Annotated in this window: 43 protein-coding genes; 20 read left to right on the forward strand and 23 right to left on the reverse strand. The window is 69.7% G+C overall.

The genetic code is table 11. The features are described from left to right. Positions 1-73 precede the first annotated feature (73 nt). On the reverse strand, positions 74-1,048 hold the full coding sequence (locus tag AC5JJ2_RS13210; protein WP_495858463.1) for an ABC transporter ATP-binding protein: 975 nt from the start codon (positions 1,046-1,048) through the stop codon (positions 74-76). Positions 1,049-1,230: 182 nt separating this feature from the next. Beyond that, the gene (locus AC5JJ2_RS13215; RefSeq protein WP_495858464.1) at positions 1,231-3,714 is read right to left on the reverse strand and encodes a hypothetical protein; all 2,484 of its coding nucleotides are present in this window, start codon (positions 3,712-3,714) and stop codon (positions 1,231-1,233) included. Positions 3,715-3,910: 196 nt separating this feature from the next. On the opposite strand from AC5JJ2_RS13215, the gene AC5JJ2_RS13220 reads away from it, so the two are divergent. From AC5JJ2_RS13220 to AC5JJ2_RS13230, 3 genes are all read left to right on the forward strand, one after another. Next, positions 3,911-4,672, forward strand: a complete 762-nt coding sequence (locus AC5JJ2_RS13220; RefSeq protein WP_495858465.1) for a DUF459 domain-containing protein — start codon at positions 3,911-3,913, stop codon at positions 4,670-4,672. Between the two features lie 86 nt (positions 4,673-4,758). Then, positions 4,759-6,633: a glucosamine-6-phosphate deaminase gene (nagB, locus tag AC5JJ2_RS13225; protein WP_495858466.1), complete on the forward strand. Its 1,875-nt coding sequence runs from the start codon at positions 4,759-4,761 to the stop codon at positions 6,631-6,633. 252 nt (positions 6,634-6,885) lie between these two features. Continuing rightward, positions 6,886-7,323, forward strand: a complete 438-nt coding sequence (locus AC5JJ2_RS13230) for a VOC family protein (RefSeq protein WP_495858467.1) — start codon at positions 6,886-6,888, stop codon at positions 7,321-7,323. Between the two features lie 6 nt (positions 7,324-7,329). Here AC5JJ2_RS13230 and AC5JJ2_RS13235 read toward each other — a convergent pair whose 3' ends face one another. The 4 genes from AC5JJ2_RS13235 to purM form a co-directional block, all read right to left on the reverse strand. Then, on the reverse strand, positions 7,330-8,190 hold the full coding sequence (locus tag AC5JJ2_RS13235; protein WP_495858468.1) for a phosphoribosylaminoimidazolesuccinocarboxamide synthase: 861 nt from the start codon (positions 8,188-8,190) through the stop codon (positions 7,330-7,332). 63 nt (positions 8,191-8,253) lie between these two features. After that, positions 8,254-8,424, reverse strand: a complete 171-nt coding sequence (rpmG, locus tag AC5JJ2_RS13240) for a 50S ribosomal protein L33 (protein ID WP_495858469.1) — start codon at positions 8,422-8,424, stop codon at positions 8,254-8,256. 91 nt (positions 8,425-8,515) lie between these two features. Further along, a complete protein-coding gene (locus AC5JJ2_RS13245; RefSeq protein WP_495858470.1) occupies positions 8,516-9,010 on the reverse strand; it encodes a DUF6756 family protein in 495 nt (164 codons plus the stop codon). 15 nt (positions 9,011-9,025) lie between these two features. Then, entirely contained in the window at positions 9,026-10,141 is a 1,116-nt protein-coding gene (gene purM, locus AC5JJ2_RS13250; protein ID WP_495858471.1) for a phosphoribosylformylglycinamidine cyclo-ligase, read from the reverse strand. A 117-nt stretch (positions 10,142-10,258) separates the two neighbouring features. On the opposite strand from purM, the gene AC5JJ2_RS13255 reads away from it, so the two are divergent. The 3 genes from AC5JJ2_RS13255 to prmC are packed head-to-tail and all read left to right on the forward strand — an operon-like array spanning position 10,259 to position 12,270. After that, positions 10,259-10,504: a DUF7660 family protein gene (locus AC5JJ2_RS13255; RefSeq protein WP_495858472.1), complete on the forward strand. Its 246-nt coding sequence runs from the start codon at positions 10,259-10,261 to the stop codon at positions 10,502-10,504. Positions 10,505-10,508: 4 nt separating this feature from the next. Continuing rightward, a complete protein-coding gene (locus tag AC5JJ2_RS13260) occupies positions 10,509-11,366 on the forward strand; it encodes an RpnC/YadD family protein (RefSeq protein WP_495858473.1) in 858 nt (285 codons plus the stop codon). A 40-nt stretch (positions 11,367-11,406) separates the two neighbouring features. Continuing rightward, a complete protein-coding gene (prmC, locus tag AC5JJ2_RS13265; protein WP_495858474.1) occupies positions 11,407-12,270 on the forward strand; it encodes a peptide chain release factor N(5)-glutamine methyltransferase in 864 nt (287 codons plus the stop codon). A 51-nt stretch (positions 12,271-12,321) separates the two neighbouring features. Here prmC and AC5JJ2_RS13270 read toward each other — a convergent pair whose 3' ends face one another. From AC5JJ2_RS13270 to AC5JJ2_RS13280, 3 genes are all read right to left on the reverse strand, one after another. Then, complete coding sequence (locus AC5JJ2_RS13270) at positions 12,322-12,531, reverse strand: carbon storage regulator (RefSeq protein ID WP_495858475.1); 210 nt, start codon at positions 12,529-12,531, stop codon at positions 12,322-12,324. 285 nt (positions 12,532-12,816) lie between these two features. Then, positions 12,817-13,218, reverse strand: a complete 402-nt coding sequence (locus AC5JJ2_RS13275) for an ankyrin repeat domain-containing protein (protein ID WP_495858505.1) — start codon at positions 13,216-13,218, stop codon at positions 12,817-12,819. Between the two features lie 447 nt (positions 13,219-13,665). After that, complete coding sequence (locus tag AC5JJ2_RS13280) at positions 13,666-15,147, reverse strand: DUF1501 domain-containing protein (protein ID WP_495858476.1); 1,482 nt, start codon at positions 15,145-15,147, stop codon at positions 13,666-13,668. Between the two features lie 286 nt (positions 15,148-15,433). On the opposite strand from AC5JJ2_RS13280, the gene AC5JJ2_RS13285 reads away from it, so the two are divergent. Further along, on the forward strand, positions 15,434-16,759 hold the full coding sequence (locus AC5JJ2_RS13285; RefSeq protein ID WP_495858477.1) for a serine hydrolase domain-containing protein: 1,326 nt from the start codon (positions 15,434-15,436) through the stop codon (positions 16,757-16,759). Positions 16,760-16,777: 18 nt separating this feature from the next. Next, positions 16,778-17,233 carry an acetyltransferase gene (locus tag AC5JJ2_RS13290; protein WP_495858478.1) on the forward strand — a complete coding sequence of 152 codons (456 nt, stop codon included), beginning with the start codon at positions 16,778-16,780 and terminating at the stop codon, positions 17,231-17,233. A gap of 73 nt (positions 17,234-17,306) precedes the next feature. Here the strand turns inward: AC5JJ2_RS13290 and AC5JJ2_RS13295 are convergent, their stop codons facing one another. Further along, positions 17,307-18,464, reverse strand: a complete 1,158-nt coding sequence (locus AC5JJ2_RS13295; protein WP_495858479.1) for a DegT/DnrJ/EryC1/StrS family aminotransferase — start codon at positions 18,462-18,464, stop codon at positions 17,307-17,309. Between the two features lie 193 nt (positions 18,465-18,657). Next, positions 18,658-19,932: an FHA domain-containing protein gene (locus AC5JJ2_RS13300; RefSeq protein ID WP_495858480.1), complete on the reverse strand. Its 1,275-nt coding sequence runs from the start codon at positions 19,930-19,932 to the stop codon at positions 18,658-18,660. A 270-nt stretch (positions 19,933-20,202) separates the two neighbouring features. Here AC5JJ2_RS13300 and AC5JJ2_RS13305 point away from each other — a divergent pair, with 270 nt between their 5' ends. The 6 genes from AC5JJ2_RS13305 (at position 20,203) to pepT (ending at position 27,651) form a co-directional block, all read left to right on the forward strand. Further along, positions 20,203-21,237 (forward strand): exosortase/archaeosortase family protein, encoded by a 1,035-nt coding sequence (locus AC5JJ2_RS13305; protein ID WP_495858481.1) that lies wholly within the window; start codon positions 20,203-20,205, stop codon positions 21,235-21,237. After that, positions 21,234-22,742 (forward strand): VanZ family protein, encoded by a 1,509-nt coding sequence (locus AC5JJ2_RS13310; RefSeq protein WP_495858482.1) that lies wholly within the window; start codon positions 21,234-21,236, stop codon positions 22,740-22,742. Before AC5JJ2_RS13305 ends, AC5JJ2_RS13310 begins: the two co-directional genes overlap by 4 nt. Before the next feature lie 151 nt (positions 22,743-22,893). Continuing rightward, complete coding sequence (locus AC5JJ2_RS13315; protein WP_495858483.1) at positions 22,894-24,093, forward strand: glycosyltransferase family 4 protein; 1,200 nt, start codon at positions 22,894-22,896, stop codon at positions 24,091-24,093. A 148-nt stretch (positions 24,094-24,241) separates the two neighbouring features. After that, positions 24,242-25,648, forward strand: a complete 1,407-nt coding sequence (locus AC5JJ2_RS13320) for an O-antigen ligase family protein (protein WP_495858484.1) — start codon at positions 24,242-24,244, stop codon at positions 25,646-25,648. Beyond that, positions 25,648-26,298 carry an endonuclease III gene (nth, locus tag AC5JJ2_RS13325; RefSeq protein WP_495858485.1) on the forward strand — a complete coding sequence of 217 codons (651 nt, stop codon included), beginning with the start codon at positions 25,648-25,650 and terminating at the stop codon, positions 26,296-26,298. The genes AC5JJ2_RS13320 and nth overlap by 1 nt, the downstream gene beginning before the upstream one ends. Positions 26,299-26,415: 117 nt before the next feature. Continuing rightward, positions 26,416-27,651 (forward strand): peptidase T, encoded by a 1,236-nt coding sequence (gene pepT / locus AC5JJ2_RS13330; protein ID WP_495858486.1) that lies wholly within the window; start codon positions 26,416-26,418, stop codon positions 27,649-27,651. A 3-nt stretch (positions 27,652-27,654) separates the two neighbouring features. Here the strand turns inward: pepT and AC5JJ2_RS13335 are convergent, their stop codons facing one another. From AC5JJ2_RS13335 to AC5JJ2_RS13365, 7 genes are all read right to left on the reverse strand, one after another. Continuing rightward, positions 27,655-28,836 (reverse strand): tetratricopeptide repeat protein, encoded by a 1,182-nt coding sequence (locus AC5JJ2_RS13335; RefSeq protein WP_495858487.1) that lies wholly within the window; start codon positions 28,834-28,836, stop codon positions 27,655-27,657. A 22-nt stretch (positions 28,837-28,858) separates the two neighbouring features. After that, positions 28,859-30,028, reverse strand: a complete 1,170-nt coding sequence (locus AC5JJ2_RS13340; RefSeq protein WP_495858488.1) for a tetratricopeptide repeat protein — start codon at positions 30,026-30,028, stop codon at positions 28,859-28,861. 96 nt (positions 30,029-30,124) lie between these two features. After that, a complete protein-coding gene (locus AC5JJ2_RS13345; protein ID WP_495858489.1) occupies positions 30,125-30,625 on the reverse strand; it encodes a carboxypeptidase-like regulatory domain-containing protein in 501 nt (166 codons plus the stop codon). Between the two features lie 82 nt (positions 30,626-30,707). Beyond that, positions 30,708-31,784, reverse strand: a complete 1,077-nt coding sequence (locus tag AC5JJ2_RS13350) for a DUF1559 domain-containing protein (RefSeq protein ID WP_495858490.1) — start codon at positions 31,782-31,784, stop codon at positions 30,708-30,710. Positions 31,785-31,962: 178 nt separating this feature from the next. Next, positions 31,963-33,228: a tetratricopeptide repeat protein gene (locus AC5JJ2_RS13355; RefSeq protein WP_495858491.1), complete on the reverse strand. Its 1,266-nt coding sequence runs from the start codon at positions 33,226-33,228 to the stop codon at positions 31,963-31,965. Between the two features lie 43 nt (positions 33,229-33,271). Beyond that, positions 33,272-35,191 (reverse strand): tetratricopeptide repeat protein, encoded by a 1,920-nt coding sequence (locus AC5JJ2_RS13360; protein ID WP_495858492.1) that lies wholly within the window; start codon positions 35,189-35,191, stop codon positions 33,272-33,274. A 66-nt stretch (positions 35,192-35,257) separates the two neighbouring features. Beyond that, positions 35,258-36,304 (reverse strand): DUF1559 domain-containing protein, encoded by a 1,047-nt coding sequence (locus AC5JJ2_RS13365; protein WP_495858493.1) that lies wholly within the window; start codon positions 36,302-36,304, stop codon positions 35,258-35,260. Positions 36,305-36,440: 136 nt separating this feature from the next. Between AC5JJ2_RS13365 and nikR the strand changes: the two genes are divergently transcribed. Further along, entirely contained in the window at positions 36,441-36,866 is a 426-nt protein-coding gene (gene nikR, locus AC5JJ2_RS13370) for a nickel-responsive transcriptional regulator NikR (protein WP_495858494.1), read from the forward strand. A gap of 102 nt (positions 36,867-36,968) precedes the next feature. Here nikR and AC5JJ2_RS13375 read toward each other — a convergent pair whose 3' ends face one another. Beyond that, positions 36,969-38,105: a class I SAM-dependent methyltransferase gene (locus tag AC5JJ2_RS13375; protein WP_495858495.1), complete on the reverse strand. Its 1,137-nt coding sequence runs from the start codon at positions 38,103-38,105 to the stop codon at positions 36,969-36,971. Positions 38,106-38,258: 153 nt separating this feature from the next. Between AC5JJ2_RS13375 and lspA the strand changes: the two genes are divergently transcribed. Genes lspA through AC5JJ2_RS13400 form a run of 5 tightly spaced genes read left to right on the forward strand, consistent with a single transcriptional unit; the run spans position 38,259 to position 42,196 of the window. Then, entirely contained in the window at positions 38,259-38,933 is a 675-nt protein-coding gene (lspA, locus tag AC5JJ2_RS13380) for a signal peptidase II (RefSeq protein WP_495858496.1), read from the forward strand. A 31-nt stretch (positions 38,934-38,964) separates the two neighbouring features. Beyond that, positions 38,965-39,945: an aminotransferase class IV gene (locus AC5JJ2_RS13385; protein ID WP_495858497.1), complete on the forward strand. Its 981-nt coding sequence runs from the start codon at positions 38,965-38,967 to the stop codon at positions 39,943-39,945. Between the two features lie 23 nt (positions 39,946-39,968). Further along, a complete protein-coding gene (locus AC5JJ2_RS13390) occupies positions 39,969-41,429 on the forward strand; it encodes a sulfatase family protein (RefSeq protein ID WP_495858498.1) in 1,461 nt (486 codons plus the stop codon). A gap of 21 nt (positions 41,430-41,450) precedes the next feature. Continuing rightward, positions 41,451-41,768, forward strand: a complete 318-nt coding sequence (locus AC5JJ2_RS13395; protein WP_495858499.1) for a hypothetical protein — start codon at positions 41,451-41,453, stop codon at positions 41,766-41,768. Continuing rightward, positions 41,765-42,196: a DUF7689 domain-containing protein gene (locus tag AC5JJ2_RS13400; protein ID WP_495858500.1), complete on the forward strand. Its 432-nt coding sequence runs from the start codon at positions 41,765-41,767 to the stop codon at positions 42,194-42,196. Before AC5JJ2_RS13395 ends, AC5JJ2_RS13400 begins: the two co-directional genes overlap by 4 nt. Before the next feature lie 6 nt (positions 42,197-42,202). Here the strand turns inward: AC5JJ2_RS13400 and AC5JJ2_RS13405 are convergent, their stop codons facing one another. From AC5JJ2_RS13405 to AC5JJ2_RS13420, 4 genes are all read right to left on the reverse strand, one after another. After that, a complete protein-coding gene (locus AC5JJ2_RS13405) occupies positions 42,203-44,089 on the reverse strand; it encodes a primary-amine oxidase (RefSeq protein WP_495858501.1) in 1,887 nt (628 codons plus the stop codon). A 77-nt stretch (positions 44,090-44,166) separates the two neighbouring features. Then, on the reverse strand, positions 44,167-46,041 hold the full coding sequence (locus tag AC5JJ2_RS13410; protein WP_495858502.1) for a CocE/NonD family hydrolase: 1,875 nt from the start codon (positions 46,039-46,041) through the stop codon (positions 44,167-44,169). Between the two features lie 214 nt (positions 46,042-46,255). Beyond that, positions 46,256-46,885 carry a hypothetical protein gene (locus AC5JJ2_RS13415; protein WP_495858503.1) on the reverse strand — a complete coding sequence of 210 codons (630 nt, stop codon included), beginning with the start codon at positions 46,883-46,885 and terminating at the stop codon, positions 46,256-46,258. 605 nt (positions 46,886-47,490) lie between these two features. After that, the coding region (locus AC5JJ2_RS13420; protein WP_495858504.1) for a tetratricopeptide repeat protein at positions 47,491-51,430 on the reverse strand (3,940 nt) is incomplete at its 5' end.

Below are 51,430 nucleotides of genomic sequence, written 5' to 3' on the forward strand. Positions count from 1 at the left end.
CCCTCCCTAACCCTCCCCCCCAAGGGGGGAGGGAACAAAGCCAAGACCGACCGACCCGCGAGAGTGTCTTTGTTCACGACTTCGCCCCCGGCTCGTCGTCGGACCGGGCCACGGTCATGAACGCCTCCTCCAGGTCGGTCTGCACCTCGCGGAACTGCGTCACCGGCACGCCGGCCGCCACTAGCGCCGCCAGCACGCCGGCCAACTCCTCGTCCGGCTTCGCCGTCCGGAACCGGACCGCGAACTCGGCCGGCGACGCCGTCACGTCCGCGTGCGGCTCGACGTGCGGGCGGATCAACTCGCACGCCCGGTCCAGGTCGCGGTCGTTCGCCACCAGCACCTCCATCGTGCGGAGCTGGCTGAGCTGCCGGCCGATCTCCGCGAGCGTGCCGTAGGCCCGGAGCTTGCCGCGGGTGATGATCGCGCACTTGTCGCAGATGCGGGCCAGCTCCGGCAGGATGTGGCTCGTCACGATCAGCGTCTTGCCGCGGGCCGCGAGGTCGAGCAGGAGCTGCCGCATCTCGATCCGGGCCTGCGGGTCGAGGCCGTTGGCCGGCTCGTCGAGAATCAGCGCGACGGGGTCGTGCAGCAGCGTGCGGGCGATGGCCACCCGCTGCTTCATCCCGTGGCTGAGGCTCTCGACGTACAGGTCCTTGAACTTGCCGGCGCTGGCGACCTCCAGCACCTCGTCGATCCGCTTGCCGCGGTCCCGGCGGCCGATGCCGTAGGCCGCGCCGAAGAAGTCGAGGTACTCGCCGACCCGCATGTTGTCGTAAGAGCCGAACGTGTCCGGCATGTACCCGAGCAGCCGCTTGATCCGGCGGGCGTCCTTCGCGCAGTCGATCCCGGCGACGGTCGCCGTCCCGGACGTGGGCCGGGCGAGGCCGACGAGGATTTTGATGGTGGTGGTCTTGCCCGCGCCGTTCGGCCCGATGAACCCGAGGATTTGGCCGCGGTCCACGGCGATGGACAGGCCGTTGAGGGCGACGAACGAGCCGTACTTCTTCGTCAGCTCCTTCGTCTCGATGACCGGCCCGTCGCTGCCCATAAGGGTTCCCTCAAATGTTGCCAATTCGCGAACGCCGGCTCGCCTCTTGTAGGGCGGGTCAAGGCTTTGCGCCGACCCGCCGTCGCGCCCAGCCCCTCAGCGTTTCTTCAGCGTGTGGTTGCGGTCCCCCGGCGGGTCGGCGCAAAGCCTTGACCCGCCCTACGAAAACTGGCCCGACCGCCCTACCTCCGCGCCGCCGTCGTGCCGACGAACTCGACGCCCAGCGACTCGATCGTCCACACCTCGTCCAGCCGGCCGCCGCCGGCCGCCGCGCCGCCGACCGCGAGCTGGAAGTGCCAGCCGCCGGCGGCGTCCAGCTTCAGCAGCTGCGGGTCGGTCACCTCCAGCACCACCGGCTCCGTCGGCCCGTCCACGACCCGCAGCGGCGTCGGCCTCTCCCCGGCGTACCCGCCGAGCGTCACCTTCCGCGACCCGGCCTTCATTTTTACCGTCACCGTCGCCTTCTCCACCTCAAGCGGGACGACCGACGGCGGGACCTGGAACCGCACCCGCAGGTCGATCGGGTACGCCGACTCCGTCGTCATGCCGATCGCGTTGCCGTCCAGCACCCGGCGGTACGGGACGAACGCCCGCGGGACCAGTACCCGCGTCCCGGCCGGCGGCGGCCGGTACTCGACCGGCACGACCGCCAGCGACGCCCCGACCGTGCGGGCACCCTCGGTCGTCGCGAACGGGACGTGGGCGGCCGTCGTCCACGCGAGCAAATGGTCGCGGTCGCCGAAGTGGTCCGGCGGGGCCGGCGTCAACAATTTGCGGAACACGTCCTGCCGCCGCTGCTGGCGGTCGGACAGGACCGCGCCGGCGACGAACTGGCCGGGCGACAGCGCGTCGGCCGGGCCGACGGCGAACGCCCCGTCGGCCGCGAACCGCACCGCCACCGGGTCGCGGCCGCGGGCGGCGAGGACGGCGTCCGTCGGGTCGCGGAACATCGGGGCCGTGAACGTCCCCCGCAACCCGTCCGGGCCGAACGCCGCGACGGCGGACATCGGCGTCGCCGTCGTGGCGCGGAACGGCCCCTGCCGGACGCCGGCCGGCAGTTGCAGGTTCTCGTACCGCCAGGAGTCGAGGTCGGTCTGCACCCGCGTCCGGGGTTGACCTTCCAGCCCGGCGAAGTCGAAGGCGAGCCGCCCGCCGGCCGGGGCGGCGAGCGTCACCGGGCCGGACGCCGGGTGGTACGTGGCGAACAGCCCGCGGCGGACGACCTCGTCGGTCGCCGGGATGGCCTCGACGATCTCGGCCGTCGCCCCGGTCGGCGGGACGGCGTTGCGGGACGCGCTGCCGAGGCCGACGAGCAGCCCGCCGGCCGCGACCGCCGCCGCCGGGCCGAGCCAGCCGACGAGTTCCGTCCGCCGCGACCGGCGGACGACGAACGACAGGCCGAACAGGGCCAGCACGAACCCGCCGAGCGTCGCCGCCACCGCCCCGCGGCCGGGGACCGCGTACCCGATCTCGTCCATCAGCGGCGGCTGCAGGTCGGCCGGGGCGAACGGGTGCTCGACCGGCTTCATGTCGGCGGACAGCTCCAGCAGGTGGTCCAGCGCGACCGGCAGGTCCGGGATGTCCTTGAACGGCGACGGCGGGTCCCCGCCCCTGGCCCGCGGGTTCGCGGCCGCCGCCCGCGGCCGGTGCCACCCGGTCGGGCCGAGGGCGGTGAACAGCACCTTCCCCCGGCCGAGCCGCTGCGTGAACGCCGCCGGCCACCCGTCCGCGTAAAGGAGGACGCTCTCGTGCCCGGACGCCGCGACCCGGACGAACGGGACCGGCCGCTCGTACTCCCGCAGCCCGGCCTTGTCGCCGGGGTTCGGCCGCGGGTCCTTGCCCAGCCGGGACTGGACCCGGACGCCCGTGAGGCTCGTCCGGCCGACGACGTGCGGGGCGAACTCCTCCCCGAACAGGGCCGCGAGGAAGTCGGGATCGACCTGGTCCAGCATCACCCACAGGTAGCCGCCCTGCTCGACCCACCGGCGGACGGCGGCGCGGGTGAGCGGGTCGGCCTTCAGCCGGTCGTTCGCCAGCACGATCTGGTCGATCCCGTCGTAGGCCTCCGGCGTCGTCGGCAGCCGCGGCTCCCGGACGACGGACACGTGCTCGGACTGGTTCCGGACCGCCCGCAGCACCCGGAGCAGCGTCAGCGCCTCCTGGTCCGGCGTCGGCCGGCGGAACGACGTGAGGTCTTCCTCCGCCGGGTCGTCCACGAACAGGGCGGTGGTGGTCTCCTTCGGCCGGTACAGCACGGCCCGGCCGCGGGTCCGCTCCTCCGTCGCCGGGCGGACGACGACCGGCGTGCCGCCGGTCCGGTCGTACAGGACCATCTGGATTTCGCGGCTGATGCTCGCCCCGGCGGCCGGGGCCGGGCCGATCGTCACCCAGGAGGTCACGGCCGTGTTCGCCGGGACGGAGATGTCCCGCCCGTACCCGGTCTCGGCCGCGCCGGCGTAGCCGACGACGACCCGCGCGTCGCGGGGCGTCGGCCCCGGATTGGCGACGGTGAATGTGAGTTCGCTCCACCGGTCGGAGACGGTGGCCCGCAGCCCGGCCGGGTAGAGGCCGAGCAGCTTCAGCGGCGAGGGGTCCTGGCCGCGGACGGCGGCGGAGGCGAGGGCCGTCACGGCGAGGGCGACGACGAGCCGGCGGGGGTCGGTCATGGTGGCGGTGGCGGCGGTGGCGGCGGGGGGCGCGGCGGGCCGAGCGTGGGTTCAATGTCGGGATCGGCCGGCGGGGAGTCAAGTGAGAGCCTGATGAGGGCGGGCCGCGTTGCCGCCGTTCGGCCGGCGTCGTTCAATACCGGGGCCGCGCCGGACCGGCGCGGTTCCCTCCTTCCTTCACGTTGTGGGTTCCACCATGCTCTCTTGCCATCGTCGCCCGACGGCCGCCCTGCTCGCGGCCGCCCTCGCCCTCACCGCCGTCGGCCAGGACAAGCCGGCCGAGGACGCCGCCGTCCCGCTGCAGCGGAAGGACGACCGGTCCGTGAAGCTGCACGAGGGGTTCGTCGAGCGGGCCAAGAAGGGGAACGTGGACGTGCTGTTCATCGGCGACTCGATCACCCGCGGGTGGGACGGGGCCGGCAAGGCGGTGTGGGCCGAGAAGTTCAAGGCGTGGAACGCGGCGAACTTCGGCATCGGCGGCGACCGGACGCAGCACGTCCTGTGGCGGGTCACCGCGGGGAAGGAACTCGACGGCATCGACCCGAAGGTGATCGTCATGATGATCGGCACGAACAACTTCGCCGCGAACACGCCGGAGCAGATCGCGGACGGGGTGAAGGCGATCCTGGCGGAGTTCAAGAAGCAGAAGCCGAAGGCGAAGGTGCTGTTGCTCGGGGTGTTCCCGCGGAGCGCGAAGCCCGGCAAGCCGCTCGCGGAGGCGGGCGTGAAGGTGGTGGCGAAGGAGGACCTGCACCCGAAGACGGCGGCGGTGAACGCGCTCTTGGCGAAGCTGGCGGACGGGTCGGCGGTGACGTACCTGGACATCGGCGAGAAGTTCCTGGACGAAACCGGTGGGCTGCCGGTCGGGACGATGCCGGACTACCTGCACCTGTCGGAGAAGGGGTACGCGATCTGGGCGGACGCGATCGCGAAGCCGGTCGCGGCGCTGTTGAAGTGAGGGCGGACGCCCCGGCACGGCCGTGCCGGGGCTTTCGTGGTTAGTACAACACCCCTTCACTCACCCCCGCCGGAGACGTTCGCCGTATGGCCGCCACGGTCCACCACCTGCCGCACACCCGCGTCCCCACCATTGCCTTCCCGAACAGCGTCGCCGCGTCCGCGTTCGTCGCCCGCGAGATCGACAAGCTCGTCCGGTCCCGCAACGCCGCCGGCAAGCCGACCGTCCTCGGCCTCGCCACCGGCAGCACGCCCGTCGGCCTGTACCGCGAACTCATCCGCCTCCACAAAGAAGAGAAGCTCGACCTGTCGCGGGTCGTCACGTTCAACCTGGACGAGTACTACCCGATCCCGAAGGAGGACCCGCACAGCTACTTCCGGTGGATGCACGAGACGTTCTTCAACCACGTCAACGTGAAGTGGGAGAACATCCACATCCCGGACGGCACGCTGCGGCCGGAGGAGATTGAGGCGTTCTGCGCCGACTACGAGCAGAAGATCAAGGCGGCCGGCGGCATCGACATCCAAATCCTCGGCATCGGCCGGACCGGGCACATCGGGTTCAACGAACCCGGCAGCCCGCACAACAGCCGCACGCGGATGGTCACGCTCGACAGCATCACCCGCCGCGACGCCGCCCCCGGCTTCTTCGGCGAGGAGAACGTCCCGGCCCAGGCGATCACGATGGGCGTCGCCAGCATCCTGGACGCCCGCCGCATCTTCCTCATGGCGTTCGGCGAGCACAAGGCCCCGGTCGTGTACAAGGCGCTCGAGCAGCCGCCGTCCGAGGCCGTGACCGCGAGCTTCTTGCAGGACCACGCGAACGCCCTGTTCCTCCTCGACACGGCCGCCGCCGCCGAACTGACCGCGATCAAGCGGCCGTGGGAGGTCGGGCCGTGCGACTGGACCCCCGAAACCGTCCGCCGGGCCGTCGTCGGGCTGTCGTTGAGCGTGAAGAAGGGGTTGCAGAAGCTGAACGACGCCGACTTCCGCGACCACCTCTTGTACGAACTGCTCCGCGAGAAGGGGCCGGCCGAGAAGATCGGCGAGCAGGTGTTCCACGACCGGCTCGGCACGATCCAGCACTACCCGGCCGGCAAGGGCGAGAAAAAGTCGATCCTCGTGTTCAGCCCGCACCCGGACGACGACGTGATCAGCATGGGCGGCACGATCATCCGCCTCGTGGAGCAGGGGCACAAGGTCCACATCGCGTACATGACGAGCGGGAACATCGCCGTGTTCGACCACGACGCCCGGCGGTTCGTCGATTTCGTGGACGAGTTCCTGAGCGGGTTCGGCGAGGGCGGGGAGAAGTCGTCGGCCGGGACGGTGAAGGAGCGGGTGTACAAGTTCCTGGACGAGAAGAAGCCGGGCCAGCCGGACTCGCCGGACCTACTGTCGATCAAGGGGATGATCCGCGCGACGGAGGCCCGCGCCGCCGCCCTGGCGTGCGGCATCCCGCCGGACCAGTTGGAGTTCATGAACCTGCGGTTCTACCGGACCGGGACGGTGACGAAGAACCCGATCCAGCCGCAGGACATCGACGACATCATCGGGCTGTTCGAGCGGCTGACGCCGGCGCAGATTTACGTGGCCGGGGAGCTGTCCGACCCGCACGGCACGCACCGGACGTGCGCCGAGGCGATCTACGAGGCCGTCCGCCGGGTGCGGAAGAAACAACAGATGTTCGACGTGTGGCTGTACAAGGGGGCGTGGGAGGAGTGGGAGCCGCACGAGGTCGAGATGGCCGTGCCGCTGTCGCCGGACGTGCTGGAGCGGAAGAAGCAGGCGATTTTCCGCCACCAGTCGCAGAAGGACCAGGCGATGTTCCCCGGCGGGACGGACCGCCGCGAGTTCTGGCAGCGGGCCGAGGACCGCAACCTCGGCACGGCGAAGACGTTCGACGCGCTCGGGCTGCCGGAGTACTACGCGATGGAAGCGTTCGTGAAGTGGGAGGAGTGACCTCGGCCGGCCGCGGCGTCGTTTTGAATTGGTTCCCGCTGACCGAGTACCCAGTACCCAGTACCCGGTACCGAGTACCCAGTACCCGGTACACGGTACGCGGTACGGAACCCATTTTCGTGACGCGCGGCGGGTGAACGGCGACAGAAATTTCCACTTCCGCTGTCGATCCCCCGACGGCCGGTTCGACGTGTTGGTAGACCGGGGCCGGCGGCCTCCCGCCGCCGGCCCGCACCACCCGGAGGACCGTCAATGTCGGCCAAGATCGTTCAGCCCTACCTCTTCTTCGGCGGCCGCTGCGAGGAGGCGCTCGAGTTCTACAAGCACGCCGTCGGCGCGCAGGTCGAGATGGTGATGCGGTTCGACCAAAGCCCGGAGCAGCCGCCGGAGGGGATGTTGCAGCCGGGGTTCGAGAAGAAGGTCATGCACAGCAGCTTCCGCGTCGGCGACACGGTGCTGTTCGGCTCCGACGGGTGCGAGGAGGGGTCCGGCGGGAAGTACCACGGGTTCTCGCTGGCGCTGTCCGTGCCGACGGAGGCGGAGGCCGACCGGGCGTTCGACGCGCTGGCGGCCGGCGGCAAGGTGACGATGCCGCTGGTGAAGACGTTCTGGTCGCCGAAGTACGGCATGCTGACGGACAAGTTCGGGATCGAGTGGATGGTCATGGTCCCCGGCGGCCCGCCGCAGTGACCGCCGCTACCGGGTCAGCCGGTCGAGCGCCTCCTGGTACTTCGCGGCGGTCTTCGCGACCACGTCGGCCGGCAGCTCCGGCGGTGGGCTGGCCTTGTCCCAGCCGGTCGTTTCGAGCCAGTCGCGAAGGAACTGCTTGTCGAACGACGGCGGCGACCCGCCGGGCCGGTACGACTCCTTCGGCCAGAACCGCGAGCTGTCCGGCGTTAGCACCTCGTCGATGAGGATGACCTCGCCGGACGGCAGGCGGCCCCACTCGAATTTCGTGTCCGCGAGGAGGATCCCCCGCGACTCGGCGTGCGCCGCGGCGCGGCGGTAGATGTCGATGGTGCGGGCCTTCAGCTCCTCGGCCGTGTCGCGGCCGACGGCCTTCGCCATCTCGTCGAAACCGATGTTCTCGTCGTGCCCCGTCTCGGCCTTCGTCGCCGGGGTGAAGATCGGTTCGGGGAGCCGGTCCGCTTCCATCAGCCCGGCGGGCAGCGGGATGCCGCAGACCGTGCCGTGCCGCTTGTATTCCTTCCACCCAGACCCGGCGAGGTAGCCGCGGGCCACGCACTCGATGGGGATGACCGTCGTTTTCTTCACAATCATCGTCCGACCGGCCAGGTCGGCTGCGAACGGTCGGAACGCGGCGGGCAGTTGCGAAACATCGTCGCTGAGGAAGTGGTTCGGGACGGCGAGGAAGTCGAGCCAGAACCGGGTCATGGCCGTGAGGATGCGCCCCTTGCCGGGGACGGGCGTGGGCATGACCCAGTCGAACGCGCTGATGCGGTCCGTGGCGACGATGGCGAGCGTGTCGCCGAGGTCGTACACGTCGCGGACCTTGCCCTGCCGCCGGGGCACGCCGGGGATCGAGGATTGGAGCATGGGGAAGTCCCGAAATGACGACGCCCCGCGAGATGCGGGGCGTTCGCCGGGTTCGCGGCCGGGTTACAGCTTGCCCGCTTCCTTGTACATGACGTGCTTCCGCAGCGTCGGGTCGTACTTCCGCAGTTGGATGCGGTCCTTCGTGTTGTTCTTGTTCTTCTCGGTGAAGTAGCAGTGGTTGCTCTCGCTGCTCACGAGCTTGATGATGTGGCGAGCCTCTTTGCCCTTCGCCATGGTCGGCCTCCGATTCAAGGTCTGCCGGGGAACGTTCGCACCCGGATACGAACAGAAAGTATAAGAGTTGAGAACGAAACGTCTATCCCTGTCAGCTCGCGGTCGTTCCCGGAATTGCTTGTAGCCGTCTTACCGCCTCGGTGCCGGCCACCATCACACAGTCTTCGTGGTCCTCTGCGAACAGCCACCGGAATTGTTGATCGACGACGATGTACTCAAATCCGAAGGTGTTCCCCAAAACCGCCAGAACGACTTCCGCCGTGCTCTCGAAGGCAAGAGTTATCGGAGGACCGCCGCCCCAGTTTTCCGTCAATAACCACACGCGGTCGGTCGGTCCGAAAGCCACATCAAGTAAGTACCGCCACCCGCCTTCACGGAAGCACCGAGACTCGGTCGGCAAGGGACAGGATCGCGTCGAATACCACCAACCAACCATCGCCCCGTTCGCCGCGTCACCAAAGGTCGCTTCGACCGCCGAAGCGACTCGCCCTGCCTCCTCGTCCTCGAGCGGCCGAAACCGATCATGCGAGTAGCCAAGTTCGGCCGCGGACGCCACCAGCGTATCGCGGAAGGATTCACGCGACATGGCGCTTAACCTCGTCTAATCCACCAACTCCACGCCCGCCTCGCCGGCCGTCACCTCGCCGATCGGCCACGCCTCGACGCTCAGCGCCTTCAGCTGCTTCACCACGCTGTCCGCGAAGCTCGGCGACACGACCATCACGAACCCGACGCCCATGTTGAACACCCGCTCCATCTCCGCCTGCTCGACGTTGCCGAGCCGTTGCAGCCACGGGAACACCGGCAGCACCGGCCAACTGCCACGCCGAATCCGCACCCGACGGCCCGGCGGCAGGATGCGGCCGACGTTGTCCGGCAGCCCGCCGCCGGTGATGTTGGCGAGGCCGTGGATCACGCCCTTCTTCTTCACCGGGTAGTGCTCCAGCACCGCCCGCACCGGCCGGACGTACAGCCGCGTCGGGGTGAGGAGCACGTCGCCGACGGTCGTGCCGAGGTCCGGGACGTGCGCGTCCACGGTCAGCCCGGCCGCGTCGAACACGGCCTTCCGCACCAGGCTGTACCCGTTCGAGTGGACGCCGCTGGCGGCGAGGCCGATCACCGCGTCGCCGATCTCGATCCGCGACCCGTCGATGATCCCGGCGTGCTCGACGATGCCGGTGCAGAACCCGGCCAGGTCGAACTCGCCGGGCCGGTAGAAGTCCGGCAGGATGGCCGTCTCCCCGCCGACGAGGGCGCAATCGGACTCGGCGCAGCCGTCGGCAATGCCCTTCACGAGCTGCACCGTGCGGGCCGGGTCGTCCGTGTCCATCGCGAGGTAGTCGAGGAACATGAGCGGCTCGCCGCCGGTGCAGATGAGGTCGTTGACGCTCATCGCGACGAGGTCGATGCCGACGGTGTCGAACTTGTTCGCCAGCATGGCGATCTTGAGCTTCGACCCGACGCCGTCGGTGCAGGTGACGAGGACCGGCCGCTTGTACTTGCGGTTGAACAGCCGGCCGAACAGCCCGCCGCCGCCGGGCGGGTCGAGGTCGTAGAGGCTGGCGAAACTCCCGCCCTTGCCGCCGGCCCCCTTGAACGGGGCGCGGATGACGTTCGGCCCCCACGTCCCGGCGATGAGCTTCTGCACGCCGGCCATCGTCTGGGCGTAGGTTTCCAGGTTCAGCCCGGCATCCTGGTAGGTCAGCGACTTCGCCATCGGCACGCTCGGAAGGTGGGGACACCGTGGTTTTATGGAAGGCAGCGCGGGCTTCCCGTGAATTGACATCTGCAGTACGGGTGCGAGTATAGGCTGCACCGAATGCGAGGGAACACCATGAACGAAAACGCCGTGCAATCGCGAACGGACTTGGCATCCTTTGTAACCCATCTGGCAGCGAGCCTGGAAGATAGCCCCACCGCTTGGGAGAATACTTCGCTGCCGTCCTTCCTTGACGCATTCGCCCGCTACTTGCACGACCCCGACGGCTGGTGCCGAAACAACGAGCCGGGGACCGACCCGGAGGTCGCACAGTGGCGGCTGTTCGCCATTGCTCTTGCCGGCGCGGCGGTGTATGAGTGAACACATGCCCAAGCACTACGACGCCACGCTGAAGCAAATCCTTGAGGATTGCGGTCCCGATTGGGGGGCGTGGCTGGCCCCGCTGCTCGGACTGCCGCCGGGGCCACTGATCCCGCTCGATCCAGAAGTTTCGACGGTGCAAGTGGCGGCGGATAAGGTATTCCGGCTGCCGGGGAAGGCGGGCCTCTTGCACCTGGAAGTCCAATCCAGTTGGGACCGCGGCCTGCCCGACCGGGTACTCGAGTACAACATCTACCTCAACCGTTGCTACGGCGGCCCCGTTCATTCCGTGGCGATCCTGCTCCGGCGTGACGCGAACGCCTCTACCATCACCGGGCGGGTGGCCCGAAACCGACACGACGGCCAGACCTTCTTGACCTTTGACTACGAGGTGGTCCGCGTCTGGGATTTGAGGGCGGACGACCTATTGAACGGCGGCTTGGGTACGGTCCCGCTCGGCCTACTTACCGACGAAGCCCGCATGCGACTGCCGGAACTCGTCGGGCGATTGACGGATCGCGCGAGTCGCGAGATACCGGAGCCTCAAGCCCGTGCCCGCTTCCTCGCCGGCAGTTCCATTTTGATGGGGTTGCGGTATGATGCAGAGTTAATCAAGTCGCTCTTTTCGGGGGTGCAGGAGATGGAAGAATCCTCGGTCTACCAGGCACTCATTCGTAGGGGTCAAGAGGTGGGTCAGGTGGAAGGCTTGAAGGTGTCACTTATGGACCTGCTCGAAGAGAAGTTCGGCCCGATGTCGCCCGAACTCCGCGCTCGCATTTTGCTGTCCCGTGACACCGCGAAACTCCAAGCTGCCATTCGTCAAGTTCTGACAATTACTTCCCCCGCGGAACTGGTACTATAGGGGTCACCCGCACGCCTCCCCGGAACGGACACCGCCGCCGATGGCCGACAAGACGACCTGGACGATCAAGGCCCTGCTCGCCTGGACGGCCGACCACTTCGCCAAGAAGGGCCTCGACTCCCCCCGGCTCGACGCGGAACTGCTCCTCGCCCACGTCCTCGGCTGCAAGCGGATCGACCTCATCGTCCGGTACGACGAGCAGCCCAACGACGGCGAGCGGGCCGCGTTCCGGCAGCTCGTCCAGAAGCGGCTCGACCGTTGCCCGACCGCCTACCTCGTCGGCGTCCGCGAGTTCTACCTGCTGCCGTTCGAGGTCACGTCGGCCGTGCTCATCCCGCGGCCGGACACGGAAACACTCGTCGATGCCGCGATCGAGTTCCTGAAGAAGCGGCCGACGCCGACGGCCCTCGACGTGGGGACCGGCAGCGGGTGCGTGGCCGTCAGCGTCGCGGCCGGGGTGAAGACCGCCGCCGTCACCGCCGTGGACGTGTCGCCGGACGCCGTCGCGGTCGCCGGGCGGAACGCGAAGCGGAACAACGTCGCGGACCGGGTGCGGTTGCTCACCGGCAACCTGTTCGCCCCGCTGCAACCGGGGACGACGTTCGACCTGATCGTCAGCAACCCGCCCTACATCCCGCCGTCGGAAATCGAAACGCTGATGCCGGAAGTGCGGGACCACGAACCCCGCGTCGCGCTCGACGGCGGCACGGACGGCCTCGCGTTCTACCGCCGGCTGACGGCCGAGGCGAAGGCGTGGCTGAAGCCGGGCGGGGCGCTCATGGTCGAGATCGGCCACACGCAGGGGGATGCAGTGACGGCGCTGTTTCAGGCGGCGGACTTCACGTCGAAGGTGCGGAAGGACCGGGCCGGGCGGCCGCGGGTCGTCGTCGGGACGTGTGAATGAAAAACGGCGACGGTCCACGACCGTCGCCGCCTGTTGGTTCAACTCTCGAGATCAGCCACCGGGGGCCGCGACGGGCTTGGCGTGGACCTGTGCGAGCTGCTGTTGTTGGTGCAGCGGGAGCAGTTCCTGGCGGTAGATCGGCACGTCCCGCGGGGCCTCGATGCCGAGGCGAATCTTGCCCCGGTCGATGTCTACGACCGTGATGCAGATATTTTCCCCGATGTAGATTTTTTCCCCGAGTTTCCGGCTGAGGACCAGCATGGCACCCTCCTGTAGTTCTTCCGTGGTGTCCCGTTATGTGAGCAAACTTACGTCATAAACGAGGCGAGGCAGTGAATCCGGGTAGGGAAATGTGCCGACCGACCGGGGGGAATCCTGTCACCAGCGTTAATTTACGCGCAGGTCGCACGACACGCCGGCTCTGAAGGCACAATGATACGCTACCATAGACGCCGCCTTGCGCAAGAGGTAAGGCGGACCGGACGGAATGGAACCGGCCAATCTTCACGCGACCGCAACAACCCGCACGACCGGTAGAACCCGGCGTCATTTCTTCATCGGGAACTTTGGCAGGTCCACTTTCTTCACCGACTGTAGGTAGTCGAGAACCTTCGCCGCGTCCTTGCCGCCGGCGTTCGCGTGCCAGTGCAGGTTGAACCCGTGCGGCCCCTTCGCGTCGATCAGCTTCGGCTGGAGCGCGAGCAGCGCCTTCACCACGTCCAGTTGCCCGAGCATCGCGGCCGCGAACAGGTCCACCCGCGCCCCGCTCTCGATGAGGAACAGCGCGATCTCGCGGTTCCCCATGTGCGACGCGCCGCCGAGGGCCGTCTCCCAGTCGCCGCCGCCCCAGTCCATCGCGGCGTTCAGCACGGCCGGCTCCTTCGCCAGCAGCTTCTTCGTCATCGCGAGGTCGCTGTGGGCGAAGACGACGAAGTCCTGCACGAGCAGCCGGTTGACCTGCGGCTTCTTCCACGACGGCTTGAACGTCGGGGCCGTGTAGTCCCGCTCGAACGCGGCCTCGGTCGGTCCCTTCGCCGGCTCCGGTTTCTTGTCGTCGGCCATGACGGCCCCCGTGAGAAGGACGCCCGCGCCGAGCGCGGCGGGGAGTTGACGGCGGTTGAAGTGATTCATGGTGATTCGCCGTTCGTCACTCGTAAAGGTTGTTCGAGCCACATCTGGTACATCGCCAGTAGCTGTTGCCGAACAAGGCAATGACCAGCCAAACCACGCCCCAGAAACACGTAAACAGTGTCACCACAGCGTGGATCAAGTGGTTGGGGACTTGGCGTCGAATGAGAACCTGTCGCTTACACCGGCCACAATATGCACTGTCTTCTTCTGAAGGCATGACTGGCCCCCGAGACACCACCCATTCCGCCTAACACATCTTACTCGTCACGCCAGGATGTCCTGGATCACCCGGCCCGTCGGCACGAGCACCTGCGGGCGGCCGACGCGGTCGGTCAGTGTCGTCTCCAGGTCGTAGCCGAGCAGGTGGTACACCGTCGCCAGCACGTCCTTCGGCGAGATCGGGTAATCGACCACCGTGCCGCCGATCTTGTCCGTCTTCCCGACGACGCGGCCGCGGGCCGTGCCGCCGCCGGCGAACAGCGCCGTGTACGCCTGCGCCCAGTGGTCGCGGCCGCCGCCCTTCGCCTTGTTGATCTGCGGCGTCCGGCCGTGCTCGCTCAGAACGATCACCAGCGTGTCGTCCAGCATCCCCCGCGCGTGCAGGTCGGCGATCAGCCCGGCGTACCCGCGGTCGAAGCCGGGCATTAGCTCGTCCTTCATCCGCGGGTAGTGCTCCCAGTGAGTGTCCCACCCGGACCCGGCGAGGCCGAACTCGTCCCAGAACACGGTCACGAACCGCGACCCGGCCTCCACCAGCCGCCGGGCCGCGAGGCACGACTGGCCGAACAGCGAGTGGCCGTAGGCGTCCCGCGTCGCCGGCGTCTCCCGCCGCACGTCGAGGGCGCGGCGAATCTTCTCGCTGCCGATCATGCCGTAGGCCGACTCGCGGAACGGGTCGCGGGTGTCGATCTTGTCCCGCACCCGCCGGGCGTCGTCGAGCTGCTCCAACAGCGACTTCCGCGTGTTCAGCCGGTCCACGGTCACGTCGGCCGGGAGCGTCGTCCCGTCGCCGAGGGTGAAGTACGCGTCCGGGTCGATGCCGACGTAGGGCTCGTCGAACTCGACGGTGCTGGTCGTCAGCGTCTTCGTGATCTTCCGGTTCGCCTTGCCGTGGAACTGGGTGAAGTGCGGCCGGTACTCGTTGCCGAGGAACGCCGGGTACGGGCCGGCCCGCGCCACCTCGCCGGTCCGCTGGCTGCTCATCGGCCACGGCAGGAACACGTTGTCCGGCACCGGCTTCTTGCCGCGGCCGTGCTGCTTCTCCAGGTACGCGACGACCGACCCGATGTACGGCCAGTGCTTCTGGTCGTGCGGGTTGAGTTCCATCTGCACGTCGATGTCCGGCACGCTGGTGGTCGCGTAGGCGACGCCGTGGATCGGCTGGTTGTGCGTCAGCGACCGGGCGACGGTGACGTGGTGCATCACCTTCGCGGTGTTCGGCAGCAGCTCGCACACCTGGCAGCCGGGCAGGCTGGACGCGATCGACCCGAGTTCCCCGCGGATCTCGACCGGGGCGTCCGGCTTCTGGTCGGCGAACTCGAGCTGGCTGGGCGACCCGTAGAGGAACAGGAGGATGCACGACTTGGCCTTGCCGAAGTGCGCGTCCTTCTTGGCCGGCGTGGGCGTGGCGGCGCGGAGGTAGTCGGTGAGCGTCAGCCCGAACAGGCTGAGGCCGCCGGCCCAGAGCATGTCGCGGCGGGTGACGCCGGAGCAGAGCGTTTTCTCGGACCCCAGTACACGGAGCATGAACCGCTCCTCGGCAGGCGGGAAACGTGCGGGCAGAGGCAGGTGCTACTATGATGCGCCGCGGCGCGGAAACGTGCAACGGAAATCGGCGGGGCGGTAAGGTGACGAACAGAGATCGCTCGGGTGGACGTCGCGTAGGCGTTAGCAAATTGACGGCGATGTGACGACCAGGAGCCGAACACAGGCGCAGGTCGATCCAACTTGATCTGACGAAGCCCAGGCCTTTTTTCTTGACACGCTCAAGCGGCCGTATACTTTGTACTGCAAAGTTACAAGGAGGCGGTTCATGTTTACAGACATTCTGCTGGCAACCCTGCTCTGCGTGGCCCAACCGCAGACCCCGCCGGACACGGCCAAACTCGACCAATTTTTCGCCCGGCTGGCCGAGAAGGGCAAGGCGATGGGCAGCCTGACCGTCGTGAAAGACGGGAAGGTGGTCTACGCCCGCGTCATCGGCTACGGCCGGATCGATGGGACCGCGAAGGACCCGCTGACCGCGGCGAGCCGGTTCCGGATCGGGTCGATCACCAAGACGTTCACCGCCGCGATGGTCCTCCAGCTCGTCGACGAGGGGAAACTGAAGCTGACCGACACCCTCGACCAGTTCTGCCCGCAAGTCCCGAACGCCCGGACGATCACCGTCGCCCACCTCCTGGCCCACCGCAGCGGCGTCCCGAACGTCCAACGGGACGGGCCGAACGCGAACACACTCCCCTTGGGCCGGGACGAGATGCTCGCCCTCATCGCCAAGGGCAAGCCCGACTTCGAGCCGGACGCCAAGTTCCGCTACAGCAACTCCGGCTACCAACTCCTTGGGCTGATCATCGAGAGGGTGACCGGCAAGCCTTACGGGGAAGCCCTCCGGGACCGGATCACGTCGAAGGTCGGGCTGAAGGACACGTACCTGGCGACCGGGGCCATCGACGGGAAGAAGAACGAGGCCTTGACGTACATGCGGCTCGGCAAAGACTGGAAGCCGGTCCCGGAAACCCACCCGAGCGTCCTCTTCAGCGGCGGCGGCGTGGTGTCCACGCCGGGCGACCTGGCCGCGTTCGCCCAGGCGCTCTTCGACGGAAAGGTCGTCTCGAAGGAGAGCCTCGACCGGATGAGGACCATCCGGGACGGGGACGAGATGGGGTTGGGGATGGAACGGTACAAGTTCGCCGGGAAGACGTTCTACGGGCACGCCGGCGGGGCCGACAACTACGGGGCGTGGCTGGCGTACCTGCCGGAGGAAAGGCTGGCGGTCGCGTACACCACGAACGCGAAGGTGTACCCGGTGGAGAACATCGTCCGCGGCGTCATCGACGTCTACTACGGGAAGCCGTTCACCGTCCCCGCCCTGGAGTCGGTTGCCGTTGCCCCGGAGGTGCTGGACAAGTACGTCGGCGAGTACACGAATCCGGACGCGGCGGCGAAGCTCACGATCACCCGGGACGGCGGGACGCTGTTCTTCAAGCCGCCCGGTGCGGGTTCCGCCGTCCCGCTGGAGGCGACGGCCGAGACCAAGTTCCAGATCGAAGGGGTGGTGGTCATCGAGTTCGACGTGGCGAAGGGCCGGATGACGGTCAAGCGGCGGGGCGGGGAGCGGGTGTTCACGAAGGAGAAGTGATCGTACCGAGGATGGACCATGAGCGACGCAATCCACATCCGCCGGGCGACGCCGGCCGACCGGGACGACCTCCTGGATATCTGGCTGCGGGCCGTCCGCGCGACCCACGGGTTCGTGTCCGCCGACGACGTCCGCGACATGACGCCGCAGGTGCGAGACTACCTCGCGGCCGACGCCACCGAGTTCTGGGTCGTGGCCGACGACAACGGCACGGCCGTCGGGTTCATGGGGATGGCCGGGAGCAACATGGAGTCGCTGTTCCTCGCCCCGGAGTGGCAGCGCCGCGGGGTCGGGCGGCGGCTGGTCCGGCACGCCCAGGCGATGCACCGCGAGCTGACGGTCGAGGTCAACGAGCAGAACCCGGCGGGCCGCGCCTTCTACGAGGCGTGCGGGTTCGTCGTGGAAGGCCGGTCGGAGGTGGACGGCCAGGGCCGGCCGTACCCGCTGTTGCACCTGCGGTGGGTGTCATCGTAACGGCGAACGGCACGGCGTGAGCGTGCCGGTGGAGCGCTCCACCGGCACGCTCACGCCGTGCCGTTCGCCGTGGTTACGCCGCGCGGCGCACGGTTCGCGATTCCGCGAACGCCGCGAGCCGCTCGACCACCCGCCGCTGCTGCTCGGCCGTGATCTCCGGGAACATCGGCAGCGACAGCACCGCCCGCGACGCCTCCTCGCTCACCGGGAACTCGCCCTCGCGGTGGCCGAGGTGGCGGACGCACTCCTGCCGGTGCAGCGGCAGCGGGTAGTACACGTCGCACCCGATGGCGTTGTCCTTCAGGAATTTCATCAGGTCGTCCCGGTCCTTCGCCGCGACGCGGATCGTGTACTGGTTGAACGTGTGCGTCCGGTCCGGCTTCGATACCGGGCGGCGCAGGAACCCGGTGAGGCCGTGGCTGTCGAGCATCGCGTCGTACCGCGCCGCGGCGGCCCGGCGGCCGGCGATCCACGTATCGACGTGCCGCAACTTCACCCGCAGGATGGCGGCGTGCAGCGTGTCCAGCCGGGCGTTCCAGCCGACGTACTTGTGGAAGTACTTCACCTCGCTGCCGTGGTTGCGGTACGCGAGCAGTTTCTTCGCGAGGCGGTCGTCGTTCGTCGTCACCATTCCGGCGTCGCCGAGCGTGCCGAGGTTCTTGCTCGGGTAGAAGCTGAAGCAGTTGACCGCGCCGAAGCTGCCGCACTTCTTGCCGCGGTAGCTCGCGCCGAACGACTGGGCCGCGTCCTCGATGACGTGCAGCCCGTGCTTGGCCGCAACAACTTCAATCGCCGTCATGTCCGCGCACTGGCCGAACAGGTGGACCGGGATGACCGCCCGCGTCCGGGCGGTGACCTTCTTCTCGATCTCGGCCGGGTCGATGTTGAACGTGTCCGGCTGCACGTCGGCGAACACCGGCGTCGCCCCGCACCGCAGCACGGAGCCGAGGGTGGCGAAGAACGTGAACGGCGGGATGATGACCTCGTCGCCGGGGCCGACGTCGAGGGCCGCGAGCGCGAGCAGGATGGCGTCCGTGCCGTTGGCGCAGCCGACGGCGTGCTTCGCGCCGCAGTACGCGGCGGCTTCCTGCTCGAACGCGGCCACGTCCGGGCCGTTGATCGCCAGCCCGGACGCGAGGACCCGCAGCACGGCGGCGTCGGTTTCTTGCTGGAGGGCGCGGTACTGGGCGTTCACGTCGCACAGCGGGACGGGCGCGGGCCGGTCGGACATCGTGGGAATCCTTCCCCGTGGGTGGCTGTTTCGGATCGCGTTTCGGTGCTGGGGATTACGCGGAAGTGGGGGAACGTGTCAAGCCGGGTTCGGCGATAGTAATAGGCACACTCCGTGTGCCGTCTCCTGCCGGCCGCGGAGACCTGCCGGAACTCACCGCGGCGCACAGCAGACGGCACACGGAGTGTGTCTACTACTTTGCCAGCGCCTCCCACGCCGTCTCCCGCTCGGCGTGCAGTTCCGTCAGCCGCGTCCACGCTTCCTCCGTCGGCGCGGCCAGCCATTCGGCCTGCGCCGCGGCCAGCTCGCGGGTCAGGTCCACCAGCCGGGCCAACTCCTCGTCCGAGTACCGGCCCCGCAGCGCCTCCAGGAACTGCGCGGCCATCCGCCCGTGCAGCTCGGCGAGCTGCCGCAACAGCGGCCGCGGCATCGGCGTCGCCGCCAGCTCGCCGGAGTCCGGGGCCAGCAGCGCGATCTCCCCCTCGCTCAGCGGCCCGACGCCGGCCGGGCGGTGGATCTGGTCCGTCGGCTCGTCCGCGGTCCAGTCGGCCGGTTCCGGCTCCCCCCGGCCCGGCGGCGGCAGCTCCACGTCGAAGTCCGTCTTCGGCGTCGTTCGGCGGGCCTCCAGCTCCGCGATCTCGCCCGGCGACAGGTCGAACCCCTTCGGCCGCCGCGCCGTCTGCGTCGAGCTGCTCTGGTCCGGAACCCGCGGCACGGCCCGCGGCACGTCGTCGAACGACACCAGGCCGTCGTCGTCCATCGGGTTCGGGTACGTGCAACTCATCACGAACCGGCCGACGGTCAGCTCGTCCGCTTCCCCGAGGCGGGCGAACCGCGTGGGCGTGCCGTTCACCAAAATCCGCGTGTGGCCGGTGAGATCGACGACCCACAGGCCGTCCGGCGTGTGCAACAGGTAGCAGTGCCGCGGGGCCACGTCCGGGCCGCCGAGGTGAATCTTGCACTCCGGCGCGGACCCCACGAGCGTCAGCACGCGGTTCACCGGCCATCGTGTGCGGTCGGCCTGCCCGGTGCGGAACTCGACGGCCACCGGCGGCAGCCCGGCCGGCACGTCCGGCCCGGCCACGAGCGGGTGGAACGTCGCGCCGAACGGCGCGGGGTGCGGCGACACCGGCTGCGTCAACCGCAGCGCGAACGGGCCGACGGCGATCGGCTCCCGCGGGAACATCCACCCGTAGGGGTGGCGGCCGTGGTGCCACCGGACGCCGGCCCGCGTGCCGAGGTCGCCGACGAACACCTGCCCGCCGATGACTTGCAGGAACGCCGCCTGCGGTTCGATCTCGTCCGAGCTGAGCGCGATGTCGCACGCCGAATCGCGGCCGACGAGCGCGAACGGCTGCTGGAGGACGCCGGTGGCCGCGACCGTCCCGTCGAGGTACTCGACGGCGACTTCTAACGGGGCGAACGCCCCGCAGCTCGTCGCGAACCGGGCCAGCGCGGTGGGGTTCAACGGGCGTCCTCGGACTTCCGGGTGAGGCGAAACTATCAACTATAGAGCAAACCGGCGAACGAGGGGAAGAAGCGCCACCGCGCACGATTCGCTCTTCCGTCCTATGATTGCTGACTCGCTTCCCTGGCGCATCGTCGGCCGAAAATTCGGCCCGGCGCGAAACCGCGGACCGAGAATCGCCCGGACCTCACCCCGCCTCGCACGGCCGCCCGTCCGGTTATAACGATTTTGCTATCCTGACACGACACCGCCCGCTCCCCGAACCGTGACGTGCCCGTGGACCCGCAACCGCTCGCCGATGTCGTTCGCTCCCGGCCGTGGCGGCTCGTCGTCGTCGTCCTGCTCGTCGGCGTCGGGTTCGCGTTCCACAACGCCATCCCGGACATGGTCCGCGTCTGGTTCACCCAGGCCGACTACTCGCACGGCGTCCTCGTGCCGGTCGTCGCCGGCTACCTGCTCTACCAGCGCCGCCGCCGGTTCCCGCCGCTCGTCGAGTGGCCGGAGCCGCTCGGCCTCGTCCCGCTCCTCGCCGGCCTCGCGATCTCCGTCGCGGCCGGGACGTTCAACATCGCGAAGGAGTTCGGCCAGGGGGTCGGCCTCATCCTCGCGCTCACCGGCGTCGTGCTGATCGTCCTCGGCCGGCCGGGGCTGCGGTGGGCGTGGCCGGGCCTCGCGTTCCTCGTGTTCATGGTGAAGCTGCCGGACCGTATTGAAATTTTGTTCACGTTCAAGCTCCGGCAGATCGCGACGCAGTCGAGCAACTTCGTCCTGCAAACCCTCGGCTACCCGTCCTACGTGGCCGGGCCGAGCGGGACGGTCATCACCGTCGGCGACGTGCGGCTCGGCGTCGAGTGGGCCTGCTCCGGCCTGAGCATGGTGCTGACGTTCGTGGCGATGGGGGCGGCGTTCGCGCTGCTCATGCGGCACCGGCCGCTGGGCGACCGGGTGTTCGTGTTCGCCAGCTCCATCCCCATCGCCATCCTGTCGAACACGATCCGGATCGTCGCGACGGCGATCGTGTACGTCGCGGCGGACAACAAGGACAACGTCTGGAAGTGGATCGGGGACAAGATCGTCCACGACCTCGCCGGGTGGCTGATGATGCCGCTAGCGCTCGGGTTCCTGTGGCTGGTGCTGAAGGCGATCGACTGGCTGTACGTCGTGCCGCCGCCGCCGGAGCGGGACGAGGTGCTGAAGGTGGCGACGGCCGCCGCGGCCGCGAGCTGGGTCGTGCCGGAGCGGGCCGACGCGGACGACCCGGACCTGGCCCCGAAGAAGCCGCCCACGCCCGGAGTGCCGTCGTGAACTCGGACCGGATGGCGCGGGAGTTCCCCTGGGTGCAGCGGTCGGCGGACAAGTTCCTGCCCCGCCGCGTGTTCGGCTGGCTGGCGCTCGGCGTGGCCGTGTTCACCGCCTACGGCAGCTTCGTCCCGTTCGACTTCCACGCCCGCGACCTCCGGGAGTCCGTCGGCGCGTTCCGGTGGGCGGTCGAGAACCGCGCCGGGATTCAGTCCCGGTCGGACGTGACGGCGAACTTCGTCCTCGGCCTGCCGCTCGGCCTGTTCCTCTTCGCGTGGCGGCTGCTCGACCGCGAGCCGCGGGTCCGCACGTTCGTCGGCCACTTCGTCTTCTGGTGGCCGTGGTGCGTGGCGTTGGCCGTGGCCGTCGAGTACGGGCAGCTCTTCTTCCCCGGCCGGACCACGTCCGGGTCGGACATCCTCGCGCAGGCCGCGGGGTCTGCGGTCGGGATGCTCCTGTACGCCGCCGTCGGCCAGCGGGCGGTGGACCACCTGCGGAACCTCTTCGACCGGGACGGCTACCGGTCCCCGGCGGTCGGGCTGCTCGTGCTGTACGTCGCGGCCCTGGCGCTCGCGCAGCTGCTGCCGTTGGACATCTCGGCCAGCCCGGCGTCGTGGGTCCGCAAGTTCAAGGACGGGCAGGTCACGATCGGCCCGTTCTCGGAACTCGACGCGAACCCGGCCGTCCCGGCGTGGCGGAAGGGCCAGGCGTGGCTGGAACTCGCGGCCGTGTACCTGCCGGTCGGGCTGATCCTGGGGTTCGTGCCGTTCGCGATCCCGGTCCGGCCGGAGGGCGGGCCGGCGTGGCCGGCGGCCGTGCGGGCCGGCCGGCGGGTCCTCGGCTTCGGCCTGCTGTTGGCGTTCGCGCTCGAAGCGGGGCAGTTGCTCGTGATGTCCCGGTCGCCGAGTACGACCGACGTGCTGCTCGGCGGCGGGGCGGTGCTGCTCGGCTGGCTGCTGGCCGGCGGCATGGGCGTGCGGGCCGCCGGCGGGGGCATCGACGTGGAGGCGGCGCTGATCCTCGGCCAGGCGTGGCTGCTCTGGCTGGCCGTGGCCGCGTGGCTGCCGTTCGAGTTCGACAACACGATCGCCGACGGCCGGCTGACGCGGATGAACTGGGTCCCGTTCGCGCACACGCAGGAGAAGGTCAGTTACATGGGCGCGCTGGAAGAAGCGGTCATGCGGATGCTCGCCTTCCTGCCGTTCGGCGTGGTGGTGGCCGCGTGCGGCCCGGCGACGGCGGCGAACCGCCGGTCCCGCATCGTGGCCGGCGGGCTGCTCGCGGCGGCGCTGGCGGCGGTCGTGGAGGCGGGGCAGTTGTTCATCCCGGAGCGGGTGGCGGCCCCGACGGACGTGCTGTACGCGGCCGTCGGCGGCGCGGTCGGGGCGGCGGGCACGTCGTACCTCCGCCGCCGGCTGGCGGCCGACGTGCCGTCGGTCGGGCTGGAGACGACGCCCCCGCCGGCGAACCCGCTGGACCTAGACGACCCGCTGAAGCTGGGGCTGGGGTAGAAACAAGGCGAGCGTCGTGGGGGGGGGGGGGGGGGGGTGGGGGGGGGGGGGGGGGGGGGGGGGGGCGGGGGGCGGCGGGGCCGCCCCCCCCCCCCCCCCCCCCCCCCCCCCCCCCCCCCGCTCGCCGATGCGTGTTTCGGAGGTTTCGCCCGTGCGGTTGTTGTTCGTCAAAGAGCGGATGGCGTGGCCGCGGGCCAGCGGGCACGACGTTCACACGTTCTACCTCATGCAGGCGATGGCCCACCTCGGCCACGCCGTCGCCCTCGCCACCGTCAAGCCGGCCCCGGCCGAGGCGCTCGCCGGCGGCGGCCTCGACGCCGAGTATTGCTTCGACGACCAGTCCCCGCCGACGCCGGACGAGGGCGCGTTCCCGATTACCCTCACGAAATCGCAGGAGAAGTTCCGCAACTACTGGGGCGTGGACCCGGCCCGCGTCCGGTGGACGGCCGCCGCCGCGGCCGACTTCCGGGCGGACGCCGTCGTCGTTTCCGGGCTGGCGATGCTGCCGTACCTCGGGGCGCTGCCGGCGGACACGGCGAAGGTCTGGTACGCGGCCGACGAGTGGGTGTGGCACCACCTGTCGCAGGTCCGCCCCCTCCGCAAATCGACGTGGGCGGAGGTCAAGCCGGCCGTCGTGAAGGGCTTCTACCAGCGGGCGTACCGGAAGTTGCTCGACCGCGTGTGGGTCGTGTCGGCCGCCGACGCGCGGGCCTTCCGGTGGTTCAACGGCGTCCGCCAGACGGACGTGATCCCGAACGGCGTGGACGCGGTGCTTTACTCGCCGGGCGACGAGGACCAGATGCCGAACTCGTGCGTCTTCTGGGGCCGGCTCGACTTCGGGCCGAACATCCAAGCCGTCGAGTGGTTCGTCAAGAACGTGTGGCCGCGGGTGCGGGGGGCCGTGCCGGACGCGACATTCCAACTCTACGGCTTCCAGCCGACGCCGGCGATGCGCGCAGTGGCCGGGCGGGACGGCATCGAGCTGGGCATCGACCTGCCGGACATCCGGGCGGCGGTGCGGTCGCGACAGGTGGTGGTGCTGCCGTTCGTCAGCGGCGGCGGGATCAAGAACAAGCTGCTCGAAGCGGCGGCGATGGGGATGCCGGTGCTGGCGTCGCCGCGGGTGGTGGCCGGGCTGAACGGCTCCCCGCCGCTGGCCGTCGCGCGCTCGCCGGGCGAGTGGGCGGAGAAGCTGGTTTCGCTCTGGCGGGACGCGGCGGCGCGACAGCACCTCGGCCGCGAGGCGCGGGCGTGGGTGACGGAGCACCACACGTGGACGGCGGCCGCGAAGGTCGCGCTGGCGGGGTTGGAAACGTGCGTCGCCCACGAACCGGCGAGCGTCGGGGCGTAAGCGTGAGCGGCGACGGGATGCCACGTCTTGTGGAACCCTGAGCGGAAGCGACGGGGTGGAGGCGCTCCACCCCGTCGCTTCCGCTCAGGGTTCCACAAAACAAGTCGATGCGACGAGAAATGTTCCCTGCGAGTGATTTGATTTCGCCATGAAGCAATACCTGTTCCTCATCGCCCTCATCGCGTTCGGGTCGTTCGCGTCCCTGTGGTGGACGCCGTACGCCGGCGTCGCCCTGTACTACCTGTTCGCCATCCTCCGGCCGCAGTACCTGTGGGAGTGGCAGCTGCTCGACATGCCGGTCCGGCTGCCGTGGTCGTTCATCGTCGCGTCGGCCGCCATCGGCGGCTACCTCCTCTGGTCCGCCGGCATCCTGTCTTACGGCCGCCGCGAGAGTTCCCTCATGCGGTACCGGCCGAAGTTCACCGTCGCCCACTGGCTCATGATGCTGTTCGCGTTCTGGGTGTCGATGAGCCACCTGACGGCGAAGAACCCGGCCCTCGGCGAACTCTGGTACGGCGAGTACCTGAAGATCTTCGGCATGTACTACCTCGCGTCCCGCGTCGTCCGGACGCCGACGCAGGTGTGGGGGCTGTACATGCTCATCATCGTCGCCATCGGGTACATCTCGATCGAGATGAACCACATCTATATCAGCACCGGGAAGCTCATCCTCGCGAAGCGGGGGTTCGCCGGCCTCGACAACAACGGGGCGGCGCTGATGCTCTGCCTCGGCGTGCCGCTGTGCTACTTCGCCTGGGAGTTCACGCAGAAGTGGTACAAGTGGCTGTTCCTGCTGCTGATCCCGGTCATCATGCACGCCGTCCTCAGCACGTACAGCCGCGGGGCGATGATCTCGATGGTCATGGCCGCCCCGTTCCTCATGCTGTTCTCCCGGCGGCGGAAGTTCCTGCTCGTCGTCTACCTCGTCATCGGGGCAATGATCCCGTTCATGGCCGGGAAGGAGATTCAGGACCGGTTCTTCAGCATTCAAGAACGCGAGATGGACGACAGCTACCGCAGCCGGATGACGAGCTGGCGGATCGCCATCGAGATCGCGCTCGAGTACCCGATCTTCGGCGTCGGCGTGCGGAACTCCGGGGCCGAGATGTTCCACCGCGGGGCGGACATGGAGGGCCGGACGATCCACTCGCAGTACTTCCAGATCGCCGCCGACAGCGGGCTGTGCGCGATGGTCATCTACCTGGGCGTGCTGGCCGCGACCGCGTACTGCATCGTGCGGGCGTCCGTGCGGCTGTGGAACCGGACCGACTTCGAGTCGATGCGCGCCCGCGCCATGCTCGGCGGCGTCACGTGCTCGCTCATCTCGTTCTGCATCGGGGCGCTCGCGCTGTCGCTGGAGGTGTTCGAGGTGTCGTACCTGCTCTTGTTCCTCGGGGCGCAGGTGTGGGCGCTGTTGAACGCGACCGACACGCTGCGGCCGGCCCCGATGGCCGGTGCGCGGTGGTCGCCGGCCGTCCCCGTCCCGGTCACGCGGACCCGCGCGGCGGTCCCGCCGTCCCGGCCCGGCCCGCCGCCACAGCCGGCCCGCGCCTGATGGCCGCGCCGCTGCCGCCGCCGAAGGCCCGCGTCCCGCTCGTGATGGCGGAGCTGGACCGGCTCTACCCGCAGGCGAAGACGGAGCTCGACTTCCGCACGCCGCTGCAGCTCATGGTCGCGGTCATGCTGTCCGCGCAGTGCACGGACAAGAGGGTCAACCTCGTCACGCCGGCGCTGTTCGCCCGCTTCCCCACGGCCGCCGACTTCGCGACCGCCGACCGCGCCGAGTTGGAAAACTACGTCCGCACGACCGGCTTCTTCCGGAACAAGGCGAAGAACATCCAGGCCGCCTGTCGCGTGCTCGTCGAGAAGTTCGGCGGCGAGGTCCCGCGGACGCTGGAAGAGTTGCTGGAACTCCCCGGCCTCGGCCGGAAGTCCGCGAACTGCGTCCTCGGCGACGCGTTCGACACGCCGGGCATCACGGTGGACACGCACGTCGGCCGCCTCTCCCGGCGGCTCGGCCTGACGCGGCTGACCGACCCGGTGAAGGTCGAGTTCGCGCTCATGAAGCTGATCCCGCAGGAGGCGTGGACGGACGTGAGCCACCAGCTCATCCTGCACGGCCGCCGGGTGTGCGAGGCCCGCCGGCCGAAGTGCGAGGCGTGTACGCTCGCCCACTTGTGCCCGAAGGTCGGCGTCAAGAAGTGACCGCGAACGCACTATATAGCCGTCGGCTTGCCGGCGGGGTTTGGGCGTCGCAAAACCCCGCCGGCAAGCCGGCGGCTATATAAATTCCGGTTACCGCTAAACGATCCCGGAGTTCCCATGTACCCCACCCGCACGCTGCTCGACCGGTTCCTCCGGTACGTCCGCATCGACACGCAAGCGGACGAGAAATCGACGACCTACCCCAGCACGCCCGGCCAGCTCGTCCTCGGCAAACTGCTCCGCGACGAACTCCTCGCGCTGGGCCTGACCGACGCCGTCCAGAACGAGCACGGCCTCGTCTTCGCCACGATTCCGGGGAACGTCCCCGGCGCGCCCACGATCGCGTTCAACAGCCACGTCGATACGTCGCCGGAAACCAGCGGCAAGAACGTGGACCCGCAGGTCGTCCGAAACTACCCCGGCGGCGACATCGTTCTGCCGAAGGATTCGTCGAAGGTCATCCGCGTCGCCGACTCGCCGGAGCTGAAGGACCTGGTCGGCAAGACGATCGTGACGACCGACGGCACGACGCTGCTCGGCGGGGACGACAAGGCCGGCGTCGCCGTCATCATGGAACTCGCCCGCATCCTGACGGAGAACCCCGGCATCCCGCACGGGCCGGTCCGCGTCGTCTTCACGTGTGACGAGGAAATCGGCCGCGGCGTCTTGCACCTGGACCCGAAGGACATCGGCGCGGTCGTCGGGTACACGCTCGACGGCCAGGGCGTCGGCGAACTCGAAGCGGAAACCTTCAGCGCGGACAAGGCGACGGTCACGATCACCGGCGTGAACATCCACCCCGGCATCGCGAAGGACAAGATGGTCAACGCCGTCCGGCTGGCCGGCGAGTTCCTTGAGAAGCTGCCGAAGAACCGCCTCTCGCCGGAGACGACGGCCGACCGGGACGGCTTCCTTCACCCGTACATCGTCGAGGGCGGCGTCGGCAAGGTGACGCTGCACGTCCTCCTCCGCGACCACGAGACGGCGAAGCTGGCCGAGTACGCAACGATCCTCAACGACGCCGCGAACGCGGTGATGAAGGACCACCCGCTCGCGAAGATCGACGTGACCGTGACGCAACAGTACCGGAACATGCGGGAGGGGATCGCGAAGGAACCGCGGGCAATGGCCTACGCCGAACAAGCCGTGAAGCGCGCCGGCTTCCCCGTGAAGCACTGCATCATCCGCGGCGGCACGGACGGGGCGCTGCTCACGGCGAAGGGGCTGCCGACGCCGAACGTCTCGACCGGCGAGCACAACATCCACTCGCCGCTGGAGTGGGTCTGCCTCGAAGAGCTGGACGCGAACGTGCGGGTGCTGATCGAGTTGGTCCAGGTGTGGGCCGGGAAATGACGGTCACTTCTGCCGGGCCGCGGCGGCGGCCCGCCGCCACTGACGCGCCATGTCGTGGTAGCCAAGCCCTTCGCTCAAGGCGGCCAGTTCCAGCCGGAGGTCCGCGTCCCACGGCCGCCCCTCGGCCCGGAGCGTCAGTTCCGTGACCTTGTCCAGGTCCCGCTGCACCCGGTCGGCGGCCCGCAGCAGCCGGTCGGCGTCGGCCGGCCGCCCGGCCTGGGCGTAGGCGGACCCCAACAAGAACGGGACGCGGTACGTCCGCGGGGGGATGCCGTCCGCCCGCTCCAGCAGCGGGATCGCGTCCGCCGGCTCGCCGTCGTCGAGGTGGAGTTCGGCCCGCAGCCGCAGGGCCGCGGCCAGGTCCGGGTCGGCCGGGCCGGCGGCGGCGAGGGCGGCGGCGGCCAGGTCGCGGGCCGGGGCCGGGCGGCCGAGGCCGCGGTTCGCCTCCGCCCGGGCGACCAGCCACACGGTCGTCTGCGGCGTCCCGGCCGCGACCGCCTCCCCCGCCAGGGCCAGCACGTCGGCGTACTTCCGCAGCCGGAGCAGCGCGTCGGCCAGTTCCGCGTACACCTCCCGCCGCTCGTCCGGCGTCAGGTCGCGGCGGAGGGCCTCCCGGTACGCCCGCTCGGCCCCGTCCGGGTCGCCGGTGTCCGCCAGGACCGTGGCCACCATCCGGGCCGGCCGGCCGTCCCGCGGGTCGATCCGTTGGACCTCCCGCCAGTGGTGCAGGGCGGTCGTCAGTTGCCCCAGGTCGTAGGCGAGGGTGGCCATCCGCCGGTGGGCCTCCTCGTCCTCCGGCCGGCCCGCGAGCACCGCACCCCAGGCCGCGACCGCCTCCTTCCGGTCCCCCAACCCCTCGTGGCAGCGGGCGGTAAGGGCGAGCAGGTCCCGCCGGCGGGGGTGGGCGTCCGCCCCCTGGAACGGCCGGAGCGCCCGCAGCGCGGCGAGCGGCCGGCCCCGGCCCAACTCCCCCTCCGCCCGGATCAGCCCGGCGGCCGGCGGGTCCGTCGCCTCCAACCGGTCGGCGTACCACAGCGCGTCGTCCACCCGCCCGCCGCGGGCCGCCTCTAGCCCGCGGGCGAACCGGTAGTCGGGGCGGGTGACGGCGTACCGCCACCCGGCCAGGCCGACGGCGACGGCGGCGAGGGCGGTCAACCGCACCAGCAACCACATCCGGGACGACACGGCGGGATTCCTACTCGGGGGATCACTTCGGCCGGACGGCCGCGGCCGCCTTCCGCCACATGGCCGCCACGTCCGGGTAGCCCATCCGTGTGCTCAGGTCGGCCAACTCGACGCGGATGTCGGCGTCCCACGGCCGCTGCTCGGCCTCGCGGGTCAACTCGGTGATCCGGTCGAGGTCGCGGCGGAGGGCCTCGGCCGTCTTCCCCATCGCGTCCGCGTCCGCCCGGCGGCCGACCTGCGCGTACGCCTGCGCCAGCAGGAACGTCACCCGGTACGCCCGCGGCGGCCTCGCGTCCGCCTTCTCCAGCAGCCGGACCGCCTCGGCCGGCTGGCCGTCGTCCAGGTGGAACTGCGCCCGCAGGTACAGCGCCGGCGTCGCCTCCGGGTCGGCCGCCAGCGCTCGGGCGAGCACCGCCTTCGCGTCGGCGGCGCGGCCGACGCCGTGGAGCGCCTCGGCCCGGCCGACGAGCCACCCGGCCGTCTGAGGCACGCCGGCCGCGACCGCCTCCTCGGCCATCGTCAGCATCTCGTCGTACTTCCGCAGCTTCAGCAGGCTGTCGCCGAACTCGGTGTACGCCTCCGCCCGCGCCGCCGCCGGCAGGTCGCGGCCGAGCGCCTCCCGGTACGCGGCCGCCGCCGCCTCGTGGTTGCCGAGGTCCTGGTGGATCGTCCCGGCCATCCGGGCCGGCTTTCCGTCCCGCGGGTCGAGCCGCCCGACCTCCCGCAGGTGGTGCAGGGCCGTCGCCAGTTGCCCCAGGTCGTAGGCGATCACCGCCAGCGACCGGTGGGCGTCCACGTCGTCCGGCCGGTCGCGGAGGAGCAGCCGCCAGGACGCGATCGCCTCGCGGGTCTTGCCCAACGCCTGGTAGCACCTCGCGGACAGGGCGAGGCCATCCCGCCGGCGGGGGTGGGCGTCGGCCCCCTGGAACGGCAGGAGCGCCCGCAGCGCGGCGAGCGGTTGCTTCTGGGCGAACTCGTACTCCGCCCGGATCAGCCCGGCGGCCGGCGGGTCACTCGCCTCCAACCGGTCGGCGTACCACAGCGCGTCGTCCACCCGCCCGCCGCGAGCCGCCTCCAGCCCGCGGGCGAACCGGTAGTCGGGGCGGGTGACGGCGTACCGCCACGCCGCCAGCCCGGACGCCACGACGGCGAGGGCGGTCAGCCGAACCAGGAGCCACTTCCGCGACGACACGACGGGTCCAACGGGGCCGGGACGAGGGGTGGAAACACGAAAGACCTGCCCCGCGGGGGCGGGACAGGTCCGGGCACGGGTTCGGGGGCCGGGCGGCTACTTCTTCTTATCCTTGCTCGACAACTCGATCGACACCGGCCCGGCGGCCGGGACGATCTGGTCGGGGATGGCCCCCGGCTTGAGGTACCGCTCCGGGATGGCCGACTTCTCCGGGGCCTTCCCCGCCTTCTTTTCCTTCTTTTGCGCGTTCTGGGCGTTCAGGTACTCCTGGTAGGCGGTCCGCATGTCCTCGCCGGACGCGGAGCCGTTGTTGTCGGCCTGTTGGGCCGGGGCCTTCTTGACCATGACCTTGTACGTGCCGGCCGGGACGCCGTCGTTGCTGCCGGTAATCAACTTGAACTTGCCGTTGGCGTTCGTCATGCCGCTGGCGGCGACGCCGGTGTCGGACGTGAAGTGGACCATCGCCCCTTCGAGCGGCTCGTTATCGACGGTGACGACGCCCTCCACCGGGTAATACTTCGCGCCGCCGCCGCACCCGCTTATGACCGAGCAGCCGACGAGCACGGCGAACGCCAGGGTCCAACGAATCGGGTTCATGTGCGAGTTCCAATGAGAGAGAGCGAGGGAGGCAACGGGTTGCCTCCCTCGCGGGTGTAAACGGGCCGAGTCGCACGGGGCGTCACGGCGAGTTGACCGGCAGCCCGTCGGACCGGGCCCCGAGGAGGTTGTACGTCCGCATGTCGATGTTCTGGTTGACGAACCGGACCGTCCCGTCGCCGAACAGGAAGTTCGCGCCGCCGGTGTGCCGGGACTTGAACCCCCAGGAGACGGCCCAGTTGTTGGGCGGCTGCCGCTTCAGGTCGGTGCTCCCCAGCGTGCCGTTGATGTCGATCGGGAAGTTGATCGGGACGATGGTGGCGGCGTGGCAGACGCCGCCGTTGGCCCGCATCCAGCTGCCGTTCCCGTGGTGGTCGTGCCACGCCGGGAGGATCTCGCCGATGGCGATCGTGTTGGACGTGCCGTCGGTGATGCCGGCGATGTTAATCTTCGCCCCCAGCCGGGTGCCGAACCCGAGCGTCCAGCGGGTGTCCTCGGTGTTCCCGTGGCCGGTCCACCGGTTCGGCTCGTTCCGGTAGCCCCAGTCGCCCAGGCTGTTGTTCTGCGGGAACTCGTGGATGGCGAACGGTTCCGGCGACCCGCCGTGGGACGGCAGCGGCATCGGCCCGATGCTCATCGAGTAGTTCGACAGCGTCTCGTTGGTCCGCTCGCCGTCGCTGGGGCAACGGTAGTTGGCGGACCCCTTGTACCCGTTCCTCAAGAGGGTCGGCAGCGGGCCGATCGGCGGCGGGTCGTTGACCTGCCACTCGTAGCCGACGTTCCTGGTCTTGAACCCGCCCGTCATGTCGGACATGACGCGGAACGACGGCTCCTGTTCCATTTGGGGCATCGTCAACGTCATCCAGCTCGGGCCTTCCCCGTTCGCCCAGTCGATGTTGCCGGCCGTGTCCTTAAGGTAGAACCCGCCCTGCGGGAAGAACCCGTTCACGTCGTGGTAGTTGTGCAGCGCGAGGCCGAACTGCTTGAGGTTGTTTTGGCACTTGGACCGGGCGGCCGCTTCCCGGACCTTCTGGACGGCGGGAAGCAACAGGCCGATGAGGATGGCGATGATGGCGATCACGACCAACAACTCGATCAGCGTGAACCCCCGTGCGAGGTGACGCGACCAGCGCGTCAGCCCGGATAATGAGAGAGTCATGGAGTCCTCACGACAGAATGAAAAGAGAAGAGTTCCAACATCCGCGAGTATCGACAGGGGCGTCAACCCTGTCAAGCAGAAATTTCGCAATTTCTCGTGAATTCTGAACCTTAACTACCAGATTCAACTTCTTGGCCCGAAACGGGTATCGGTTGCGGGCGAAAAACATGTCCGATCGTCAGGGCTTTTTCGGTGAATCGGCCCGCCGCCGGTGGTATTCCGCCTGCCGGGCGTCCCCCGCCGCCAGATAGTGCCGGGCGAGGATCGCGTGCGCCGGCGGGTGGTCCGGGCGGATCATCAAGGCCGATTCCAGCCACGCCAGGCCGTCGTCCGTCCGCCGTTGCCGCAGGCAAATCTCCCCGGCCCGCGTCCGCAGGTCCGGGTCTTCGGGGGACTCCTGAATCTTCGTGACCGTCTGGCCGAGTTGCGCCCGGTCGGCCAGGCAGTCGGCCCATCGCTTCTCCGCCGCCGCGGCCGCGTCGGCGTGCCCGAGCTGGCGGTGGCACTGGAACAGGGCGTGGAGCAGTTGCGGGTTGGACGGGTCGAGTTCCGCCGCGCGGGTCAGGAACGGCAGCGCCTCGGCCGGCCGGCCGTCGTCCAAGACGATGCGGCCGAGGGCGGACAGGGCCGGGGCGAACCCCGGCCGGGCGGCGAGCGCCCGCTCCAAAAGTTTGTCGGCCGCCGCCGCGTCCCCGTCCAGCGCCCGGCAGTCGGCCAACAGCGTCAGCGCCTCGGCGTCCGTCGGGTGGGCGGCCGCGAACGCCTCCAGCCGGCGGGCGAGGTCCGGGGTAACCTTCTTCGACTCCACCAGCAGGGTGGCGAGGTACACCAGCGAGGACCGGTCGTCGGGGTCGAGGTCCACGGCCTTCTGGAACGCGGCGACGGCCGCGGCCCGCCGCGGGATCCGCTGCAGGCACTCGCCCAGCAGCGCCCACGCCCGCGGGTTGTTCGGCCGCTTTTCCGTCCAGAGGGTCGCGTTCTCCGCGACGGCGAACAGCCGGAACCGGGCGAAGTCGTAGGGGACCAGCACCTCGGCGATGAGGTGGGCGTCCGGGTGGCCGTCCCGCAGGCACTTCCGCAGGTAGAACTCGTACTCGCGGGTCAGGCGGTTGTTCTGCGCCTGGATCAGCGCCGTCTCCAGGTCGATCGCTTCGGGGACCCAGTCGAGCGCCTTCGCCCGCGCGAGGTGCTTCTGGGCGGCCGGGAAATCCCCGGTCCGGCGGCTCGCCTGGGCCGCCAGGAACTGCACCTCGGCGCTGTCGGCCCGCGCCGGCAGCACGGCCGCGACCTCCCGGAGGGCGGCCGCCGGGTCGTCGGCGTCGAGCGCGGCCTTCGCGGCGGCGATCCGGCCGTTCGTCCGCCACTCGCCGACGGCCCACCAGACGGCCCCGCCGAGGACGCCGACCACCACCACCCAGACCGCGACCCGCCCGACCCGCCGCATGACTCGTTCCCCCGCTGCCCTGCCCCTGGTACGCCCGGCCGCGTCACCGCGTTCGGTCGGCGTACCACCGGCGGTACTCGGCCTTCTGGTCCGGCTTCGGCGTCAGCCCGACGGCCGTGTCGAGGCCCGCCCGCCCGCCGGCCGCGTCCCCCTGCTTGTGCCGGCACAGGGCCAGGTACAGGTGCGTCGCCGGCAGGTGCGGGTGGACGGCCAGCGAGTCCCGGCACGCCGCCTCCGCCTTCGCCCACTCGCCCGGCGGGAGCAGCGTCATGACCTTCAACGTCCGGTAGTCCACCAGCCGCGGGTTCAGCCCGACGAGCCGGTCCGCGACCTCCCCGGCGTCGGCGTACCGGCCGGCCGCGAGTAGCGCGTCGGCCAGCTTCGCCAGCCCGTCCTCCCCTTTCGGGTCCAGCCGGACGGCCGCCCGCGCGGCCCGGACGGACAGGTCCGGGTCGCCGGCCAGGGCGTGAACGTCCGCCGCCGCCAGCCGCGCCGCCCGGTCGCCGGGCCAGAGCGTCAACGTCTGCTCCAGGTCGGCCCGCGTCCGGCCGACGAACGGCGACCGGACGGCCGCCGCCCGCGGCATCTGCCGCAGGGCGTCCGCGAACCCGACCCCCAAGTCCCGGTCCTGCTCGGCCGGCGGCACGTGCCTCGACGCCGCGAACACGACCAGCGGGTCCGCGCCCGGCGGTAGTGCGGACGGCGGGTTCGACCCGGCCGGCCGCCGCAGGACGCGGTGGTCGGTCGTCGCCGTGTGCGGCACGTTGGAACTCTTGTCCCGCGGCATGTGGCACGCCACGCAGCTGTCCGCGGCCGTCGCCCGGTCCGCCGCCGGGGCCGTGCAGCCCTTCGTCTCGTGGCACGTCAGGCAGCGGGTCCGGTAGAACGCGGCCGCGTTCGCCGGCCCCGGCTTCGCGTGCGGGTCGTGGCACGACACGCAGTCCAGCTTCCCGGCGCTCGCGGTGAAGCACTTGCTCACGTGCATCTGCTCGAACTGCCCGACCGAGTGGTGGTAGTCGGTGATCGTCGGGTGGCGGACGTGGGTGTTGACGAACGCCTCCCACGGCAGGCCGGGCCGGTACTCGTACACGTCCCGGCCGCGGCGGACGACGCGCGCCTCGCCTTGCAGGTGGCACTGCCGGCAGACGCCGGATCGAAGGTCCGCCGACAGGTGCTTCGGGTTCACGATGGCCGTGTCGATACCGGTCGGCGCGGCGTTGGCGGTCCGTTCCGTGACGTGCAGCTCGCCCGGCCCGTGGCACCGCTCGCACCCGACGTGCAGTTGCTCCGGCAGGGCCGCGGCCAGCCGGTTGACGCCGCCGGCGATGTCGGCCTGGTTGACGTGGCAGAACAGGCACTCGCGGCGGATCGGCCGCCGCCCGCCGCGGCCGAGGTCGAACCCCGGTGACAGGTCCCACTTCCCGGCCCCCTGGCCGAACCAGCTGATCGGCGTCTGGAAGACCGACCCGTCTTCGATCGCGAGGTACGACCGGCCGCGGGTCCCGGACCCGACGGCAATCGTCGCGAGGAGGACGTGGTCCGGCAACGGGTTCCCGGCCCCGTCCTTCGCCGACGCGACGTGCCGGTCGCCGGCCGGCGTTTTCTCGACGCGGAAGTCGTACCCCTGGGCCGCGAACCGCGGCGACGTGTAATCTTCCGGCGCGCCCGTCGCCCCGACGCGGGCGGCGGACCGGCCCATCGGGTGCTGGTGGTAGCTAGCGTCGATGGCCGGGTGGCAGCCGGCGCACGCCGCGTCGCCGACGTACTTCACGCCCGGCTTGACGTTCCGGTACGGCGTCTCGAACGTCTCCCGCGGGTCCGGCGGCGGTGGGTCGGGGCGGAGTTCCTCCTCCGCCGGCGGTGGGGGGGCGAGCGGCGGCGCGGGCGCGATCCAGACCCACGCCCCGACCGCGGCCGCGACGACGACCAGAGCCAACCCGATCCGCCACGGGAGCGAAGCCATGAGCCAATCCCTCGGTGACGCCGACCCTCACCAAGTTACCGCATCCGGCGGCGGACGGCCCGCGTTTTAATCGGTCCCGGCCGACGGCGGGAGGGTGCTGTTCCGGCTGCCGAGCCAGCGGTAGGCGTCGATCGCGATCGTGTCGCGGACGAACCGGACCGACCCGTCGCCGAACCCGAAGTTCGCCCCGCCGGTGTGGACGCTGCGGAACCCGTAGTACGAACTTTTCGCCCAGTAATCCAACGGCGCGTCGGCCCGCGAGAAATACGGCCGGGTGTTCAGCGGCACGTTCGTCGTCGCGTGGCTGTCGCCGGGGTGGGCCCGCACCCACGTCGTCGTCCCGGTCCGCGGCTGCCCGGCGAACGCCCCGCTCGTGAACGTGAACCCGGTCATGACGTAGTGCATCTCGCCGACGAGCAGCGTCTGGGACGTGCCCTTCGTGACGTGCGTGAGGTTGACCTTCCCGATGTGGGGCGACACCATCATGCCGTCGTCCGGCGTGAACGACGCCTTGAGCGTGTTCCACGCGGTCAGGGCGGCCGCCCCGGTCAGCCCGTGCGACGAGTACGCCGGCGACGCGGCCGTCCACCCGGACGGGTCCACGGCCGGTTGGTAGTTCCCGCGGCACCACCCGTAGCTGGCGTAGGGCAGCGGGTACGCCTCGAGCGGCGACGGCGTCGGCATCGACGGGCAGAGGTACGCCTTCAGCGGCTGGCTCGTCAGGCTCGCGTTCGACGGCGACCCGGTCGTGTCCGTCGGGGCCAGGGCCGGGTTGTACTGCCGGGCGATCGGGTCCTGTTCCAGGTGCGACAGGATTTCGATGAACGCGCTGTGCAGGACGTAGTTCGTGCCGAGTTTCTCCAGCGTCACCACGTCCGCCGCCCCGTTCGTCGGGCCGTGCAGCGCCGTCGCGACGTTCGGCAACCGGCCGTGGACGCCGTGGTAGTTGTGCGTGGCGATCGCGACCTGCTTCAGGTTATTCGTGCAGCTCAGCCGGGCGGCGGCCTCGCGGACCTTCTGGACGGCCGGGAGGAGCAAGCCGATCAGGATCGCGATGATCGCGATGACGACCAGCAACTCGATGAGCGTGAACGCGGACCGGGATCGGGACATCGCAGGCTCCTCCGGGCGAGTGTTACGATTTTCTCAGGAGTATTACTGCGGGAGCCGGCGGGCGGTGGCCACGGCGAAATCGCGATAATGAGGGAACTCACCGTTCCTTCTCGAACCGAGGTTCGCCGTGTCGGACGTGACTCGATTCTCCGTGTCGCTGGAAGCGGACCTGCTGGCCCGGTTCGACGGGTACGTGGCGGACGGGAAGTTCGCGACCCGGTCGGAGGCGGTGCGGCAGTTGGTGCATCAGCGGCTGGCGGCCGACCAGTGGGACGGGAACGACGCGGAGATGATCGCGACGCTGACGCTGGTGTACGACCACCACAAGCCGAAGCTGGTGGAGAAGCTGATCGACGTGCAGCACGCGCACGCGAACCACGTCGTGGCGACGCTACACGTGCATCTCGACCACGACCACTGCATGGAGGTGGTGGTGCTGAAGGGGAAGCCGTCCCGCCTGCGGGCGCTGGCGGCGGAGCTGCGCGGGCTGAAGGGCGTCCACCGCGGCGAGTTGGCGCTGGCCGGCGCGACCGGCGGGCACGGGCATCACCACCACCATTGACGGCGAACGGCACGGCGTAAGTGTGCCGGTGTCGGCCTCCGCCGGCAGCACCGGCACGCTTACGCCGTGCCGTTCGCCGGGATGCCCGCCGGGCGCGGGCCGCTACCCCCGGCTCACGCCGAGGCGGCGGGTGACGGCCCGCATCGGGGCGGTCACCCGCCACGACCGGCTCGCCCGCATGTCCGCCAGCGCGTGCCGCAACCCCGCGACGTGGGCCGCCCGCTGGTCCAGTTCGTGCCGGTGGTGCAGGTCGCGGGCTTCCAACTCCGCGATCCGCGCCTCCAGGTGGCGGGTGGCGGTCGCCACCGGCTCGCACACCTTCGTGTTCGGCACGACCCCGGCCGCCCCGTGCCGGTGGGCGAACCCGATCTCCGCGTTCTCCAGCCCGACGTGCGGGAACAGCGTCAACTGGAACCCGGCCTTCGCGAAGCACCGGGCGATGAAGTCCGGCGTCCACCCGCTCTCCCACCACCCGAACTTGCGGATGCAGTAGACCGACAGCGGGTCCAGCCGCAGGCCCCAGTCCTTCCACCAGCAGGCGTTGATCGGCTCGCCGGCGAACACCACCTTCCCGTCCGGCTTCACGAACCGGCCGAGGTGCGCGACCGTCTCCCACGGCTTCAGGCTGTGGTGCAGGCACTCGTAGAAGAGCAGCATGTCGAACCGCTCGTCCGTCTCGTACTTGTCGAACTCGGACAGGACCGGCGTGATCGGCAGGCCGAGCCGCGCCGCCCGGCGGCGGACCAGCTCGACGAACAGCGGGTTGATGTCCAAGGCGGTGACCCGCGCCCCGCAGAACGCCATCGTCTCCGACGACAGGCCCCACCCGCACCCGGCGTCCAGGACGGTCGCGTGCGGCGGCAGGTTGGCGAGCATCACGCACGTCTGGATGGTCCGGGCGTGCTTCGCGATCCACCCCACGTCGCCGTTGTTGTACGGGTTGAACCCGGCCGCGTGCGCGGCCACGTCCAGCGGCGTCTGCTCCCCGTCCTGCTGGTTCAGCTGCCGGCCGGAGAGTTCCTTGTACAGTTCGACCTGTTGGGCGAAGTACTCGTCCGAGAACGGGTCGAGGGACTGGTCCGGCTTGGTGTCGAACGTCAGGGCGAAGGCTTCCACGAGCGGGGCGGCGGCCGGGTGGCCGACGCCGCCGACGGCGTCGCACGCGGCGACGAACTTGTCCAACTCGCGGGCGTGGTAGACGTACCCGGCCATGCGGCATTCCCCCAACGGTGTCGGCATTCGGAATCGCTCGCCGTATACCGCGGGCCGGCCCGGGCGGTCAAGCCGGGCCGGGTCGGGGTTGTTCCGCGATGGGCGGTAAGATATAGCGAATGGAGGGAAGACGCCGTCCGCCCGCGCCGCGGGCCGGGACGGTTCGGAGGGGGTTCGCGGATGCAATCGGCTGCTCGGTCCTACCGCTGGCTGTTCCTGGCGTTCGCCGTCGTCGGCCTCGCGCTCGACCTCGGCACGAAGTACGGGATGTTCCGCTGGCTGCACAACAACAACCAAGCCGCGGACCGCGGGGCGTTCAAGACCTACGCCTTCGGCGACACCGTCGTCCACGGCGAGTTCGACCTGATCCCCGGCTGGTTCAAGTTCACCGCCGAGTTCGACCCGGCCACCCCGCCGTGCGACTGCGACGTGCGGAACCCGCTCCAGACGTGGAGCGCTCCGGTCATGCCGCGGGTGAACCACGGGGCGCTGTTCGGCATCGGGCAGCAGCACAAGGGGCTGTCGAACGCCGTGTTCGCGTGCGTCTGCCTGTTCGCCGCGACGGCCATCGGCGTGTGGGTGACCCGCGGCAGCGCCCGCCGGGACGTGTGGCTGTGCGTGGCGCTCGGCCTCATCTTCGCCGGGACGCTCGGCAACTTTTACGACCGCGTGGTGTTCGGCGGCGTCCGCGACTTCCTGCACTTCTACAAGTTCGAGTGGCCGGTGTTCAACGTGGCCGACTGCTGCCTCGTCCTCGGGGCCGGGCTGCTGCTGGTCCAGGCGTCGTTCGCGCCGGCCGAGGCCGCCGCGCCGGCGACCGTCGAGCCGCAACCGGCCGCGACGCCGGTGCCGTAGATCGTCCACGTCGTTTGACCGCGAGGATCGCATGTCCCAGCCCGACGCCGACCCGCTCTGGTGGGCCAACCCGCAACTGAAGGAACAGCTCCTCCGCGACCCGGCGGCCGTCCTGAAGGACCGCGGGCTGACCGTGCCGCCGGAGCTGCCGACCCCCGTCGTCCACGAGTTCGTCCGCGTCCTGCACCTGCTTTGGGTGGACGGCACGGTCACGCCCATCGACCGGTTCCACATCGACCCGTCGGACGCCGGCCTCCTGTTCGGCAAGGGCGCGTGGGAATCGACCCGCACCGTCAACGGCGTCCCGTGGCTGTGGCCGATGCACCTCGACCGGCTGAAGCAGACCACCGCGCTGCTCGGCATCGACCTCGCCGCGGAGCGACTGCCGGACGAGCGACAGGTCCGCGACTACGTCCGCGGCCTGACGACCCAGGACGTGATTATCCGGCTGAACGTGTCCGCCGGGCGGCCGGGGAAGCCGGGGCTGGTCTGGATGAGCGCCGCCGTGATGCCGCTGTCGCCGGACCCGCTGCGGCTGCAAACCGTCCGCAGCCCGGTGCAGAAGGGGCAGGCGTTCCTGACGCTCAAGACGTTCCAGTACGCCACCCGCCTGCAGATCGGCCAGCTCGCGACGCGAGCCGGGTTCGACACGGCACTCCTGCTCGACGAGGCGAACAACGTCCTGGAGGCGGCGCACGCGAACATCTTCGTCCGGCTGCCGGACGGCTGGGCGACGCCGCTGGCCGACGGCGGCCTCCTCCCCGGCACGGTCCGGCAGCAACTCCTCGCCCGGTCCCCGGTCCCGATCCGCGAGCGGGTCGTCGCGGTCGCGGCCCTGAAGGACGCGAGCGAAATCTTCCTGACGAACAGCAACGTCGGCATCGTCCCGGTATCGCGGATCGACGACCGCGAGTTCAAGGTCGGCGAGGAGACGTTGAAGCTGAAGCACTGGCTGGAGCCGCAACTCCCGACCGGCATCCAGTACCGGTTCCGCGAATCCCGGCCGGCGTGACCCCCCGTTCGGAGCCTCCCCCCATGCGATCCCTTCTCCTGCTCGCGCTGCTCGCCGCGCCCGCGGCGGCCGGGCCGCGGAACGTCGTGCTGATCGTCGCCGACGACCACGGCCGCGACCTCGGCTGCTACGGCAACACGGACGTGCGCACCCCGCACCTCGACAAGCTCGCCGCCGACGGGACGCGGTTCGAGTTCGCGTTCTGCACCACGGCCAGCTGCTCCGCCAGCCGGTCCGTGCTGCTGTCCGGGCTGCACAACCACCTGAACGGGCAGTACGGCCACCAGCACCAGTACCATCACTTCGCGTCGTTCCCGTCGGTGAAGAGCCTGCCCGTGATCCTGAGCGGGGCCGGGTATCGCACGGCCCAGATGGGGAAATACCACGTCGCACCGGAGGCGATCTACAAGTTCGACACGTACCTGACCGGCCCGGCCCGCAACCCGGTCGCGATGGCCGAGAAGTGCCGCGAATTCCTTTCGGCGAAGGGGGACAAGCCGTTCTTCCTCTACTTCGCGACGGCCGACCCGCACCGCGGCGGCGGGGTTCTCGACACGGACCCGCAGAAGCCCGACCGGTTCGGCAACGGCCCGAAGTACGACGGCATCGCGGAAGAGAAGTTCGACCCGGCGAAGCTGACCGTGCCGCCGTTCCTGCCGGACACGCCGGCGTGCCGCGCCGAGTTGGCGCAATACTACCAGTCGATCGCGCGGGTAGACCAGGGCGTCGGCCGGCTGGTGCAGATTCTGAAGGACGCCGGGCGGTACGAGAACACGCTGATCCTGTACCTGTCGGACAACGGGATGGCGTTCCCCGGCTCGAAGACGACGCTGTACGAGCCGGGGATGCGGCTGCCGCTGATCGTCCGCAGCCCGGACCAGAAGGCCCGCGGCGGGGCGACGAACGCGATGGTGACGTGGGCCGACGTGACGCCGACGGTGCTGGCGTTCGCCGGGGTGAAGGACGTGGCCGGCCCGCCCGCGCGCGGCGACGCCGGCCCGGAGCTGCCGATGCGAGGCGCGGCAAAGAAGGCGGCTACGCGGCCCTACGAGTTCCACGGCCGGTCGTTCCTCGGCGCGCTGGACGAGCCGGAGCCAAAGGGGTGGGACGAGGTGTACGCGTCGCACACGTTCCACGAGATCACGATGTACTACCCGATGCGGGTCGTCCGCACGCGGCAGTTCAAGCTGACGCTCAACGTCGCCCACCAGCTGCCGTTCCCGTTCGCGTCGGACCTCGAAGCGTCCGCGACGTGGAGGAGCATCAAGAACGACCCCGACGCGCTCTACGGCAAGCGGCGGGTGAAGGACTTCATCCAACGGCCGAAGTACGAGTTGTACGACCTGTCGGCCGACCCGCACGAGGTCAAGAACCTGGCCGCCGACCCGGCGCACGCGGCGACGCTGAAGGAGCTGCAGGCGAAGTTGAAGGCATTCCAGGAACGCACCGGCGACCCGTGGGTGGTCAAGTACCAGTACGAGTAAGATGACGGCGGAGGGTTCCCGATGACGACCTTGATTAGCCCGCCGCGGCAGTTGGCGCAGGTGTTCGAGCAGTTGGCCGCGACGTGGCGGGCCGACACGCTGTACTTGTCGTCCACGACCGAGATCGCGACGCACCCGGCGTACCAGCGGATCATCGGCCTGGGGCCGCAGGTCATCCCACTGATCCTCGGCGAGTTGCAGAAGCAACCGGACCACTGGTTCTGGGCGCTGCGGGCACTGACGGGCGAAGACCCGGTCCCGCCTGCAGACGCAGGCCGCGTTCCGGCGATGGCGGCCGCGTGGCTCAAGTGGGGCCGCGAAAACGGCTGGATCGAATGAACCCACTTGAGGTCGCCTTCCCCGGCCTGGCCACGACGCCCTACCGGGTCACGAGTCCGCCGACGGCCGACTACAACTGCATCGCGTGGGCGGCGGGCGCGACGGACCGCTGGTGGTGGCCGGACGCCGCGAACGCCTCCTACTGGCCGTCGGGCGTCCCTCGCGAAGAGTCCATTCCCGCATTCTTGATGGCGTTCGCTAATCTTGGGTTCGTTCCCACGACCGATACCGGGTATGAAGTCGGGTTCGAGAAAGTTGTCTTGATGGCCAAGAACGGCAAGCCGACGCACATGTGCCGGCAGTTGCCGTCCGGCCGGTGGACGAGCAAGCTCGGCCGAGCCGAGGACATCGAGCACGAGTTGCACGCCCTGACGGGTGCGACCTACGGTGACGTTGTTCACGTCCTCCGTAGGGCCACGACTACCTAATCGGCGTCAGCGGCAGCACCCGCCGGCCGTCGCCTTCTTCGACGGCGGCAGGTCGTTCGCCGGGTTCTGGTCGAAGAAGCCGACCGGCTTCAGCAAAAACCCGATGTACGCCGCCGGCATCACCGGGTAGTCCTCCGGCCGCGGGACGTGGGTGTGCCCGAACGTGTACCACAGCACCACGTCGCCGTTCGCGATGTCCCGGTCCGCCTCCGTCCACTTCACCAGCCCGTCGCCGCCCGCACTCTGGTTCGGGTAGTCGCCGGCGGCGAACTTCTCCGCCTCGTCGAACGGCGTCACCCAGACGTGATAGTTCACGAACCCGGCCCGCTTCCGCCACCACGCGTCCGGCCCGGCCATCGGGTACGAGTTGTCCATCGGCAGGAACTTGTACCCGACCGGCTCGCCGACCGCGTTCCGCACCGCCGGGTTCACCACCTTCCACGTCCGCGCCGTCTCCAGCTTCAGGTGGTCGCGGGCCGCCTTCTCCGTCTTCAACAGCGTCGGGACCGCCGAGAACGCATTCGCGTGCGGGTTGTTCGGCCCCGGCTCATCGGGTTGCACGTCCACGCGGTAGATCGAGTTCGCCACGCCGTCGAGGTCGAAGTCGAGCCGGACGTTGAAGAAGTGCTGGTGGACCGGGGCGTACAGCTGCGGGGCGATGAGCGGGCCGTACTTCGACGTTTCGCCGGCCTTCAGCGTGCCGAGCGATAGGATGCCCGTCAGCTTGATCTCGAACTGGATGTTGCCGTCCTGGTAGAGGTACCAGAAGAAGCCGTACTCGTAGTTCTCGACGGTCGAGACGGACGAGATGACCATCCGCCGCGACCGCCGCACCTCGGGCTTGTCCGGCAGGCGGCGGTCGGTGTGCTTCCAGAGGATTCCGAAGTCTTCCTCGTGCATGCAGACGGCGTTCTTCACCGTGAGCGGCTCGCCGCGGCTGGTGCAGAGGTGCGCGTCGAGGTAGACGATGTGGCCGAGACAGTCGCACCCGAGTTCGAGCGAGTTGGCGCACATGCCCATGCCGTACTCGCCCACGTCGAACGCGTTCTTGCGGAACTGCGTCGGGCCGGGGTCGCCGTAAGGCACAACCATCTCGGTGAGTGAAGCGCGATAAAGGATCGAGCGGTCATCGTACCGCAGGTGGTGCAACGTCAGCCCCTCGCGGGCGTTGAACCCGACGACGAACTTCCAGTTCTGCCACTCGACGACGTTTCCATCGACGGTAAAGCTCGCCCCGTCCGGCTGCGTGATGTCGAGCGGCTTAATCCCGCCGCGGAAGGTCTCCTGCCGGTCGGCGGCGTAGTTCCCGGCCTGCGGCGGCAGCGGCCAGTGGCCGTGCTCCTCGACGCGGATGACCCTCATCGCGTTGAGATCGACGACGGGCCGGATGCCCTCGATCGGCCGGGCGTAGCCGTTGTCGGTCGGGTCGCTCCGCAGGAAGCAGAGCGGCCGGGCGAGGCGGCGGTTCGCCTCCTCCGGCTCGCCGTAGTTCCCGGCGCTCCAGATGTCCACCATCACGAGGCTCGTGTCCTCGACGCCGTACTGCTTCTTCAGCGCGGCGCGGAACTCTTCGCTCGCGAGGACGGCCTGCTCGCACTCGACCTGCTCGTCGATGGTCATCGTCGGCTGCACGCCGGGGACGTGCTTGAACGCAAGGACGCTATTCTTCGCGAGCGAAACCGTCGCCTCGTGGCAACTGTTCGTGGCGTTGTCGAACAGCACGGCGAACGCCTCCCGCGGCACGTTCGGCGCGCCGGCGTGGACGAGGTGCTTGTCCGGCTCCTTCAAGCTGACGGAGACGAACCGCGTCGTCGGGGTGACGCGGCCGGCGTCGGCGAGGATGGCGACGACGCGCCGGACTTCGGCGGCCGTGAGGGGTTCGAGCGGGTGCATGATGAGTCGTCGTCGGAGGGAGAAATGGAGAGGTGATGATAGTTTAGCGGGCGACCCGACGGGTCGCCCGCTAAACGTCACTTCCCGACGCGAACGGTGATGCCGCTCGGCTTGTTGCCGTCGCGGTGGACCTTGTGCGTCGCCTTCACGAAATCCTTCTCGGTCGCCGCGTAGATGTCGCAGAACGTCTGCGGGTTGCGGTCCACCAGCGGGAACCACGTGCTCTGCACCTGCACCATCAGCCGGTGGCCGGGCCGGAACGTGTGGCACACGTCCGGCATCGAGAACTTGACCACCGCCGGCTTCCCCGGCTCGAACGCCTCCGGCTTGTCGAACCCGTTGCGGAACTTCCCGCGGAACGGCTCACCGCGGATCAGCATCTGGTAGCCGCCCATCTTCACCCCACTCGGGTTCGGGTCCGGGTCGGGGTAGTCGGCCGGGAACACGTCGATCACCTTCACCACCCAGTCCGCGTCCGTGCCGGTCGTGCTGACGTGCAGTTCCACGTCGATCGGCCCGGCGAGCGTCAGGTCGTCGGTCAGCTCCGGCGTCTGGTACACGAGCACGTCCGGCCGCCGGCCGGCGAACCGCTGGTCGGCCGTCATGTACTCGTAATCCATCCGAACGGAGGTATCCTCGATGAACGGGACCGGCTTCGCCGGGTCCGAGACGAACTCGTCCGCCCCGCCGAGCGGGTCCTTGCCGCCCCTGGCCGTCAGCGTCCCCTTCTCGTCGAACAACAACGTGACCGCCTTCGCCTCCTTCGGCGGCCACGCGTCGTACTTCCGCCAGACGTTCGTGCCGCTCTCGAACACCCACGCCTCCGGAGCGGCGAACTCGCCCTCGCCCTTCAGGTGTTTCTTGAAGAACGGCAGCTCGATCTTCTCCCGGTAGTACTCGCTCGTCTTCGCGCCGAACCGGGCGTTCCCGAGCTTCGCCCCGTCGCCGCGGTTCCACCCGCCGTGGTCCCACGGCCCCATCACCAGCGTGTTGTGCTTGTTGTCCGGGCTGCCCTTCTCCGTCGCCTTGTAGCACTCGACCGCCCCGAACAGGTTCTCCGCGTCGAACCACCCGCCGACCGTCATCACCGCCGGCTTCACGTTCTTCAAGTGCGGGCGGATGTTCTTCGCCTTCCAGTAGTCGTCGTAGGTCCCGTGCTTCATCATCTCGTTCCAGAACGCGACCTGCCCCTTGAAGTGCCTCTTGTCCGCGTTCGGCAGCGGGCCGAGGTTCAGGAAGAAGTCGTACCCGTCCGGCGTGCCGTGCTCGAACCGGAGGTAGTCGAACGTCTTCGTGGGTTCCGGCCGCGGCTTGCCGAAGTTCGCCATGAAGTTGAACGCGTGCGGCAGGAACAGGCAGCCGTTGTGGTGGAAGTCGTCGCCGACGAACCAGTCGGTGACCGGGGCCTGCGGGGAGCACGCCTTCATCGCCGGGTGCGCGTCGATCATGCCGGCGCAGGTGTAGTGGCCGGGGTACGAGATGCCGGTCTGCCCGACGTTGCCGTTGTGGTTCGGGACCTTCTTGAGCAGCCACTCGATGGTGTCGTAGGTGTCGGTGGACTCGTCGGTGTCCTTGTCGCTGTCGTGCTTGATCGGCCGCATGTTCACGAACTCGCCCTCGGACATCCACCGCCCCCGCACGTCCTGGTAGACGAAGATGAACTTGTCGGCCGTGTACGCGAACGACGGCCCGAGGGACGTGCGGTAGTTCTCGACGCCATACGGCCCGACGCTGTACGGCGTGCGGTTGAGGAGCATCGGGTACTTCTTGGAATCGTCCTTCGGCACGTAGACGGCGGTGAACAGTTTGACGCCGTCCCGCATGGGGACGCGGTACTCGTACTTAGTGTAGTTGGCGACGACGTACTCCTTCTGGAGCCGCGGGTCGGTGGGCAGCTGCGCCGCCGCGAGCGACGGCGCGAGGACGACGGCAAGGAACGCGAGTAAGCGCATGGGAAGCACTCGGCGGGATGGGATCGCGGAGGAGAGTGCAGGACACGATAGCCGGGCGGCGGGGCGAAGGCAAACGGTGGCCGACCACATCGCCAACATCGCCAACCGATGTCGCATGGGAGTTGGCGATGTGGACACTCGGGTTGACGCGACGGGTATAGTGTCTATTTGTTCACATAAAAAAGGCGTCGTTCTCGACACATACCGGGTATCCTTAAACCCCGAACCACCCACGCGAAACGCCGAATAGCACCGCAAGCAACAAGTTGGCCGCGATCAATCCGCCCCAGAACGTTCGGCTCGCTCGCGAGAGCGAAGCCGCGAGTGGGTCGTTAAGTCGCTTGTCCTGGAGCCAAGTCTCCCAACCGAGTGGCGTCACGCCGGCTTTGGCTTCCAACTCCCGAAGGTACGCCGCGTTAACATGGGTAGACTTGTGCATGGCGTACCAGCGGTAAAAGAAAAACGCCATCAACACGGCCGGCATGAATACGACGAACTTCTCGAACTGCCCTTGCCCCGCGAGAGCCGATTGGTTCGTCGCCAGCCACGACCAGATCGCGCCGGTAAGGATCAGGCCGTTACGATGATCGCCTTCCATGCGCGTCAAATTCTCGGTTATCTCTTGACGCCGCTGTTTGTGCTCCTCTTTAAGAAAATCCTTAGTGATGTCCGGGAAGTCCACAGTCGGATTTGTGCCGGCGGGCGTGGACGCCGTTGTTGTTTCGGGCGGGTTGATCCCATCACGCGGCATCACCCCGATGGGCTGGCCGTCTTCCGCGGCCAAGAATGACGCGAGGCGGCTCCGCTTGGTGTCGAGAACCTCTTGTACGCTTTCGCGGTTCATCCGTTGCCCTCCGACTCGGCCAAGAACCTACTGGCCTGCTCTATTGTAAACTCGAAATACGCCAGTCCGCCATACTGCGGGTCGTCGCCCCACCGAGTCATACCGCACCGCTCTTCGTAAAACCGCTCCGCTTGGGGCAGCGCATGCAACCCGACACACCCACCGTGCCCAGCGTCGCGACTCATTCGCACGACTTCCGCAATCAGTTGACTTCCCACCCCGAGAAACCGCGGCTGGGCCATGTGTTGACGAAGGTTCCACGGCGCGGCTTCGAGAATGTCGAGGATCAGGCACGAAGCCACGGGATCGAGCCACGAAGCTGCCGGTTGGCGAAGTACGGCCCCAAGCCCCTGAACGCTACCGTCGCATTCGAGCGCAACGATACGCCATCGCATCGGGTAGGCGGGCTTTCTGGACCAAGTCCAGAAAGGGTTATTGTGCTCGGCTTCCAACTGAGCGCGATGCTGGGACCAAAGGGACTCGATTCGGGGAAGTCGATCGAACGGGAAATCACGGGTGACGGTCGCGGGGGTCAACACGCGATCAACTGTTCGGAGGAGTTCCACAGGTCGGACTTGTTGGGGCGTGTCGGCCATCAAGCATCCTCACCGCACCCACGGCCGCGTCTGCTGCCACCACGCCCAGACCTTCGGGCCGAGGCCGCCGCAGGCGGCGGCCAGCTGCTTCGCCGCCCGCTTGTACCACCGGCACAACCCCGGCGGCACGTCGGCGGCGGCGCACGCGCCGGCCGCGGCGTGCAGGTGCTCCTTCGCGTCCGCGAACGCCGCCGGCTTCGCGTCCGGGCCGGCCCGCTGCACCATCACTAACGCCTCCGCCACCGCCACCACCAGCCGCACGCCGTCCGGCAGGCCGACGCGGTCCACGCCGGCCAAGAGCGCCGCCGCGTCGAGGACGCGGCCGGCTAGCGCCGCCTCCAGCGCCAGCCAGCCGCGGAAGTCGGCCAGCACCGCCGGCGGGCCGGGCAGCGCCGCCGCCGCCGCCGCCACCGCGGACGCCTCCGCGTCCCGGTCCTGCGCCCGCAGCGAGTCCGTCAGCGGCCGCAGCATCCAGGCTTCCACGCCGTCCCGCTGCTTCCAGTCGCCCAGCCAGGACGCGGCCAGGGCGAACGACTTCGCCTCCGCGAGCGCCGCCCCGGCCTTCGCCCACGCCTCCGGGTCGGTGCGGAGGTGGTCGGCGAACCGGTGGATCGTCGTCGCCGTCTTGTCCGGGTGGCCGGCCGCGGCCATCGCCACCGCGTACCCGATCGTCGCCTCCCGGCCGGCGTTCGGGTTCTTGTGGAACAGCTCCGGCAGCGTGTCGAGGACCTCCACCTCCTTGTTGCGGGCGATCAACCGGTCGGCCCACACGGCGGACGCGGCCGGGGTCGCGTCCGCGCTCTTCACGATCGCGCCGAGGTCGTCGTCCACTTCCGCCGTCCACCCCTGGCGGTCGAGCGCCGCGGCCGCCTCGCGCAAAAGACCGGTCGGTGTGTCGGAGTCGGTCGCCACGGCCCGCAGCCGTTGGCGGGCGAGCGCGAGGTTCCGCTGCTTCGCCGCCACCTGCGTCGCGCGAAGTTTGAACAGCGGCCCGTCGGCGTGTTCCTGGACGCGGACGAGCGTGCGGTTCGCGGCGTCGATCTCGTTCGCTTCCAGTTGCTCGGCGATGAGGTGCAGCCCAGCCGCGTCGAACCGCGGGTCCAATTCAAACGCCTTCGCGAAGTCGGCCTTCGCCCCGGGCCGGTCGCCGAGCGTGCGGCGGGCCTCGCCGCGGTAGCCGTAGGCGACGGGGTCGTCCGGGGACAGCCGCACCATCTGCTCGGCCGCTTCCAGGCACTCCTTCTGCCGGCCCTCGGCGTCGTACCACTGGGCGAGGTTCCGCCAGCCCCACAGGTAGCCCGGCTCGTCGGCCACGACCTGCTTCATGAGCGTGATCGCCTTCGCCCGGTGGCCGCGCTTCGCCTCGACCCAGGCGGCGCGGCCGCGGAGCGTCAGCGGCGGCGGGTCGCCGAGGCCGGGGGCGCGGCACGTCGCGGCCGCGTCGTCGAACCGGCCGACGGCGGCGAGCAGCTCCGTCTTCCGGTCGTAGGCCGCGGCGAACGTCGGGTGCGCCACGATCACCGCGTCCACGGCCGCCAGCCGCTCGTCGAACCCGGCCTCCTCGCCCATCGGCGTGTCGAGCCAGAACAGCGCGGCCCACGGGTTGAACGGCTCGTCGCTGGTGAACGCCTCGTGCAAAATCTTCGCCGCGCGCTCCTCCCAGCCGGCGGCCTCGATCTCGGTGAGGGCGAGCTGCATGGCCGTCGGCGGTCCCTCGGCCGGGGTCGCGGACAGGTCGGCGAGCGTCCGCATCGCGGCCTCGGCGTCGTCCGTCCGGCTCGCGAGCTGGACCTGCTTCACCAGCACTTCCGGCCCGCCGGCGTGTTCCTGGAGAACCGCGAGGGCCATCCGCGCGTCGCGGATTTCGTGGTCGGCGAGGCACGCATCGAAAAGAATTGCGGCGGCCGGGGCGTACTGCGGGGCGAGCCGGAGGGCGTCGCGGAGGTCGGCCTTGCCGCCGGCCCGGTCGTTCGTCTTCAGCTTCGCCTCGCCGCGCATCGTCAGCGGCATCGGGTGGTCCGGCTTCAGCCGAACCAACTCGCCGGTCGCGTCGAGGTACTCTTCCTTGCGGTCGGTCTCGTTGTACCACTCGGCCAACTGCTGCCAGCCCCAGAAGTATTCCGGCTCGACGGTGACGAGCCGCTGCATCGGCGGGATGGCCTTCTTGTAGTTGCCCCGCTTCGCCTCGACCCACGCGGCCCGGCCTTGCAGCACGAACGGCAACTCCTCCGCCAGCTCCGGCGGGGACGCGGCCTCGATGGCTTCCTCGAAGCGGCCCATGTCGGCGAGCCGTTCCGCCTTCTGGTCGTAAGCCTCGATGTTCTTCGGGTCCAGCCGGATGACGGTTTCCAGTGCCGCGAGCGCTTCGGCGTTCTGCTCCGGGTCGTGAAGCAGCCGCGAGAGTTTCAGCCAGCCGCGGGCGTCGCCGGGGCGGGTGGTCGTGAGTTCGCGGGCCAGCGCCACGATCTCGTCCGGCCGTTCGAGCCGGTCGGCCCAGTGGAGGATCATCCGCCAGCAGGCGTCGAAGCCGGGGTCGAGGCGGACGGCGAGCTTCGCCTTCTCGAGCGCGTCCTCGGAGTACCCGGCGGCCCAGAGGCGGTCGGCGAGGGCGGCCTGGTGGCTCGGGTCGTGCGGGTTGCGGGCGGCGGCGCGCTCCAGCACGCCGAGGGCGTCGGCCTCCTCGCCGGCCTCGGCGAGCGCGACGGCGAGGTCGTGCGCGGCCGGCCCCCAGTCCGGGGCGACGGCGACGGCCTGCCGCAGCGCGTCGATTCGCTCGTCGGACCGGTCGAGTTCGCCGTACACGCGGGCGAGGTCGCTCCAGAGCTGGGCCTGAAGCGGGAACCGCTCCGTGGCGTCGAGCGCGACCGCGAGGGCTTCCTCCGTCCGCTGCATCAGGCCGAGCTGCTGGACCATGAGCGACCACGCCTGCCACAGGTCGGGCCGCTCCTCCAGCGCCCGGTCGAGTTCGCGGTACAGCTCGTCGAGCAGGTCGTCGTTCTCTTCTTCTTCCGACGCGAGCGTGAGAACCTGGTCGCGGTACGCGACGAGGCCGTCGCCGGCGTGCGGCTGGGCGTGCAGGTGCTCGGCGATGAACCGGAGGTTCGCGCGGCGGTCCTTGCGGCCGCGGGACAGGCGGACGAGTTCGCCGACGGCGAGTTCGTGGTCGGCGTCCTGCCGGATCGCGTCCCGGTACGTTTCGAGCGCGTCGTCCAGCCGCTCGGCCCGGCGGTGGACGTGGCCGAGGACGGCGAAGTGCGACGGGTGGTCCGGCTCGGCTTCCCCGGCGAGGCGGATTTGCTCGAGCGCGTCCGAGTCGTGCTTGCGGTCGGCGAGGACGAGGGCGAGCTGCCGCCGCGCCCAGGCGTCGTGCGGGCAGAGGTCGAGGACGCTCTTCACCGCGAGGACGGCCGAGTCGTCCGGCAGGGGCGAGAGGAGTTCGGCCCGCAGCCGCTGGACGGGGTAGGTGAACGGGAACTGGTTGGCGAGCGTGCCGGCGTAGGCGCGGGCGGCGACGACGCCGTGCGACTCGACGAGCGTGCCGACGACGAGCCGGTGGCCTTCCGTCCACGCCGGGTCGGCGGCGAGGGCGAGCTTCAGGTGGTCGTGGACGGCGGCCGGGTCCGGCCGGGCGCGGGCGATGCGGGCGGCGGCCTTGTGCCACGCGACCGGCGGGGCGAGCGGCTTCGCCGCGGCGAGGTCGTCGTCCGCGTGCGCGAACCGGCCGAACCGGGCGTGCGCCTCGGCGCGGAACAGGAGCAGGTCGGCGAGGGCGGACTCTTGTTCCGTCCCCGCCGGCGGCGGGTTTCTTTCTTGTTCCCTCCCCCCTTGGGGGGGAGGGTTAGGGAGGGGGGTCGGCGGGGCCGGTGGCTGAGAACCCCCTTGAGCGGTTGCCCCCGCCCGGGGGGGGGGGGGGGGGGGGGGGGGGGGGGGGGGGGGGGGGGGGGGGGGG

The sequence above is a fragment of the Limnoglobus sp. genome, assembly GCF_059499385.1.

What these genes read in the sequence shown, in the direction of transcription:
- AC5JJ2_RS13210 (WP_495858463.1), bottom strand. Translation starts at nt 1,048, where the DNA reads ATGGGCAGCGACGGGCCGGTCATCGAGACGAAGGAGCTGACGAAGAAG.
- AC5JJ2_RS13215 (WP_495858464.1), bottom strand. Translation starts at nt 3,714, where the DNA reads ATGACCGACCCCCGCCGGCTCGTCGTCGCCCTCGCCGTGACGGCCCTC.
- AC5JJ2_RS13220 (WP_495858465.1), top strand. Translation starts at nt 3,911, where the DNA reads ATGCTCTCTTGCCATCGTCGCCCGACGGCCGCCCTGCTCGCGGCCGCC.
- nagB (WP_495858466.1), top strand. Translation starts at nt 4,759, where the DNA reads ATGGCCGCCACGGTCCACCACCTGCCGCACACCCGCGTCCCCACCATT.
- AC5JJ2_RS13230 (WP_495858467.1), top strand. Translation starts at nt 6,886, where the DNA reads ATGTCGGCCAAGATCGTTCAGCCCTACCTCTTCTTCGGCGGCCGCTGC.
- AC5JJ2_RS13235 (WP_495858468.1), bottom strand. Translation starts at nt 8,190, where the DNA reads ATGCTCCAATCCTCGATCCCCGGCGTGCCCCGGCGGCAGGGCAAGGTC.
- rpmG (WP_495858469.1), bottom strand. Translation starts at nt 8,424, where the DNA reads ATGGCGAAGGGCAAAGAGGCTCGCCACATCATCAAGCTCGTGAGCAGC.
- AC5JJ2_RS13245 (WP_495858470.1), bottom strand. Translation starts at nt 9,010, where the DNA reads ATGTCGCGTGAATCCTTCCGCGATACGCTGGTGGCGTCCGCGGCCGAA.
- purM (WP_495858471.1), bottom strand. Translation starts at nt 10,141, where the DNA reads ATGGCGAAGTCGCTGACCTACCAGGATGCCGGGCTGAACCTGGAAACC.
- AC5JJ2_RS13255 (WP_495858472.1), top strand. Translation starts at nt 10,259, where the DNA reads ATGAACGAAAACGCCGTGCAATCGCGAACGGACTTGGCATCCTTTGTA.
- AC5JJ2_RS13260 (WP_495858473.1), top strand. Translation starts at nt 10,509, where the DNA reads ATGCCCAAGCACTACGACGCCACGCTGAAGCAAATCCTTGAGGATTGC.
- prmC (WP_495858474.1), top strand. Translation starts at nt 11,407, where the DNA reads ATGGCCGACAAGACGACCTGGACGATCAAGGCCCTGCTCGCCTGGACG.
- AC5JJ2_RS13270 (WP_495858475.1), bottom strand. Translation starts at nt 12,531, where the DNA reads ATGCTGGTCCTCAGCCGGAAACTCGGGGAAAAAATCTACATCGGGGAA.
- AC5JJ2_RS13280 (WP_495858476.1), bottom strand. Translation starts at nt 15,147, where the DNA reads ATGCTCCGTGTACTGGGGTCCGAGAAAACGCTCTGCTCCGGCGTCACC.
- AC5JJ2_RS13285 (WP_495858477.1), top strand. Translation starts at nt 15,434, where the DNA reads ATGTTTACAGACATTCTGCTGGCAACCCTGCTCTGCGTGGCCCAACCG.
- AC5JJ2_RS13290 (WP_495858478.1), top strand. Translation starts at nt 16,778, where the DNA reads ATGAGCGACGCAATCCACATCCGCCGGGCGACGCCGGCCGACCGGGAC.
- AC5JJ2_RS13295 (WP_495858479.1), bottom strand. Translation starts at nt 18,464, where the DNA reads ATGTCCGACCGGCCCGCGCCCGTCCCGCTGTGCGACGTGAACGCCCAG.
- AC5JJ2_RS13320 (WP_495858484.1), top strand. Translation starts at nt 24,242, where the DNA reads ATGAAGCAATACCTGTTCCTCATCGCCCTCATCGCGTTCGGGTCGTTC.
- nth (WP_495858485.1), top strand. Translation starts at nt 25,648, where the DNA reads ATGGCCGCGCCGCTGCCGCCGCCGAAGGCCCGCGTCCCGCTCGTGATG.
- pepT (WP_495858486.1), top strand. Translation starts at nt 26,416, where the DNA reads ATGTACCCCACCCGCACGCTGCTCGACCGGTTCCTCCGGTACGTCCGC.
- AC5JJ2_RS13345 (WP_495858489.1), bottom strand. Translation starts at nt 30,625, where the DNA reads ATGAACCCGATTCGTTGGACCCTGGCGTTCGCCGTGCTCGTCGGCTGC.
- AC5JJ2_RS13350 (WP_495858490.1), bottom strand. Translation starts at nt 31,784, where the DNA reads ATGACTCTCTCATTATCCGGGCTGACGCGCTGGTCGCGTCACCTCGCA.
- AC5JJ2_RS13355 (WP_495858491.1), bottom strand. Translation starts at nt 33,228, where the DNA reads ATGCGGCGGGTCGGGCGGGTCGCGGTCTGGGTGGTGGTGGTCGGCGTC.
- AC5JJ2_RS13360 (WP_495858492.1), bottom strand. Translation starts at nt 35,191, where the DNA reads ATGGCTTCGCTCCCGTGGCGGATCGGGTTGGCTCTGGTCGTCGTCGCG.
- AC5JJ2_RS13365 (WP_495858493.1), bottom strand. Translation starts at nt 36,304, where the DNA reads ATGTCCCGATCCCGGTCCGCGTTCACGCTCATCGAGTTGCTGGTCGTC.
- AC5JJ2_RS13375 (WP_495858495.1), bottom strand. Translation starts at nt 38,105, where the DNA reads ATGCCGACACCGTTGGGGGAATGCCGCATGGCCGGGTACGTCTACCAC.
- lspA (WP_495858496.1), top strand. Translation starts at nt 38,259, where the DNA reads ATGCAATCGGCTGCTCGGTCCTACCGCTGGCTGTTCCTGGCGTTCGCC.
- AC5JJ2_RS13385 (WP_495858497.1), top strand. Translation starts at nt 38,965, where the DNA reads ATGTCCCAGCCCGACGCCGACCCGCTCTGGTGGGCCAACCCGCAACTG.
- AC5JJ2_RS13390 (WP_495858498.1), top strand. Translation starts at nt 39,969, where the DNA reads ATGCGATCCCTTCTCCTGCTCGCGCTGCTCGCCGCGCCCGCGGCGGCC.
- AC5JJ2_RS13395 (WP_495858499.1), top strand. Translation starts at nt 41,451, where the DNA reads ATGACGACCTTGATTAGCCCGCCGCGGCAGTTGGCGCAGGTGTTCGAG.
- AC5JJ2_RS13400 (WP_495858500.1), top strand. Translation starts at nt 41,765, where the DNA reads ATGAACCCACTTGAGGTCGCCTTCCCCGGCCTGGCCACGACGCCCTAC.
- AC5JJ2_RS13405 (WP_495858501.1), bottom strand. Translation starts at nt 44,089, where the DNA reads ATGCACCCGCTCGAACCCCTCACGGCCGCCGAAGTCCGGCGCGTCGTC.
- AC5JJ2_RS13410 (WP_495858502.1), bottom strand. Translation starts at nt 46,041, where the DNA reads ATGCGCTTACTCGCGTTCCTTGCCGTCGTCCTCGCGCCGTCGCTCGCG.
- AC5JJ2_RS13415 (WP_495858503.1), bottom strand. Translation starts at nt 46,885, where the DNA reads ATGAACCGCGAAAGCGTACAAGAGGTTCTCGACACCAAGCGGAGCCGC.